Here is a 57,671-nt window from a genome sequence, read left to right on the forward strand (position 1 = left end):
CTGCGTACCCAGCCCGCCTGACGGCTCAGGCCGCTCGGGCCACGCGGTCTCAGGCCGCTCGGCCGCGATCCGGACCGCTCAGACCCGCGACCACGGTGGCGGGAAGACCACCTCGCCGGACGGCGGTGACGGCTCTCCGCTCGCCGACGGCGGTAACACCAGCGCCTGCCACGGCTCCCCCAGCCCGGACCAGGGACTGGTCAGGCCCAGCCGGTCCGCCGGGCCGAACCCGAACCGCCGGTAGTAGGCCGGGTCGCCCAGCACCACCACCAGCCGCTCGCCCAGCTCGGTCGCGGCGTCCAGTGCCGCCTGCACCGCCGCCGTGCCGTGCCCCAGCCGCTGCCGGTGCCGCGCCACCGCCACCGGACCCAGGGCCAGCGCCGGCCAGGTGCCGCGTTCGGTGCGTACGCCGACGCGCGTGAGCAGCGCGTACGCCACCACCTCGCCGCCGTACTCGGCGACCATGGCCAGCTCCGGGATCCACGCCGGGCTGTGCCGCAGCTCCTCGACCAGGCCGACCTCCGGTGGGGTGGCCACGTCGGGGCGGGCGAAGGCGGCGGCCAGCACCCGGGCCACCGGCGCCTCGTCGGCGGGGCCCTCGGGGCGCAGTCGCAGCGTCGTCACCCGCGCGACCTTACCGAACGCAACCGGTCCATCCGCGACGGTCGCTGAAATCGATACCGTTCGGACGTCCACGTCGGCCGATACCTTTCGTGTGTTGCGGGGATGACGACGCCCCCGACGGGGTAAGACTGAGCCATGAAGCCCGTGCGCTCCCTCGCCCGAGTCATGTTGAGCGGCATCTTCGTGGTCAGCGGCGCCCGCAACCTGCGCAACCCGGAACGCCTGGTGCAGGCCGCGGAACCGGTCACCGGGAAGGTCGCCCCGCTGATCCAGAACGTGCACCCCCGCATCCCCACCGACACGGTCTCGCTGATCCGGGCCAACGCCGCCACCCAGCTGGTCGGCGGCCTGATGCTCGCCACCGGCCGGTTCACCCGTCCGGCCGCGCTGGTGCTCGCGGGCACGCTCATCCCGACCACCGCCGCCGGCCACGCCTTCTGGAACAACGACGACCCGGCCGCGCGCAACAACAACCAGATCCACTTCCTGAAGAACCTCGGCCTGCTCGGTGGCCTCCTCCTCGCCGCCGCCGACACCGAGGGCAAGCCGGGGCTGCGCTGGCGCGCCGGCCACCGGATCGACCACTCTCGCCGGTCGGTCAAGCGCGCGGTCCGCACGGCGCGCCGCGAGACGAAGATCGCCGTACGCTCCGCGGCGACCGCCCGCCGCATGCCCGGCTGACCAGGCACTCTGTACGGCCTACCACCCCCCGCAAGGCCACCAATCACCTGAACCGTCCGAGACCCGTTAACGCGGTGGAAATGTCAAAAACACGTGTGGGATCGGACACGGTCGCGTAACGCGGGAGGCAGCAACGTGAGGCGCCGTTCTAGGCTCCGTTCTGGACCTGGACGGGTACGACGACCTTGGTACGGGGGTGGCCACGCCATGCCGACGACAGTCGGTAGACGGACCAACCGCCTCGCCCCGACCTCCCGCGTCGACCGCCGGATCGTGGTGCGTCTCGGCGTCGTCGCCGCCGTGTCGTACGCCGCGTGGCTCGCCATCGGCGCCTTCGGACGGCCGTACAACTTCTTCGACATGAAGATCTACCACGGCGCGGTGCTGTGGTGGGCCGGCGGCAACGAGCTGTACGACTTCGTCGCGCCCTCGACCACGCTGGGCTTCACCTACCCCCCGTTCGCCGCCCTGGTCATGCTGCCGATGTCGTGGCTGCCGGTCGACGGCGCCGGCTTCGTCAACGCGCTCGCCAGCATCGGCGCACTCGCCGTCGTCCTCGCGGCGCTGCTACGCCCCATCGTGGACCGGCTCGGCTGGCCGCTCTGGTTCACAGTCGGCATCGCCACCCCGCTCGCGGTCGCCATCGAGCCGTCCCGGGAGACGCTCGGCTACGGGCAGGTCAACCTGCTGCTGTTCGCGCTGATCATGGCGGACATGGTGGGCCTGCGCTGGCGGGCCAAGCGGGGCACCCACTACGAGACGGCCGATTCGCCGCTGGCCCGGTTCGTCTACAGCGGCGCCTGGGCCGGTGTGGGCATCGGGCTCGCCACGGCGGTCAAGCTCACCCCGGCGCTGTTCGTGGCCTATCTGATGCTCACCCGGCAGTGGCGGGCCGCGCTCACCGCTGTCGGCACCGCCATCGGCGTGACCATCGCTACGTTCGGTGTGCTCGGTGAGGAGTCCCGCGCGTACTTCGCCGACGTGCTCTGGCAGACCGAGCGGGTCGGCGCGGCGGACATGACCGCCAACCAGTCCCTCGCCGGTCTGCTGGCGCGCCTCTACGACTCGATCGAGACGCCCGGCCTGCTCTGGCTGGCGTTCTCGGTGCTCATCCTGGCGCTGGGCCTGTCCCGGGCGATGAGCGCCCGCGCCGACGGCGACGAGCTGACCGCGTTCACGCTGGTCGGGCTCACCGCCAACGTGATCAGCCCGATCTCCTGGTCGCACCACCTGATCTGGGTCATCCCGGCGATCATCGTGCTGGCCGACGCCGCGGTACGCCGCCGCGAAGCCAGCCGCGGCCTGCCCCCGCGCGGCACTGGCGGTCCCTCGGCCAACGGTGTGCCGGCACTGCGCCCGCCGATCTGGTACCCGACGCTGACCGGGCTCCGCCACGGCGTCGGCGCGCTCGGGCTCTACCTGCTGTTCCTGATCTCACCGATCTGGCCGTACGAGCACCAGCTCCCCGAGGTGTCCCACTACCAGGACGGCCTGTTCGGCGCGCTGATGGAGAACTCCCTGGCCATCGCGCTGATCGTGCTCGTCGCGGCGCTGCCGTGGCGTCCCGGCGCCGAGCCGGCGTTCTACCACGAGCGGCTGGGCCGCACCGCCGCGCTCGCCGCCCGGCGCTAAGCCCTCAGGGGCAGTTCACCCATTCCTCGCTGCCGTCGTCGAAGACCTGCCGCTTCCAGATCGGCAGCCGCGCCTTCACCTCGTCGACCAGCCGGGCGCAGGCGGCGAACGCGGCCGCGCGGTGCGCCGTGCTGACCGCCGCCACCAGTGCCACGTCACCGATCTCCAGCGGGCCGATCCGGTGCGACACCGCCACCGCGTACACCTGCGGGTCGGCCGCCACCTCGGCCGCCACCTCGCGCAGCACCGCCTCGGCGGTGGGGTGGCCCTCGTACTCCAGCCGGGTGACCGCCCGCCCGTGGTCGTGGTCGCGGACCACGCCCTGGAAGGACACCACCGCGCCGGCACGGCGGTCGGCGACCGCCGCCTCGTGCGCGGCCAGGTCGAGCGGCCGGTCGGTCACCGCGCCGAGCACCACGCCTGCTTCCACTGTCACGACGTCTCCCGTCGGCTCGTTCGTCGCGCTCACCCGAATCGCTCCCCGGGGGTCAGTGGCAGCGGCACCAGCGGCACCCGGTCGCCGGCCGCGCCGCTGGTGCCGGGCCGGATCATCGCGAACCCGTCCGCGCCGGCCAGCCCACGCAGCATCGCCGAGCCGACGTGCCGCACCGGGTACGCGGTGCCGGCGACGCGGTCCCAGCGGGCCAGCGCCAGATGGGTGTAGTCGCCGCGCCCGGGAATCGGCTCGGCCAGTGTCACGTGCGGCAGTACCGGCATCTGCCGGCCGGTGAGACCGGCGAGCAGGGGCGCGACGAGCGACACGAGCGCCACCACGGCCGACTGCGGGTTGCCGGGCAGACCGGCCACGAACCGCACCCGCCCGTCGCCGTCCACCAGCCGGGCGAGCAGCATCGGGAAACCCGGGCGCACCGCCACGGTGTTCACCACGTAGTCGGCGCCGAGCGCCTCCAGCGTCGGGTGCAGGTGGTCGACCGGACCGTGCATGGTGCCGCCGGTGGTGCAGACCAGGTCGGCGTTGGCGAGCGCGCCCCGCAGCGCCGCCACGTGCGCGGGCAGCGTGTCGGCGACCGGGCCGACCACGTCGGCCGCGCGCACCTGGCAGCCGTAGCGGCGCAGCCAGGCCGGCACCGACGGACCGAGCGCGTCACGGACCCGCCCGGCGCCGGGCGGACCGGAGGTGAGCAGTTCGTCGCCGAAGACCAGGAGCGCGGCCCGGGGTGGGCGGCGGACCCGCAGCGTGTCGTGCCCGCAGGAGGCGGCCAGGCCGATCACCGCCGGGTCCACGGGCGTGCCGGCGGGCAGCAGTACCTCCCCGAGGTGCGCCTCCTCGCCCGGCTCCCGCCACTCCGGCGCCGGGCGGGGCGTGCCGGACACCAGGCCGTCCGCGGTTCGCGTCGACTCCTCGATCCGCAGGATCGCCGTCGTGCCCTCGGGAACCATCGCGCCGGTGGCGATCTCCACCGTGCTGCCGTCGGCCTCCAGCGGAGGCGTGGTCTGCCCGGCGAGCACCCGCCCGACCACCCGCCACGGCCCCGCGCCGCGCACCGCCCAGCCGTCCACGCTGGAGGTGGGGAACGCCGGCAGGTCGGTGCGCGTGGTCAGCGGCTCGGCCAGGGTGTGCCCGTCGGCCTCGGCCAGCGGACGGGCGACCGCGGGGAGCGCGGCGGACAGGCCCACCGCGTACACCCGGGAGCGGGCCTCCTCCCACCCGGCCGGTGGTGGCGTGCCGGCCTCGGCCGCGGCGGCTTCGGTTTCCGTGCTCATCCGGCGAGCCTAACGCCGGGGCACGTGCCGCGCGGGTTCAGTGGTCGCCGCCGCGAAGCTGGTCGACGGCGTGCCGCAGGATCGGGCCGAGCACCGCCAGACCGTCCCGGGCGCCACCGCGTGAGCCGGGCAGGTTGACCACGAGCATCCGGCCGGTCACCCCGGCCAGCCCGCGGGACAACGCAGCCGTCGGCACGGTGTCGCGGCTGTGCGCGCGAATCGCCTCGGCGATGCCGGGGATCTCGTAGTCGAGCAGCGCGCGCGTCACGTCGGGCGTGCGGTCGGTCGGGGTGATGCCGGTGCCACCGCTGGTCAGCACCACGTCGACGCCGTCTGCGCGGGCGGCACGCAGGGCGTCGCCGACCGGTTCGCCGTCGGGCACCACCACCGGAGCGTCGACCTCGCAGCCCAGCTCGCGCAGCCCGGTCACGAGCAGCGGACCGCTGGTGTCCTCGTACACCCCGGCGGCAGCCCGGTTGGACGCCACGATCACCCGGGCCCGGATCACGGCCGGTCCTCCGGCCGGACCCACTCGCCGGTCTTGCCGCCCTCCTTGCGGAGCACCCGGACGGCGTCCACCGACGCGGCCGGGTCGACCGCCTTCACCATGTCGACCAGGGCGAGCCCGGCGACCGCCACGGCGGTCAGCGCCTCCATCTCCACGCCCGTTCGGTCGGCGGTCTTCGCGGTGGCGGTGATCTCCACCGTGTCGGCGGTGAGGTCGAGGTCGACTGTGACGCCGTGCAACGCGATCGGGTGGCAGAGCGGGATCAGGTCGGGCGTGCGCTTGGCGCCCATGATGCCGGCGAGCCGGCCGACGGCGAGCGCGTCGCCCTTGGGCAGGCCGTCGCGGCGCAGCAACTCCACCACCTCGGCGGTGGTGCGGAGGCGGCCGGCGGCGACCGCGAGCCGGCCCGAGACCGGCTTGGCGGAGACGTCGACCATCCGGGCCGCACCGGCCGGGTCGACGTGGGTGAGCTGCGCGGGTTCGGTCACGGCCCGACCCTATCCGCCGGGTACGACGACGCGGGTGCTCCGGCCTGCCCGGGTGCCGCGGCCTGCGGCGGGGAGGAGCGTCGTGTCGGGTGCCGGTGCACGACGCCCCTCCCTCACCTGCCCACCGCCGATTCGCTGGGGGGAACTGACGGTGGGGGCCTCGTTCGGCCGGGTCCGCTCTGGCGCTGAACCCTCCCCGTGGCCGATGCCGGGGACGCTAACGAACGCCGCGATAAGAAATCGATAAGCCGGTTCAGGTCGGCGTCTCGACGAGCTGCCGGCGCAGGTCGTGGCGCTCGGGCGCACCCATCCGCTCGAAGATCGCCAACGCGCGCTGCCGGTACCGTCGCGCCTGCGCCGGCTCCTTCTCCGCAAGATGTCCGGCCAGGCCGTCCAGGGCGCGGGCCTGCTCGTACGGATGGCCGATCCGGGTGGCGATGGCGAGTGCCTCCTCGAAGACGGCCACCGCTTCGTCGGCTCGCCCCGTGGCTCCCAGGGTGACGGCCAGCTCGTTGCGTGCCTGGGCCTGGACGTGCCGCTCGCCGGATGCGGCGGCGGCCTCGATGGCGGCCTCGTGGTGCCGCAGCGCGTCGTCGTAGCGGCCGAGTTGCCGGTAGGTGCCGGCGAGGTCGCTGAGCGTCTCGGCACGGCCGAAGCCGTTGCCGGTGCGATCCCGGAGCGCGAGCGAGGCTCGGAGCAGGCGCTCCGCCGCCGCGTTCTGTCCCAGGCGGTATCTGAGGCCACCGAGATGCCCCAGTGCGTTCGACATGTGGAACGGATCCTGCTTGATCCGGGCGGCGAAGAGGTGCAGCCGATGAACCGCCATCGACTCGTCGTAACGACCGAGGTAGCGCAGTGTCAGGCCGAGGTTCGGCAGGACCGGAAGGGTGTCCAGCGCACAGCTGCGCAGCGTCATGCGGTTGGCTTCGAGCGACTGGTGGAGCCGCCCGGTCAGCCAGTGCACGGCGCCGAGGTTGAACCGTGCCCGCTGGGCGCCCGATTCGTCACCGAGCCCGGTGAGGATCGACACGACCTCGTGCAGGTGTGCCGAGGCGTCCTGGTAGGCGCCGGTGCGTACGCACGCCGAGGCGAGATAGTTGTGCATGAGGGCCACGGCGTGCCGGTCCCCGCACCGCTGGGCGGCGGCGAGACCCACCGCGTGCGTGGCCGATATGTCGTCGAAGTAACCGCGTATGTAGAAGAACCGCCAACCGGCGCGAGCCAGACGCCACGCCATCGGTTCATGGCCCTGGTCAGCCGCCTGACGGACGAAGGCGTCCAGGTTCGACCGCTGTTCCTCCAGCCAGTCCAGGTCGCGGTCGACGCGTCCGGCGAGCAGATCCGGTCGAAGCGGTTCTCCGAGCCGCAGGTGCTGCGCGAGCACCCGGCCGTCCTCGATCGACGCGGACGCCCGCACCACCGAGTGCAACACGTGATCCAGCAGGTTCCGGATCGCCGGTCGCCCGGTCGTCGGCTCGTCCTCCTGCCGGGCCAGTTCGGCGGCGTAACGCCTCATCAGGTCGTGCAGGCGGTACCGGCCGGCCGAGGTCTCCTGCACGAGGTGGCGGTCCACCAGTTCGTCGAGGACGTCCGCCGCGTCCCGCAGGGGCAGGTCGGTGAGGGCGGCGACCATGGCGGTGTCGAGGTGGTTCCCGGCCGCCAGCCCGAAGGATCGGAAGGCTTTCCGGCACGCCTCGTCGAGCGGCTCGTACGACTCGGCGAACGCCTCCACCACGCTTCGCGCCTCGGCGCGGAGACCGGGGAGGAAGATCGACCTGTGGCTCAACCTGTCGACGAGGTCGGCGATCCGCCAGTCGGGCCGATGTGCCAGCCGGGTGCCGGCCAGTCTGACGGCGAGCGGTAGACAGCCGCAGATGGCGACCAGTTGTCGCGCGGCCTCCGGCTCGGCCGCCACCCGGCCGCTCCCGATGAGGGTGGCGAGCAGTTCGAGCGCCTCGGCCTCGGCGAGGACGGCGAGGGACACCGGCGGTCGTTCGGTGAGTGCCAGCAGGCGCCGCCGGCTGGTGACGAGGACGACGGCCGATCCGGAGACGGGTAGCAGCGGCTCGACCTGCCGGCTGTCGGCGGCGTTGTCGAGCACCACCAGCACCGAACGCGCGGCCAGTTCGCGCCGCCACATCTCCTGCCGGTCGGGCAGTTCCAGCGGTATCCGGCCGGTCGGCACACCCAGTTGGTGAAGCAGCGTGTCCAGTGCCACCGCGGGGCGCATCCGTGTTCGCGTGCTGTGTCCCCGCAGGTCGACGAAAAGTTGCCCGTCGGGGAAGCGCTCGGCCGACCGGGATGCCACATGCAGGGCGAGGGTCGTCTTGCCGCAGCCCGCCATGCCGTCGATCACCCGGATCGTCGGACCCTGCCCGGATGCCTCCCGCACTTCGCACAACAATCGATCGACCATTTCCTCCCGGCCGACGAAATCCATCACCGTCCGCGGCAACCAATTGCGCTTATGAGCACCACTCCGGATCGTCTCCACCTCGCGCGCCGATTCCGGAATCCGGCGTCGCGCCCGGGTGGCCGCCACACGAAGTCGTTCCATCTCCGCGCTGGGTGGCACCCCGAGCTGATCGGACAACGCCTCGCGAGTGGCGCGGTAGACGGCCAGGGCGCCCCCTGCGTCGCCGGTCTGGATGAGCGCGCGCATCAGGAGACACTGCGCCCGCTCGCGCAGCGGCTGATGCGAGACGTGGTCACGCAGTAACGACACCGCTGATTCGGGGCGCCCGAGGTTGAGATATGCCTCTGTCAACAGTTCCAGCGCCGCCTGCCGTTCCTGACTCACGGCCTCGCGCTGAACGGTGAGTGCCGGCCCCAGCGCCAACCCTGCGAGCAGTGGGGCCGCCGCGCCGACCACCTCGACGAGCACCGGGACGGCCTGCGCCGACCGCCCCTCCCGCATCAACTCCCGGGCGCGGCGCGAGCGCACGTTCAGTCGATGCAGATCGATCAGCTTCTCGTCGATGAGAAGTCGATAGCCGCCCGGTTCACGGACGATCCTCGCTTCGTCGTCCGCACCCGAGCCGAGACTCCGCCGCAGATTGGCGGCGTAGGTCCGGACGTTTGCGATCGCCGACCGTGGTGGAGCGTCCGGCCACAGCTCGTCCACCAGGTCATGAACCGTGACCAGCCGGTTGGCCCGCGCGACGAGTAGCGCGAACACCAACTGCTGCTTGGGCGTTCCAAGCGGAAGGTCCACGGCGCCGAGTCGCGCCGCCAAGCCCCCGAGAACCCGGATTTCCATGCTGCTGTTCCAGCCTCAGTGGGCACCCGCCCACCACGAAGCGACAGCGTAATCGATTCGTCACAGAGGCGTCGCCCCGGGCTCAGGCGCTGGTCGCCGCCGTCGTCCGACACGTCTGCCGAAGTCACCCGAAGCACGGTTGTAATGTTTCGCCGCCACAGCGACGCTACACACGGACCGAGTGGTATCACGCTATTCGATGCGCTCAGCGACGGCCCGGGTACCTAAAGGAGACAGTCGGCTTCGCTCCGCAAGCAGGCCATGGACAGAACGTCATTTAACCCGCAATAGTTACTTATATTGCGCATACCGACATTAATTCTTTCAGACCAACTCGAATATCCCCTAATCTGCCTTCAGTCAGCAAGGCGCGGATACGCGCAAAGAAGGCACAGGGCGCCGGCGGCAATGAGCGGCAGCGGATCGAAGTAACGACTTCAGTCCGTGACCATTCCGCCCCGAAGCGATATCCGAGGAGGGCAGCACAATGCGCAGCACCGAATGGGGATGAGTTTCCCGGACCCGGGTGAAGCGGTAGGCTGCCGCTCATCGCATACCGACGGTGAGCGGCGGGTGACTCGGGTTGAGCCGAACCACGGAAAGCCGAACGGCTGTCGACCCACACCTGCGCGGGATCGTCTACACGTTGGTCGCGGGGGCGACGATCGTCGCCCTCACCGCGATCTACTCCGCCCGTACACAACACCCTGACTCCGTACGTGACTTCGTCACCGTCACAGCCCTCGTCGTGACGGTGACCCTGGCCACCGTCATCAAGACCCGTCTGCGGATCCGCTCCACCACCTTTTACTTCGCCTGGGTCGAGACCGCGATCGTCATCGGCCTCGCCGTCGCTCCGCCCTCGTGGGTCGTCCTGGCCACCGGGATCGGCGTGGCGTGCGGATCAGTCACCCGCCTGGCCCCCATCAAGGTGGCATTCGCCATCGCGAAGCACACACTGGTGGCCGGCGGAGCCACTATCGCCACCCTGCTGCTGGGAAGCGCCTGGCCGCCTCGGGAGCCACTCGGCATCGTCGTCCTACTGGGGTTCGTCTACCTGGTGGCCGCGGTCCTCGATGACGTCCTCGCGATCCCGGTCATCGCGCTCGCCTCCCGCACACCGATCCTCCAGCAGTTCCGCGACGACCTCGACCTGCGGATCGCCGGTTTCGGCCTGCGTTTCCTGGTGGCCGCCAGCACCGTGCTCATCCTGCGGGTCGACCCCCGCCTGCTGCTCGCCGTACCGGCGCTGGTGCTCAGCCTGCACCTGGCCTACTCCAGCCGCATCCGCACCCGCACCGAGCAGCAGGCATGGCAGCGCCTGGCCCGCGCCACCGACGCCCTCAACGTGGTCGACCTCGACCAGGTGCTCACCACAGCGGTCACCGAGGCCAGCGAACTCTTCTCCGCCGACGAGGTCGAGATCGAGCTGCGCGACGGCGAACGCACCGTCCGGGGCAACGGCACGGACATCGCGTACGACGGAACAGCCCCCCGGCCCAGCGCCGTCGACGGTCAGGTCATGCCGGTCCCGCTGGAGGGCCACGACCGCACCGACGACGTAGGCGTGCTGCGGCTGCGGTTCGCCGGCCCGGTCGAACTCTCCGAACGCGAGCAGTACACCCTGCGTACCTTCGCCTCCGCCCTCTGCACCGCGGTCCGCAACGCCCAGGCGTACGCCGAACTCGCCCGCATCGCCGAGGACCACGCCTACGCCGCCACCCACGACGCCCTCACCGGCCTGTCCAACCGGCGGCACCTGCTCGACGAGGGCAGCGCCCAGCTCACCAGCCGGCACGCCGACGGCGTCACCGCCCTGGTGCTGATCGACCTCAACCACTTCAAGGAAGTCAACGACACCCTCGGGCACGGCGCCGGCGACCAGGTGCTGATCCAGGTCGCCGAACGCCTCCGCGGCGCGGCCCGCCCCGACGACCTGGTCGCCCGGCTCGGCGGCGACGAGTTCGCCGTACTCCTGCGCGGCCTGCCCGCACCGGCCGTCGCCGCCCACCGCGCCGAGGCCCTGCTCGCGGCGCTGCACGACCCGCTCGACCTAGACGGCATGCGGATCAGCGTGGAGGCCAGCGGCGGCATCGCCGTCGCCCCCGCCACCGGCGGCATGGCCGAACTGCTGCGCCGCGCCGACGTGGCCATGTACCAGGCCAAACGCGCCGGCCAACGGGTCGCCACCTACGCACCGGCCCGCGACACCGCCGACCTGAGCCGGCTCACCCTCGGCGGCGAACTGCCCCGCGCCGTCGCCGACCACGAGTTCACCGTCAACTTCCAGCCCATCGTCGACCTGGCGAGCGGCGAGGTGATCGGCGCGGAGGCCCTGGCCCGCTGGCACCACCCCACCCACGGGCTCATCGACCCGCTGCGCTTCCTCGAAGCGGTGGAACGCTCCGGGCTGCTCCCCGCGTTCGCCGAGGCGATCCTCGACCAGGCCCTCATCGCCGCCGGCTCCTGGCGCGACGCCGGCTTCGACCTGCCCGTCTCGGTGAACGTGTCCCCGCGCAGCCTGCTCGACGCCCGCTTCCCCGGCGCCGTGCTGGCCCGGCTACGCGCCCACGACCTCCCGCCGGACCGGCTCGTGCTGGAACTGACCGAGACGCTCACGCTCAGCCAGCTCGACGTCGTCGACCGCGTCCTCAGCCGGCTGCGTGACTCCGGCGTCCGGCTCGCGCTCGACGACTTCGGCACCGGATACTCGTCGCTCTCCCTGCTCTCCCGCATCCCCGTACACGAATTGAAGATCGACCGCAGTTTCGTCGGCGCCATGGAGACCGCGCCCGAAGCCGCCGCCGTGATCCGCTCCACCCTCGACCTCGGCCGCAGCCTCGACCTCACCGTGGTCGCCGAGGGCGTGGAGAGCGAACCGCAACGCCGCGCGCTCTGGGAACTCGGCTGCGCCGCCGGGCAGGGCCACCTGTTCGCCCGGCCACTGCCCGCAGCCGCGCTCCTCGCCGCCCTCCAGCGCGGCCACGGCGGCCGGACCGGCGCGCTCGCACCCGCGCTGCACGACGCCGGCGCCGTCATCCGCCTCCCCGGCCGCCGCACCGGCCGCACCCGCCCGTCACCCCCCGCCGCCACCGACGCCCGGCAACCCTGACCCGGCCGGGCCACCCCGCCGGTCTGCCACACTGGCCCGCGTGACCGCCCAAGCCGACCCGGCAACCCCCGTCTCCCGCCGCTGGTCGGCACTCGACACCGCCGCCGGCGGCCTCGCCCTCGACCTGGGCCTCTACGCCGCCGCCACCGTCTTCGCCGCGATCACCGCCGCCACCTCCACCCTCCCGCCGCACCGCGCCTGGGGCGCCGTCGCCACCATCGGGTACGCGCTCGCCACGCTCGCCGCGACCACCCAGCTGCTCGCCCGCCGCCGCCACCCCGGCACCCCCCTGGCCGGCCTGCCCGCACGCTGGACCGTCGCCGGTCTCACCTGGGCCGCCACCGCGCTGCTGCCGATCGTCACGCAGAGCGTCGAACGCGCCGGCGGACGCACCGACCGCGCTCAGGAGGAGGTGATCGTGGTCGAACACGCCGGAGCCCGCCTCGCCGAGCACGGCACCCCCTACCTCGGACCCGACGCCATCGCCGCCCTGCCCCCCGGCGAGCAACTCCTCGGCTACACCCCCTACCAGCCCGGTATGGCGCTGTTCGGGCTGCCCCGTGCTGCCGTCGACGCCTGGTGGACCGACTCCCGCGTCTGGTTCGCCGTGGTCACCGCGCTCACCCTCGTCGCCCTCGTCGCCACGCTGCGCGCAAGCGGCGGCCCGGGCGCACCCCGCCGCGACGCCGCCGTCCTGCGCGCCGTCCAGGCCGCCACAGTCCTGCCCGTCTGCGCGCTCACCCTCGCCACCGGCGGCGACGACCTCCCCGTACTCGCGCTCTGCCTGCTCGCCCTCGCGCTCGCCGCCGCCGGCCGACCCGGCCTGGCCGGCCTCGCGGTCGGCGCCGCCGGTGCCCTGAAGCTCTTCGCCTGGCCGGTCGCCGTCGTGCTGATCTGCTGGGCCGCCACCCGCCGGTCCGCGACCCGCACCGCCCTCGGTGCCATCGGCCTACCCGTCCTCGCCCTGGTCCCGGTGCTCCTCGTCGACCGCGACGCCCTCGTCGAGAACGTGCTGCGCTTCCCGCTCGGCCACGGCCTCGTCACCAGCCCCGCCCAGTCGCCGTTCCCCGGGCACCTCATCGCCGAGACACTCCCGGCCGGCCGCGCCGTCGCCGCCGCGCTGCTCGTCGCCGCCGGAGGAGCCATCGCCGTCCGGCTGCTGCGCCGTCCGCCCCGCACCGCCGCCGCCACGGCCATCATCTGCGGGTACGGACTGCTCGCCGCGATCCTGCTGATGCCCTCCACCCGCTTCGGGTACCTGCTCTACCCGGCAGCCCTGCTCGTCCTCGCCCCCGCGCTGGCGCTCACCCGACCGGACGACAGGGCGGCATTCCCGGCAACCGCCCCGCGCGATCCGGCCGGAAGGCGTACACCTGAGGGATGACCACCTACCGCGACCGGGCCGAGGCGGGACGCGAACTCGCCGAACGACTCACCGACCTCGCCGGCCGGCCCGACGTCATCGTGCTCGGCCTGGTACGCGGCGGTGTACCCGTCGCCCGGGTGGTCGCCGACCGGCTCGGCGCACCACTGGACGTCCTCGTCGTCCGCAAGCTCGGCGTGCCCTGGGCACCCGAGGTCGCGTACGGCGCGCTCGGCCCCGGCGGCGTGCAGGTCCTCAACGAGATGGTCGCCGGCCGGATCAGCGAGAACGACAGGGCCCAGGTCCGCCGCCGCGAACAGGCCGAACTGGAACGCCGCGAACAGCGCTACCGCGGCGGCCGCCCACCGCTCGACCTCACCGGGCGCACCGCCGTCATCGTGGACGACGGCCTCGCCACCGGCGCCACCGCCCGCGCCGCCGTCCAGGTCGCCCGCCACCTCGGCGCCGTCCGCGTCCTGGTCGCCGTCCCGGTCGGATCCGAGCAGGCGTACGACATGCTCGCCGCCGACGCCGACACGGTCGTGAGCTGCCAACTCCCGCCCGACTTCGCCGCCGTCGGGGCGTACTACGAGGACTTCCACGAGGTCTCCGACGACGAGGTCACGCAGGCGCTGACCGCCACTGCGTGAAAACACCCGGTACCGTCGTTGTCATGCAGATGACCTGTCCCAAGTGCCGCGGAGAAATGCGCCAGTACGAGCGCAGCGGAGTAGTCATCGACCAGTGCGGCGAATGCCGGGGCATCTTCCTCGACCGCGGCGAGCTGGAAAAGCTGTTCGATGCCGAGGCCAACTGGAACCGGCAGCACGGCGGCGCCCCGCAGCAGCCCGCGCCGTCCGGTGCCGGCTACCCGCCACCTCCGCCGCCCCCGCCCGCCGCCGCGCCGCACCAGCCCGGCTACGGCGCCGTCCCCCCGCCCCCTCCGCCGCCGCCCGGCCACGGCTACGCGCAGCCCGCGTACGGCCACGGTCAGCAGCACCACGGCTACCACGGCCACTACCGGCGCAAGAAGAAGCACGGCTTCCTCGGCGAACTGTTCGACTGACCGCCGGCAACGCGCACGCCGGGCCGGTGCACCGCATCGACCCGGCGCGCTCGTCGGCGTGCCGCGCCTGCCGCACCGTGGCAGGCTGCTCGGCATGAGCCCGATCCGGCAGCACGAGGCGCTGGCCCAGGCGTACGACGGCATCACCGCCGTGGTCACTCCGCTCGACGACGCCGGCCTGCAGCGGCCCACCCGGTGCCGCGGCTGGCTCGTCGCCGACCTGCTCTTCCACGTGCTCTGCGACGCCCAGCGCGCACTCGTCGCTCTGGCCAGCCCCGCACCCGGACCGGCCGACGTGGACGACGTCAGCTACTGGCGCGCGTTCACCCCCGGCGACGACGACGTGAGCGCCGGGCACGCCTGGTGGGCACGCCGCTCCGCCGCCGCCTTCGACAGGCCCACAGGCGTGGTCCGGCTCTGGACCGACACCGCGCCCGCCGCCGTCCGCGCGGCCACCGCGGCCGACCCCGACGGGTACGTGACGACACAGGGGCACGTGCTGCGCGTACCCCATCTGCTCGCCACCCTGACCACCGAGGCGGTCATCCATCACCTGGACCTGGTGGTGGACCTGCCGGACGCGCCGCGGCCGGCGGCGGACCCGACGCGGGTCGCGGTGACCACGATGGACGGCCTGCTCAGCGACGACGCGGTACGGCCGGCCGGCTGGGACGACCACGACTACCTGCTGAAGGCCGCCGGGCGGGTGCCGCTCACCGACCGGGACCGGCTGGAGCTGGGCGAGGCCGCCGGCTGGTTCCCGCTGCTCGGCTGACGTCGCTCAGACGATGGCCATGTCGACGAAGCGCGACAGGTGCAGCTGGGCCGCTACGGTGACCGTGTCGGTAGGACCATTTCTGTGCTTTGCAACAATAAAGTCTGCTTCGCCCGCTCGCGGCGACTCCTTGTCGTAGTAGTCGTCGCGGTGCAAAAGGATTACTACGTCTGCATCCTGCTCAATTGAGCCTGATTCCCGCAAGTCGGACAGTTGCGGTCGCTTGTCGGTGCGCTGCTCGGGGCCACGGTTCAGCTGACTCACCGCGATCACCGGGCATTCGACCTCCTTGGCCAGCAGCTTCAGGCCACGGGACAGGTCCGCGACCTCCTGCTGCCGGCTCTCGGTGCGCTTCGGCGAGGTCATCAGCTGGAGATAGTCGACGACGATCAGCTTCAGGTCGTGCTTCTGCTTGAGCCGCCGCGCCTTCGCCCGGATCTCCATGAGGTTCATGCTCGGCGTGTCGTCGACGAAGAGCGGCGCCTCGCTGATCTCACCCATGCAGCGGGCCAGCTTGGTCCAGTCGTCATCGGAGAGCTGGCCACTGCGCAGGACGTGCAGCGGCACGCGCGCCTCGGCCGAGAGGAGTCGCATGACGATCTCGACCTTGCTCATTTCCAGCGAGAAGATCGCCGACGCCTGGTTGGCGCGAATCGCGGCATTTCGGGCGAAGTCCATACTCGCCGTGCTGTTGTGCGTCGGGATCATCGAGCGGCCCGCCAGATACAGATGGTCGGGATTGTCGACAGTCACACAGCGCACCGGAACGCTCGGCACCGGACGGACGTCCACGATGAACCGCGAGTGGGAGCGGACGTCCGACGACGTCCGGCGCCGGGCCGCATGGGCGGTCCGCTTCCGGTCCAGCCGGAAGACCGTGTCCGGGGTGGAGAAGTTCAGCGTGTACGCGATCGACGACTCCTCGGTACGGCCGCGCACCTTGCGCTCGGTCATGGTGCACCGATAGCCCAGGCTGACGACGAGTTCCCGTACGCCGTCGATCAAGCGCCGCGAGGTGGACGTGTACTGCAGGTTCCCGGTCGGCGCCACCGTGCCGTCGGTGTCCATGAGACCGGCGAGCAACGCCCGGCGCTGGGTTTCGGAGGCGCGTAGATAGTCGTCCGGAATGTGCTTGTCGTAGGCCACACCGACCCGGCGGAGCAGGGCCAGGAAGGAGCCGTTCCGCTCGTGGCACTCGGCGCAGCGGCGGGTTGCGGGGTTCTCCCGCAGGGCACGGGTGGAGCCGCCGCAGTCGACGCAGGTGCGGTCCGCCGTCCTGGCCGGCGTGGGCAGATGCACGCTGTAGACCATGGGCCCACTCGGGCGCACCAGGAAGCCGTCCTGGGCCACGAGGTCGAGCATCTCCGCGTCCGCGGTGGTGAAGCGGCTGGCCCCGGTGTGCCCGTCGCCGAGCCACACCCCGAGGGTGTACGGCGGGACGGTCAGGTCGCGTTCCGGAAGTCGGAGCGGCGCGCAGTTCCGCACGGCGTGGTTGAGACGGCGGTCGGCCGTCTCGGTACGTAGCGTGGCCGCGATCTGCGCCGTCGTGACGATCCCGTCATGCTCGGCGCGGCTGCCGGCGTTCACCGGTCGTTCCGCGCGTGCACGGAGGCCGGAGATCAACGCGCCCACCGGGTGGCCAGGAGCCGTCCAGTTGCGTGTCTTGCCGGCCCAGGTCACCGGGCGGGCGACCCGGCCGTTGGAACCCACTGTCTGCGCCACCGTGTGAAGCACGTTGCGGAATTCCGGGCCGACCTGTTCCAGGGTTTCGGCGAGAGTGACCAGGCGGTGCGGTTCGGCGGATGCAGCCACCTCGGCCGCCCGTACCTTCGCCAACGCCGGCTCGGCCCAGTGGTGCCGCCGACGTGCCTCCGGCTGGCGTCGGCTGGCCCGGGTGGTGGTCTTCCACAGGTGCTCGGCGTCCGCCACGATGACGCTTCCGTCGGAGAACTCGACCTCGTAGCAGGGGCGGTCGTACATCACGTCGAAGACGTTGGTGATCGTCGTCGGGATGCCGTCCGCGGCGAGGAGCTGCTCGCCGACGCGCACCTCACCCATGGTGGTCCAGCCCTGTGGGGTGGGCAGCGGGGTGTCGAGTGCGAGCGCCTTACCGAGACCAGGCCGGCCGGCCACGATGATGAGCTGGCCGGCGTGCAGGCCGTTCAGCAGGCGGTCGAGGTCGGTGAACCCGGTCGGCACACCGGTCATCACCCCGCCCTGGGCGCCGACCGCCTCGATCTCGTCCAGCGTCGGCTGGAGCATGTCGGCCAGGACGGCGAAGTCCTCGCTGACGCGCTTCTCGGTGATCTCGTAGACGGCCTGCTGGGCGAGGTCGACGATGTCGTCGACGTCGCGGCTGCCGCTCGGGCCGGTGCCGTAGCCGAGCTGCACGATCCGGGTGCCGGCCTCGACCAGCCGGCGCAGCACCGCCCGTTCGCCGACGATCCGGGCGTAGTACGCGGCGTTCGCGGCGGTGGGCACGCTGGCGATCAGCGTGTGCAGGTAGGGGGCGCCGCCGATCCGGGCGAGGTCGCCGGAGTCGGCGAGCGCGGCCGCCACGGTGATCGGGTCGGCGGGTTCGCCGCGACCGTAGATGTCCAGGATCGCGTCGAAGATGGTGGCGTGGACCGGACGGTAGAAGTCGTTTGTCTTCAGGATCTCCACGACGTCCGCGATGGCGTCCTTGGACAGCAGCATGCCGCCGAGTACGCACTGCTCGGCGGCGACGTCCTGGGGTGGTGTCTTCTCGAACGCAGATTCGCGCGGCGGCGGCTCGGGCGATGATCCCCCGGTCCGTTCCGCACGCGTCTCGTCGGTGACCGACACGGGTTCCCCCCTCGCTGCGTCGGATCGAGTCCAGCTGTATCGCCGGGGTATGACAACTCTCCGCCGACCCTCCGGTCGATCGGGGGTCATCGCCCGGCGGTCGGGGGACCACGATACGGAACCCGAGGTCAACCGCTCAACAAGGCCGGTGGATGAGCCTCGGGACAACCTGTGGACGCCTGGGGACAGGCATGTGCGCAGGGTGTGCACAGGGGTGTGGAAAAGTGATGGGGAATTCCGGGCTTATCGCCTCTGACCTGGGCTTTTACTATCCCCACCCTGTGGACGGAAGATTTCCGGCCGAGCTTTGTCGTCGTTCGTCCCGTACTATCGCTGCGAAACGGCGACACCTGGGACAGCGGGTTTACTTTCGGGTTGAGAGAGGTCACGCTCCGGCCGTGAGACACCGGGACTGGGGAAGCGGGGAGGACGGCCCGCGCGAGCGACGGCCGAGCGGTTCCTGGGACGAGCCCGCCGGGCCGCGCCGGGTCGACTCGTACGCGCCGGAGGGCTACCGCACGGCGAGCCGGCGGCGGGCGATCGAGCGCGGCCAGGACGAGCCGGTGGAGACGTACCTTCCCCGTTGGGCGCTGGAGTCCGGGGTGAGTCGCGCGGACGGCGGCGGGCGGCATGCCGCGCCCGACGACGACGAGGTGGAGGCGCCGGCCTCAGGTGCCGGCCGGCGGGATCTGCGCGCGATCGGTGCGGGTCCGTTGTCGGACCACACCGCCGAGTGGACGATGGACGCCCCGCAGGAGCGGGGGTACGTGGGCAACCGGCGGGCGGACGAGGACGACGAGCCGGTGTCGGGGGCGGCGCCCCGGAGTCGCCCGCGCCGGGCGGCGACGCGCCGGCCGCAGGTGACCTGGTCCGGGCTGCCGGAGTCGGCGGGTACGAGCGAGGGGCCGGCCGGATCGGACGGTGAACGGCCGGCGGGTCGGCGTCGCCGGTCGGCGTCGGGTTCCTCCTGGCCGCCGCCGGCGGGGTCGGACTCCGCATGGTCGCGGCCGGCGGCCTCGGACGGCGCGTGGTCCCGCTCGGGGACGGATGCCGAGTGGCCGGCGTCGGCGTCGGACGCGGGCCGGCCGGCGTCGCCGGCAGCGGAGTCGGAGCCGGCCTGGGGACGGGCGACGGCGTCCGAGTCGGAGCCGGCCTGGTCGCGGGCGACGCCATCGGAGTCGGCGCGGTCGCGGCCGGTGGCGGATCCGTGGCAGCGCCGCCGGAGCGCCGAGCGTGAGCCGGTGGAGCCGCCCGCCGTCGATCCGTGGGACGCGTCGGGCGTGCACGCCTGGGACCGGCCTGTGCCCGCGAGCCGCTGGGAGCGGGCGGAGAGCCGGTGGGACCGTACGGAGCACACGGGTGAGTGGGACCGGTTCACCGACACCGGTTTCCTGGAGCCGGTGCGGGACACCGACGACCGGTACGCGGAGGCCGATCTGTGGGACCGTTCGGCGCCGCCGGTGCGGGAGGGCTGGGCGTCGCCGGCGCGGGCCGAGGCGTTCTGGTCGGGTACCCGGCTCTCCGGTGACGACCCCCGGTGGATGGAGACACCGTCGACTGCTCCGCGTTCGCCCGCGGTGGCGTACTCGGCGCCGCGGCCGCGTACCGCGCCTCGTCGTCGCCCGGTGGAGCCGGCGGCGTCGACGTTGCGGCGGCGGGTGGAGACGATCGGCGGCGGTTCGTGGGGTCGCCGGCTGGAGGACGACCTGCTGGACCCGGATCCGGGTGGTCCGTTGCGGCCGCTGGTCTACACGGCGGCCTGCTATCTGGTTCCGGCGGTGCTGCTCGTGGTCGGCCTGCTGTTCCTGAGCGGGCAGCCTCCGGCGGGGTGCGTCACGGACATCACCGGCGGTGGTTGTGACTCGCCGCGTGCGCACGCGCTGGAGTCGTTGGTGTCGGCGGCGCCGCGGTTCGGGTTGGCGATGGTGAGCAGTCTGGTGGTGGCGGTGCTGCTGCGGCAGGTCGGGACGACGTGGCGGTCGGCGACAGTGGCGCTGGCGGCCGCGGTGGTGGGTGGTGGGCTGTCCACCGTGGTGATCAGCGCGGTGACCGGCAATCCGCTCGGCTGAGCGGCGAAGATGCGGAAAGGCCCGCACCGGCGACCGGTGCGGGCCTTTCGCGTCGTGCTTCGGGTGTCAGCCCTTGACCACGTTCAGGTCGAACTTGGCGGTCACCTCGGGGTGCAGCCGGATGCTGACCGGGTAGGAGCCGAGCGCCTTGATGTGGCCGGGCAGCTCCAGCCGGCGGCGGTCCAGGGTCGGGCCGCCGGCGGCCTTGACGGCGTCGACGATCTCGGCCGGGGTGACCGAGCCGAAGAGCCGCCCGCCGTCGCCGGCGCGGGCCTTCAGGTTGACCTTCAGACCCTCGATCTGGGTCTTGACCTCGGTGGCGTGGCCCAGGTCGCGGATCTCGCGGGCCGAGCGGGCCCGCTTGATGACCGTGACCTGCTTCTCCGCGCCCTTGGTCCAGGCGATCGCGAAGCCCTGCGGCAGCAGGTAGTTACGGCCGAAGCCGTCCTTGACCTCGACGATGTCGCCCGGAGAGCCGAGGCCGGACACCTCCTGAGTGAGGATGATCTTCATGTCCGTGCCTCCTCTCAGCGGGTCGTGGCCGTGTACGGCAGGAGCGCCATCTCGCGGGCGTTCTTGACCGCACGGGCGATCTGCCGCTGCTGCTGCGAGGTCACGCCGGTCACCCGTCGAGCGCGGATCTTGCCGCGGTCGGAGATGAACTTGCGCAGCAGCGCGGTGTCCTTGTAATCGATGTAGGTGATCCCGTCCTTGTCGAGCGGGTTCACCTTCTTCTTCGGCTTGCGAAGGGCCGCAGCCTTAGCCATTGCTCGTGCTCCTGGTTTGCGATCGCGGGCGCTCGGCGCCATCAGAACGGAGGCTCCTCGTCGAAGTTGCCGCCCGAACCACCGCGGGAGGGGGCGGGGGCAGCAGAGGCCCAGGGGTCGTCGAAGTTGCCTCCGCCGCCGCCCTGGCCGCCACCACCACCGAAGCCGCCGCCACCGCCACCGGAGCGGGACATCTTCTGCACCTTCGCCGTGGCGTAGCGCAGCGACGGGCCGATCTCGTCGACCTCCAGCTCGATGACGGTGCGCTTCTCACCCTCGCGGGTCTCGTACGACCGCTGGCGCAGTCGGCCGGACACGATCACGCGAGCGCCGCGCTGCAGCGACTCGGCGACGTTCTCGGCGGCCTGGCGCCAGACCGTGCACGAGAGGAACAGCGGCTCGCCGTCCTTCCACTCGCCGGAGGCCTTGTCCATGAAGCGGGGCGTCGAAGCGACCCGGAACTTGGCGACCGCCGCGCCGGAGGGGGTGAATCGCAACTCGGGGTCATCGGTCAGGTTGCCGATGACCGTGATGGTGGTGTCTCCTGCCATGACCATCTCCTCGCGCACTCATCTTTGTGCCGTCAGGCTCTCAGAGCCGTACGACAGCGTGGATGAGGCTTGTGATCCGGACGTGCCGGGTCTAGATGCTCAGCGCATCTCCGGGCGGATGACCTTGGTGCGCAGCACCGACTCGTTGAGTCGGAGCTGACGGTCCAGCTCGCCAACGGCCTCCGGCGTCGCCTGGAGGTCGATGACGGCGTAGATGCCCTCGGCCTTCTTGTTGATCTCGTACGCGAGGCGCCGGCGGCCCCACACGTCGGTCTTCTCCACCGAGCCACCCGCGGTCCGGATCACGTTCAGGTACGTGTCGAGCGACGGGGCGACGGTGCGCTCCTCGAGGCTGGGGTCGAGGATCACCATGACTTCGTAATGACGCAAGACGTGCTCACCTCCTGTGGGCTAAGCGGCCACGGTCCTTCCGTGGCAGGAGGTCGTGCGTCGTTGCCCGCGCCGGTGCCGGGGGAACCCGGCCGGACACACGGACAACCGGACCAGGATAGCCGGTCCGGACGATCATGGCCGGGCCGGTGGTCCCGGTGTGCCGGGTGCGGCGACAGGGGCCCACCTCCGGCGAGCCGGCAGGTGGACCCCTGTCCACGGGACCGCGGGGCGTCCCGTCCGCATTCCTTGGGTGGGACCTGGGGAGGAACGACCACACCGATGAGGTTGGATCGAAGACGCCCCGCGGAGCTTTATCGTGTTGTCACCTGGTCTGACCATACAATGGCTCTCGTCACCACTTGGGGTAAATGGAGGAATTGGTCCTACTGCTGGCCTCCCGTACCGGGATGACGAGCGGATCCCGCCCCGCAGTGCCGGGCCGCACGGCGGGGCGTCCCGTTTCCGGGGGTCCACCCTCGCCCGTCCGTGCTGTGGACCACGTGCGGGCGGAGCGTCGACCATCGATCCCACCTCGGACAACGACCGCCGGGCCGGGTGGTGACGCGGCCGACCCGCCGGGCGCCTCCCGCGAGCGCGCCGACCGTCGCAGGCGCGACGTAGGCTGCCCTGCATGCGAATCGGAGCCCACGTCGACCCGACCGACCCGCTGGCCGAGGCGGCCGCCCGGCAGGCCGAGGCGGTCCAGTTCTTCCTGGCCGACCCGCAGGGCTGGAAGGCCCCGAAGCCGCGCGAGGACGCCGAGCGCCTGCGTTCCGCCGACGTCGACCTCTACGTGCACGCGCCGTACGTGATCAACGTGGCCACGCTCAACAACCGGATCCGCATCCCCAGCCGCAAGCTGCTGCTCGCCCACGCGTCCGCCGCGGCGGACGTCGGGGCCAGAGGGCTGATCGTGCACGGCGGCCACGTCAACGCCGGCCACGACGTCGCGGTCGGCTTCGACAACTGGCGCAAGACCTTCGCGTACGCGGCGGACTCCGGCGGCTTCCCGCTGCCGGTGCTGATCGAGAACACCGCCGGCGGTGACAACGCCTGCGCCCGGCACCTCGACTCGCTGGCCCGGCTCTGGGACGCGCTCGGCGACCACGAGGTCGGCTTCTGCCTGGACACCTGCCACGCGTACGCGGGCGGCGAGGAACTGCTGGGCCTGGTCGACCGGGTGAAGGCGATCACCGGCCGGATCGACCTGATCCACGCGAACAACTCCAAGGGCGCGTTCAACTCCGGCCAGGACCGGCACGACAACCTGACCGGCGGCACCATCGACCCGGAGCTGCTGGTGGCGGTGATCCGCGCGGCCGGCGCGCCGGTGATCGTGGAGACCCCCGGCGGCGTCGAGGGCCAGGCCGCCGACATCGCGTTCCTGCGCGGGCAGTTGGGCGCGGCGGCGTGACGACCGAGCAGTCCGGAACGACCGGCCGCCGGTCCGGCGCCGAGCCCCGTCCGGACGGCGACGCGGCCGCACCGGACCGGCCGGACGACGCGACCGGGACGGCCCCGCCCGGCGAGGGTGGGACCGCCGGGGGCGGATCCGGCACGGACGACACCGCCGGGAAGAAGGCCGAGGCCCGGGACGAGGCCGCCGCCGAGGGCGACGCCCACGACGCCCGGACGAACGGCGGCGACGGCGGAACCGCCGCCGACAAGGCCGACGCCGGAGACGAGAACACAACGGGTACGGCCGACGACAAGGCCGCCGATCCCTGGTCCGCGTTCGGGCCCGCGCCGGAGCCGGTGCTCGGCCGGGCCCGCCGGGCCGTCCGCGCGGTCGGCCGGTTCCTGGTGCACGAGTGGACGCTCGCCGCCGTCGCCGCACTGGCGCTGGCCGCGGCGATGACCTGGCCCACGTTGCGCTATCCGCGGCACACGCTGCCGCAGGACTACTGGGATCCGAGCCTGCAGGCGTGGCAGATGGCGTGGTCCGGCCACATCCTGCGGACCGACCCGGCGATGCTGTGGCACGCGAACACGTTCTATCCGGAGAACTGGAGCTTCGCGTTCTCCGACACGCTCCTCGGGTACGCCCCGGCCGGCCTGATCGGGGTCGGCCCGGAGCACGCCGTGCTGCGCTACAACATCATGTTCGTGCTGGCGCACGCGCTCGCCGCGTTCGGCGCGTACGTGCTGGCCCGGCAGCTCGGCGCGGGCCGCATCGGCGGCGCGGTGGCCGGGGCGAGCTTCGCCTACGCGCCGTGGCTGCTGGCCCAGGCGGGGCACCTGCACATCCTCTCCAACGGCGGCATCCCGCTGGCGCTGGCCATGCTGGCGCGGGGTCACGGCTGGTCGCTGCGGTACGGCTACCGGCCGCGCCGCCGGCACGCGGGCTGGGCGTTCGCCGGGTGGCTGGTGGCCGCGTGGCAGCTCAGCCTGGGGTTCGGTATCGGGCTGCCGTTCGCGTACATGCTGGCCGGGACCGTTCTGGTCGCGGTGGTGCTGTGGTTCGTGCGACGGCGCCGGGTGAAGCGTCCGTTCGGGCGGCGGCTGTTCCTGGCCGACGTGTTCGGCGGGCTCGCCTTCGCCGCGGTGGGCGCGGCGCTGGCGGTGCCGTACTTCAGGGTGGCCGAGCTGCACCCGAACGCGGAACGGACGCTCGGCGACATCGGGCTCTACTCGCCGCCGGCGAGCGGGTTCTTCACCGCGCCGGCCGAGTCCCGGGTCTGGGGCGGGCTGCACGAGGGCGCCCGTGCCGTGCTGCCCTGGCATCCGGAGATGACGCTGCTGCCGGGCTTCGTGCTCTACGCGCTCGCCGCCGGTGGTCTGTTCTTCTCGGTCTGGCGGGTCCGGCACCGGATCTTCCTGCTCGCCGGCGTGCTGGTGACGATGGCGCTGGCGATGGGCACCCGGTTCTTCGGCGGCCGGTTCACCTACGTGCCGTTGTTCGACTACGTGCCGGGCTGGAGCGGGCTGCGCACGCCGGGCCGGATGATGCTCTGGACCACGCTGCTGCTGGGTCTGCTCGCGGCCGGCGCGGTCACCGCGTTCTGCATGCGGGTACGCGAGCTGGCCGCCGAGCGGGTGCCGCCGTGGCCGGGCCCGTGGCTGCGCCTGGCCACGCTGCTGCCGCTGGCGCTGGTGCTCGTGGAAGGGCTGAACGCCACGCCGCAGCCGGTGGTGCCGCGGCAGCCGGCGGCGATGCGGACTGTGGACGGCCCGATGCTGGTGCTGCCGAGCAGCCAGAACCTCGATCAGCCGGTGATGTTGTGGTCCACCGACCGGTTCCAGCCGATGGTCAACGGCGGCAGCGGTTTCACGCCGCGTTCGCAGGCCCAGATCCGCGAGGCGACAGTCAGCTTCCCGGACTACGCGAGCGTCGACTACCTGCGGCAGATCGGCGTGAAGAACGTGGTCGTGTTGCGCGACGAGCTGGAGGGCACCCCGTGGGAGGGGATGCTCGACCGGCCGGTCGACGCGCTGGGCGTGACCCGGGAGCAGGTCGGCGAGGCGGTCGTGTTCCGGCTGTAGACCGGAACACGACCGTCTCGGTCACACCGGAACGGGTTCGGCGGGCCGTTCGGCGGCGCGCGCCCGCCAGCGCTGATGCCAGGGCGCGTCGGGCGCGCCGTCGAGCACCCCGCCGTCCGGGTCGTCGGCGTAGGTGTGCCGGACGACGTCCAGTTCGGGCCGCATGATGTCCCGGATGACGAATCCGCAGAGCACCGCCACGGTGATCAGGCGCAGGCTCGACGCCAGCACGAAGACGCCCTCGGGGAAGACCGGCCGGGACATGGCCGTGCCGAGCAGTTCGCCGTAGAACGCGGCGAAGTAGCCGACCTCGGCGACCTGCCAGGCCAGGAACGCGCCCCAGCGCGGCCGGGCGAGCACCGCGAGCGGCAGCAGCCAGAGCACGAACTGCTGGGACCACACCTTGCTGAAGATGAGGAACGCGGCGACCACCAGGAAGGCGAGCTGGGCCAGCCGGGGGCGGCGCGGCGCCAGCAGCGCCAGCCCGGCCACGCCGAGGCAGGCCAGGCCGAAGAGCAGGTACGACAGCCAGTTGAGGGTGGGGATGTTCGCGTTGAGCCACTCGAAGGGCCCGAGCTGGCCGGGTGAGGACGGGCTGATCCGGCCGTCCAGGTAGCGGCCGATGTACCAGAGCGTGCCCCAGTCGATGGGGCGCGTGGTGTTCAGGTCGAAGAAGCGTTCCCAGTTCTCCCGGTACGGGATCGCCACCGGCAGGTTCACGGCCACGAGCGTCACCAGCGCGGTCGCCGTGGCGACGAGCCCGGCCAGCAGTTTCCCGGCGCGCAACGCGAGGACCAGGATCGGGCCGAGGATGAACAGCGGCCACATCTTGGCCGCGCCGCCCAGTCCGATGAGGACGCCTGCTACTCCGGGCAGCAGCAGCGCGTACCGGTCGGGCCGGGCGCGCGCCCAGGCCAGCAGGCCGAACGCGGCCAGGCCGATGGCGAGCAGATCCCAGTTGACGGTGGCGGTGAGCACCAGCGCCGGGGAGAGCGCGAACAACGCGGCGTCCCAGGGTCGTCGTCGGCGCAGGCTGAGGATCACGGCGACGGTGGCGACCGCGAGCGCGCCGAGCACCAGCGCGTTCAGGTTGTAGAACCACTGACCCTGGTTGATGGCGGGGTTGTCGGCGCCGAGGGCGTGCACCGGCAGGCCGAGCGCGCCCATGAAGTACCCGGTCAGCACCGGGTACTCCACCGGGTGGTCGGCGTAGGGCACCTTGCCCTCGTTGAGCCCTTCGGCGTAGTAGAGCGCCAGCACGTCGGTGTAGCACATCCGGGTGTACTGGACGTTGTTCTGCCAGGCGCCGTCCTGGCAGGGCGACTTCTGCACCCAGTGCAGGGCCAGCGTCAGGCACACCAGCGCCAGCACGATCCGGCCGGCGGTCCAGAACCGGCTCTCCCGGCCGGCGGGCCGGTCCAGGGCGGCGGCGTGGTCGCCGAGCGGCCCGCCGATCAGACCGGAGGCGCCCCGGACGAACCAGTCCGAGCGGGACGGGTGGTCCACCGTCTCTGCGGATCGTGGCGCCGCCTCGGACGCGCCGGGCTCATCGATGCCTGCGGGCGACTGGGTGCTCATGGAGAGGCATCCTGCCGTACACCGGGGGTCGCCGTCCCGTCGCGCGCGGAGAAATTCCGGTACGCGAAACGCGGCGGCGGCCGGACCGCTCGGGTCCGGCCGCCGCCGTCAGGTGGTACGCGTCAGTTCTGCCGTGTCGGTGGTGTGCTCGGCAGCAGCCCACCGCCGCCACCGCCACCACCGGGGCGTCCGCCGCCTCCGGGGAGCCCACCCCCGCCGGGGTTGTTGCCACCCTGGTCGCCGCCGCCGGGGTTGCCGCCACCGGGCGTGCCGCCGGGGCAGAACAGACCCAGCGGGTCGCAGTTCGGGCCGCCCGGCTGGCCGGGCTCGTTCGTCGGCGGCGGCACCTCGCCGTTGCCGGCCTCGTCGTCGCCGACGTTCGCGGCGGGCGGGAACTCTTCCTTGTCCTTGCCCTTGAGCGCGTCGTTCATGAAGCGCTGGAAGATGTCACCCGGCATCCGGGCGCCGCTGATGTCCCGGCCGTCCTTGTACTTGATCGCCTTGCGGTCCTTGACGTTTCCGACCCAGACGGCGGTGGCGAGCTGCGGCGTGTAGCCGATCATCCAGGCATCGCCGTTGCGGGTGGTCTTGTCACCGAGTTCCCAGGTGCCGGTCTTCTCGGCGACCTGCCGGCCCTCCTCGAGCTTCTTGTTGATCTGGCCCGGGTACTGCTTCAGCACGGACGTCACGTCGGCGACGATGTCCTTGTCGATCCGCTGCTGCCCCTTGAGCTTCTCCCCGCCGACCGTGTCCCACTTACCGGTGTCCGGGTTCTGCTTCTGCACCAGCTTCACGAAGTGCGCCTTGTGGTAGACGCCCTGGTTGGCGAACGTGGCGACGCCGTTGGCGTGGTCGAGCACCGTGATCGGGTACTGGCCGTAGCCGAGGACGTGGAAGAACGGCGACGGAGCCAGGTCCTTCGGGTCGGCCTTGGTCAGGTCGTGCGCCTTGGCCGGGTTGGTGTCGGTCTGCCACATGGTGGTGACGCCGGCCTGCTTGGCCATGTCGAGCACCTTGTCCGGGCCGATCTTCTCGGTGATGTAGTAGAACGGAACGTTCAGCGACTTCAGCGTCGACAGTTCGAGCGTGCAGGAGTCACCGCAGGAGACCTTGTCCGCGCCGGCGTTGCTGACCTTGAACTTGGTGCCCTTCGGCGTGAACGCCGATCCCTTCCACCGGGACTTGAGCGAGATGCCTTCCTTCAGGGCCGCGGCGAGCGTGTAGATCTTGAAGCTCGAGCCCGGCGAGTGCCCGCCGCTGACCACGCCGTTGTCGACGTTCTTCCCGGCGTAGTCGGTGCCGGTGCCGTTGTCGCCGCCGTAGTAGGCGAGCACCCGGCCGGTCTTCGGGTCGATGGCCACCACGGCGGCCATCAGGTTCGGCGGCTGGCCGGCGAGTTCGGAGCCCTTCTTGGCCCGCTGGGCCGCGGCGAGCGCCGCCTCCTGCATCTTCCGGTTGATCGTGGTGGTGATCTTGTAACCACCCCGGCTCAGCGCCTTGGCGCAGAGCGGCTTCTTCTCGGTCGCCTCGGCCTCGTTGTCGGTGCAGAGGTTCATCTCGCGGATCTCCTGCGAGACGTAGTTGACGATGTTGCCGTACGGGGTGTCGATGCCGAAGCCACCGCCGCTGTTCTTCGACGGCTTCGCGATGTTCTTCGGGTACTCGGTGGGGTGCTGCGGCGTGTTCGGCGCGTCCAGCCACTTCTCCGTGATCATGCCGTTGATCACGTAGTTCCACCGATCCAGTGCGGCGGTCGGGTTGATCGCCGGGTCGTAGCCCTGGTGGGTGGCGCTCGGCTCCGGCTGTTTGATCAGTGCGGCGAGCACCGCGGCCTCGGCCACGGTCAGGCTCTTGACGTCCTTGCCGAAGTAGGTCCGCGCCGCCGCCTGGATGCCGTACGCGCCACGGCCGAAGTAGATGACGTTCAGGTAGTGCTGCATGATCACGCGCTTGTCGTACTTGTCGTTCAGCTTGGAGGCGAGGATCGCCTCCTTCACCTTGCGGCCGTACGTGTCCTGGTTCAGGTTCTCGAACGCGTTGCGCGCGTACTGCTGGGTGATGGTCGAGGCGCCCTGCTTGTCGCCGCCGGTGAGGTTGTTCCACGCGGCCCGGGCGATGCCCTTGTAGTCCACACCGGAGTGCTTGTAGAAGTTCCGGTCCTCCGCCGCGGCGACCGCGTGCTGGACGTGCTCCGGAATCTGGTCGATGGTGACCAGCTGGCGGTTCTGGTCGCCGATCCGGGCGATCGCCTGGCCGCTCGAGTCGTAGATGGTGGTGGACAGCGGCGGGATGGTGTCCTCCGGGAGCACCACCTTGGTGGAGTACCAGGTGAAGCTCACCACACCGATGCCGGCGAGCATGATGAACACGGCGAAGCCGGCGATCAGGATGTTGATCCGGCGGCGCTTCTTCGCGCGCGCCGGGTCCTCGCCGCGGCCACGCCGGCCGGGGCCGGCCGGACCGCCGGGACCACCGGGGCCGCCGCCGGCGGCGCCGGGCACCCGGGCGCGGCCACCGACGGCCGCCGCGCCGACGCTCGCGCGTCCGCCCACGCTCGCACGCCCGCCGACGCCGGCCGCGCCGACGCTCGCCGCGCCCACCGAGGCGCGTCCGGCCGGAGCGGCCGGGGAGACGGGCACCGACGCCCGGCCGGCGCCCGCGCGTCCGGAGACGCCGGGTGCCGGCGAGACGGGCACCGAGGCCCGGCCGCCCGCGCCGGCCCGGCCGACCGAGGCCGAGCCTGCCGCCCCGCGCGGCGCCGGAGCGCCACCGACCGAGGCCCGGCCGCCCGCGCCGTACGGTGTCGCGGAGGCGCGCGCCGAGGCGCCGCCCTCAGCCGCGCCGGACCAACCGTTCCCGCCCCGGCTCCCTTCGGAACCGGGGTCGCCGTTCGGGCCCGGGATCTGGGCCCGCCCACGCGAAGAACTGGGATCGCCGTAGTTCATTCCTCACACCCTGCCGGTCGCGGTGGGGCGCGGGGGCGCCGCCACCGGGTTGCCGTGAGCTGGAACACGGGACGTTACCCGCCGGCCGTGCCAGCGATCGCCCGTCAAATCCGATCTATTCGGACCAATTACGCGTAAAGGCTGTCGATCCTGCCGCCCGGGGAATGGGCCGGCAGCGATCGGGACAGCCGCGTTCACCGTTGCGCCTCTCGCCTTCGCCGAGGGGTGGAGCCGTTGGCCGCGACCGACTCGTCCGCGTCCTCCGCCTCGCCAGCGAGACCGTCCCGGCCGAGCAGGAACTGCTCGACGAGATGGTTCCAGTCGCAGCCGGGGCAGACCTCCACCACGAACACCTGGAACTCACGCAGCGTCATGGCCAGGACGGGCAACTCGGCCCGGGTACGCGCCTGGCCGGCCGACTGCTTGAGTTCGTCACCGTAAATGTAGTGGACGTGGATCAGGTTCTCGCTGCGGCAGATCGGGCAGCGGTGGTCGGTCGGCTCGCCGTGGAAGCGAGCAGCGTTCTTCAGGTACGGCGAGGCGTCGCAGACGTCGTACGTGCCGATCCGCCCGGCGAGCAGTTCACGCAGCACAGCTCGCTTCTGAAGCGAGTAGTCGACGACCTGGCGCTGCGTACGCATGCGGCAAAGGGTACGCGCTCCCGCGAACCCAGGCGACCATGGTCACGATGCGTGATGATCGCGTCGCGTAAGCAGGGGTTTGCCCCATCCTCACCTCTCCGCTAACGTGCGATGTATCGGTTCGATACATCGCGGTGGTTAGCGCTCCGCGCAGGGGGAAAGAGGGGATGGCCCGTGCTCGAGCTCGCCATCCTCGGCCTCCTGCAGGAGGCGTCGATGCACGGCTACGAGCTGCGCAAGGAGCTGACCGCCAAGCTCGGTGCCATCCGGGCGGCGATCAGCTACGGCTCGCTCTACCCGACCCTGCGTCGGCTGCAGGCGGCGGGATGGATCGCCGAAGCCGCCGAGACACCCGCGACCGCCGAGGAGGTTCCCGCGCTGACCAGCCGACGCGGTCGGGTGGTCTACACCATTACCGCGGAGGGCAAGGAACGCTTCGCCCAGCTCATAGCGCAGGCTGGACCCGAGACGTACGACGACACGGGCTTCGGCGTGCACTTCGCGTTCTTCGCCCGGACCGACCAGGCCACCCGGCTCCGGATCCTGGAAGGTCGTCGCCGCAAGATCGAGGAACGTCGCGAAGGTCTTCGTGACGTGCTCGGCCGGGCAGCCGAGCGCCTCGACGCGTACACCCTGGAACTGCAGCGCCACGGGCTCGACGCCTGTGAGCGCGAGGTCCGCTGGCTGGAGGAGCTCATCGCCAACGAGCGCTCCGGCCGGGCCCCCGCCGACCCGCGACCCGGGACGGCCGGTGGCCGAGGAGACAACGACAGCCCGCCCACGCCTGGAACGTCCAGGAAAGAGCGGCCGTGATGAAGAAGAAGGAGGCAGACGCTATGGGCTCCGTCCGCGTCGCCATCGTCGGTGTGGGTAACTGCGCCTCGTCCCTCGTACAGGGCGTGGAGTACTACCGGAACGCCGACCCGAACGACCGCGTCCCGGGTCTCATGCACGTCACCTTCGGCGACTACCACGTCTCGGACGTGAAGTTCGTCGCGGCGTTCGACGTGGACGCCAAGAAGGTGGGCATGGACCTCGCGGAGGCGATCGTCGCCAGCGAGAACAACACGATCAAGCTGTGCGACGTGCCGCCGACCGGCGTCACCGTGCAGCGCGGCCCGACCTTCGACGGTCTCGGCCAGTACTACCGCGAGATCGTCGAGGAGTCGGACGCCAAGCCGGTCGACGTGGCGCAGGCGCTGCGCGACGCGCAGGTCGACGTGGTCGTCTCCTACCTCCCGGTGGGCTCCGAGGAGGCCGACAAGTTCTACGCCCAGGCCGCGATCGACGCCGGCTGCGCGTTCGTGAACGCCCTGCCGGTCTTCATCGCCTCCGACCCGGAGTGGGCGAAGAAGTTCACCGACGCCGGCCTGCCGATCGTCGGCGACGACATCAAGAGCCAGGTCGGTGCCACCATCGTGCACCGCGCCCTGGCGAAGCTCTTCGAGGACCGCGGGGTCGAGCTGCTGCGCACGTACCAGCTCAACTTCGGCGGCAACATGGACTTCATGAACATGCTGGAGCGCAACCGTCTGGTCTCGAAAAAGATCTCGAAGACCCAGTCGGTGACCTCCCAGATCCCGCACGAGATGAGCAAGAGCGACGTGCACATCGGCCCGTCCGACCACGTGCCGTGGCTCGACGACCGCAAGTGGGCGTACATCCGCCTGGAGGGCCGCTCCTTCGGTGACACCCCGCTCAACGCGGAGCTGAAGCTCGAGGTGTGGGACTCGCCGAACTCGGCCGGTGTCATCATCGACGCCGTCCGCGCCGCGAAGATCGCGCTGGACCGGAAGATCGGTGGCCCGATCCTCTCCGCCTCCTCGTACTTCATGAAGTCCCCGCCGGAGCAGTACGCCGACCACGACGCGCACGCCGCCGTCGAGGCGTTCATCGCCGGCGAGATCGAGCGCTGACGCGCTGACACGCACAAGAAGGAAGGCCGGGTCCGCGCGGACCCGGCCTTCCTTCTTCGCGTACGTCAGGACCAGGCTCGCCGCAGGGCCACCGACGCCTCCAGCTCCAGCAGCGTCACCTTGCGCGGCAGCCCGCCACCGAAGCCGACCAGCTTGCCGCCTGCGCCGACGATCCGGTGACAGGGCACGATCACCGGCACCGGATTGCGGTTGCAGGCCACCCCGACCGCCCGGGCGCCTCCGGGGTCTCCGACCGCCTTCGCCACCTCGCCGTAGGTCTTCGTCTCCCCGTACGGGATGCGGGTCATCTCCCGCCACACGGCGCGCTCGAACTCGGAGCCCCGGGGTGCCGACACCGGCACGGTGAACTCGGTCAGCTCACCGGCGAAGTACGCCCGCAGCTCCGCCACCGCCAGCCGGGCCACCGCGTCGCCGGGTTCGCCTGACGCCCCGTCCACCCGGCCGAAGTGCGCGCCGCGCACCGCGTCGTCGTCGGTGCCGACGGAGAACTCGCCGATCGGGGAGTCGAGCACGGTCCAGCGCATGCCACCCATTGTCGCGCCCACGCCGACATTCTCCCCGGCCGGTTCCCTGAGGGCGGGCTGGACGACCGCTGAGCGAAGTCGATGTTGCACGGCGTCGATACCGTGCAGGTCATGGCCACCGGGACGCTCATCTTCCTGATCATCGGCGGGATCGGTGTCGGCGTGCTGACCCTCGCCCTGCTCGGCTCGGGAGTGCTCCACCTCGGCCAGCCGGACGTCGACGGGCCGGTGTCGCTGGAGGCGGCCGCCGGGTTCACCGGGGCGTTCGGTTTCGGCGGCGCGATCGTCAACGAGCTGCTCGGGGGTCGTACCCCCGGAATGATCGCGGCGGCGGTGGCCGGCGGCGCGCTCGCCGCCGTGCCCACCGGCTGGCTGGCGGCGCGGCTGAGCCGCGCGGCCCGCAACATGCGCACGGACGCCACACCCACCCGCGACCACCTGGCCGGCGCGATCGGCCTGGTGGTGACGCCGATCCCCAGCGGCGGCTACGGCGAGGTGCGGGTACGCCTCGCCGGCCAGCCGGTGAAGCTCAACGCCCGCGCCGACGGGCCGATCGCGGTCGGCACCCGGATCTTCGTGGTCGAAGCACTGAGCGAGACCAGCGTGCACGTCGAGACCTACTGACACCACCACACAGACGGGAACGCCCATGCCCCTGCTCGTCGCCATCGGCGGCGCGGTCCTCCTCGCCGTCGTCCTCGTTCTCTTCGTGTTGTCCCGGATCAAGGTGGCCGGGCCGAACCAGGCGTTCATCGTCACCGGCCGCAAGGGCCGCACCACCCAGTCCGCCGACGGAGCCCGCTCCACCGACATGTCCGGCCAGAAGGTCGTGCTCGGCGCCTCGGTCTTCGTGCTGCCGGTGGTGCAGAAGCTCCAGTCGCTCGACCTGTCCAGCCGCCGGATCGATGTCAGCATCCGCGGCGCGGTGAGCAAGCAGGGCATCCGCACCGAGCTGCACGGCGTGGCGATCGTGAAGGTCGGCGGCACCGAGGACGCGATCCGCGCCGCCGCCCAGCGCTTCCTGAACCAGCAGGAGGAGATCGACAACTTCACCCGCGAGGTGCTCGCCGGCGCGCTGCGCTCGATCGTCGGGCGGCTCACCGTCGAGGAGATCATCCGGGACCGGGCGGCGTTCGCCAGCGCGGTCGCCGAGGAGGCCGAGCACTCGATGACCAACCAGGGCCTGGTGCTCGACACGTTCCAGCTCCAGGACATCTCGGCCGAGGGCTCCTACCTCCAGGACCTGGGCCGGCCGGAGGCGGCCCGGGTGCTCAAGGACGCGGCCATCGCCGAGGCGCGGGCCCGGCAGCAGGCCGAGCAGGAGCGGCTGCTCGCCGAGGAGGCGATCGCCGAGGCGAACCGGAACCTGGCGCTCAAGCAGGCCGGCATCCAGGCCGAGATCGACGCGGCGAAGGCGAAGTCGGCGGCGGCCGGGCCGCTCGCGCAGGCCGAGCGGGACCAGGCGATCCTCTCCGAGCAGCAGAAGGTGGCCGAGCGCAACGCCGAGCTGAAGCAGCGCCAGCTCGACACCGAGGTGCGCAAGCCGGCCGACGCGGCCCGGTACAAGGTCGAGCAGGAGGCCGAGGCGGCCCGCAACGCGGCGGTGCTCAACGCCGACGCGCAGCGGCAGGCCACCATCGCCGCCGCGCAGGCCTCCGCCGAGCAGGCCCGCCTCACCGGTGAGGGCGAGCGGGCCCGGCGGGCCGCGCTGGCCGAGGCTAACGCGATCGAGGGCGCCAAGGAGGGCGAGGCCGAGCAGCGCCGTCGTTCCGCGATCGCCGAGGCGGTCGAGCGGGAGGGCCAGGCCGAGGCCGCGGCCATCCTGGCCAAGGGTCAGGCCGAGGCCGACGCGATGGCCCGCAAGGCCGAGGCGTTCGCCGCGTACGGCGAGGCGGCCGTGCTGGACCTGCTGGTCAAGGTGCTGCCCGAGGTGGTCGGTGCGGCCAGCGCCCCGATCGGCGCGATCGACAAGATGACGGTGATCTCCACCGACGGGGCGTCGTCGCTGACCAAGTCCGTGGCCGGCAACGTCGCACAGGGCCTCCAACTCGGCAGCGACCTGACCGGCATCGACCTGGCCGGGCTGCTGGCGCGGCTGGGCAGCAGCGCCCAGCACAACGGCAAGACCACAGTGGACGGCACCACGGTCACCCCGTGACGACGGACGCCCGCCGGTTCCCCTCGGGAGCCGGCGGGCGTCGTGCGGTGGTACGGGTCAGAGCACGGCGACGACGAACTTCTCGCCGGCGCCCAGGCCGAGGGTCGGGCTGTTCCAGTCGATGGTCCGGCTCGCGATGAGCTGGCTGGTGCCGGCGCTGCCGGCGGTGACCGCCTTCTCGTTGATGTTCGCGTACAGGTAGACCGAGCCGTCGGCGTTGTAGTCGAGGAACGACATCCCCTCCCACGCGCCGATCGAGGCGCCCCGCGCGATCAGCGGCTTCGCCCCGGCGCTCTCCGCCGTCACGAACTTGCCGTTGATCTGGGCCTTCAGACCGAAGGTGCCGTAGCCGTCACCCACGTTCACCAGCTCGTACTTCTCCCAGGCGCCGACGGTCGCCGAGCGGGCGATCAGCGGCTTCGCCCCGGCGCTCTCCGCCGTCACGAACTTGCCACTGGCCACCGACTTGATGCTCACGAGGGGTGCCGGGGCGTCGAAGTCGAACTTCTCGGCGGTGCCGATCGCGGTCTTGCTCGCGATCAGCGGGGAGGTGGCGCTCGGCGCGGTGACGTACTTGCCGTTGATCGCCGCCTTCAGGCTGATCGTGCCGTCGGTGTTGTCGACGATCTGGAACTTCTCCCACGCGCCGATGGTGGCCGAGCGGGCGATCAGCGGCTTCGCCCCGGCGCTCTCCGCCGTGACGAACTTGTTCGTGACCCGCGCCCGCAGGCCGAACAGGCCTCCGCCGGCGTCGACCACGTCGTACTTCTCCCAGGCGCCGATCGAGGTGCCCCGGGCGATCAGCGGCTTCGTCCCCGCGCTCTCCGCGGTGACGTAGCGGCCGTTGACCCGGGCCTTGAGCCCGTACGAGCCGCGGGCCGTCACGGCCGAGCCGATGTGCAGCAGCCGGTCGGTGGAGCCCATGATGTCGTGCACCGCGCCGCCGATGCCGGTGGTCACGACCGAGTCGCGCACCTGCTGCGGCGACCAGCCCGGGTGCTCCTCCAGGAGCAGCGCGGCGGCGCCCGCCACGTGCGGGGACGCCATCGAGGTGCCGTTCATCGACTCCGAGCCGGCGCTGGTGCCGGCCTTGGCCGAGACGATGCCGGTGCCGGGGGCGAACAGGTCCAGGCAGCGGCCGTAGTTGGAGAACCAGGCGCGCATGTCGACCCGGTCGGTGGCCCCGACGGTGATGGCGGCGGGCACGCTCGCCGGCGAGGAGCCGCAGGCGTCCTGCATGCTGTTGCCGGCCGCTACCGCGTAGGTGATGCCGGAGGCGATCGAGCGGGCGACCGCGTCGTTGACCGCCTGGTCGACGCGGTCGACGCCGAGGCTCATGTTCGCCACGGACGGCCCGGTGGCGTTCGTGGTGACCCACTCGATGCCGGCGATCACCTGCTCGGTGTCGCCCTGGCCGGAGCAGTCGAGGACCCGGACGGCGACCAGGTCGACGGCCTTCGCGACGCCGTACGTCGTACCGCCGATCGTGCCCGCCACGTGCGTGCCGTGCCCGTCGCAGTCCTGCGCGACGTCGTCCTGCTCGACCGCGTCGTAGCCGTTGCGGGCGCGCCCGCCGAAGTCCTGGTGGTCGATGTCGATGCCGGTGTCGATCACGTACGCGGTCACGCCGGCGCCGGTCGACGGGTAGGTGTACCTGCCGTCGGTCCGGGTCTTGAGCTGGTCGATGCGGTCCAGGCCCCACGGCGGGGTGGTCTGGGTGCCGGCGGTGCTCCAGCGCTGGACCTGCTGGACGTACTCGACGTCCGGGTCGGCGGCGAGCCGCGCGGCCTGCCGGGCGTCCATGGTGGCCGAGTAGCCGTTCAGCGCCTTGCCGAAGACCCGGCGGACGGTGCCGCCGTGCTCGCCGGCCAGCGCGGACGCGGCGGACTTCACCTTGGCCGGGGTGGTCTTGCCCTTCTTGAGGACCACGATGTAGCGGCCGGGCACCGCCTCGGCCGTGCCGGCGCCACGGACCGACGGTCGCTTCGGGTCGGCGAGGGCCGGCCCGGCGACGGTGGCGCAGAGGATGGAGGTGGCGCTGGTGAGGGCGAGCCCCACGAGGGCGGAGCGGCGCAAGCCGCCACGACGTGTCACGAATTGTCTCCCCGTGTCCAGCGACCGTCCGGATCGGACGGGCGGATGAATCAGAACAGCCGCATCTGTCGATTCGGCGGCTGCCGATGACTCATCATGCGGGAGACATCGACCGGAGCGGGTCAACCGTTCGGTCGACACGCCGGCGTATCGTCGTCAGATCCGCGGCGCCGGCCTCAGCCGGTGATGCCCTCGTCGCGCGCCCAGCGCAGCAGCTCCGCCTCGGCCTCGTCGCGGTCCAGCGGCCCGCGTTCCAGCCGCAGCTCCTTGAGGTACTGCCAGGCGCGACCGACCACCGGCCCCGGCGGTACGCCGAGCAGCTCCATGATCGCGTTGCCGTCCAGGTCGGGGCGGACCCGGGCCAGGTCCTCCTCGGCCGCGATCCGGGCGATCCGCTCCTCCAGCGCGTCGTAGTCGGCCGCGAGCTGGGCGGCCTTGCGCCGGTTGCGGGTGGTGCAGTCGGAGCGGGTCAGCTTGTGCAGCCGGGACAGCAGGTCACCGGCGTCGGTGACGTACCGGCGGACCGCCGAGTCGGTCCACTCGCCCCGGCCGTACCCGTAGAAGCGCAGGTGCAGCCCGACCAGCTTGACCACCTGGGAGGTGATCTCCTTGGAGTAGCGCAGCGCCTTCATCCGGTTCTTGGTCAGCCGGGCACCGACCACCTCGTGGTGGTGGAAGCTGACCCGGCCGTCCGCGCCGACCGCCTTGGTGGCGGGCTTGCCGATGTCGTGCATGAGCGCGGCCATCCGCAGCACGAAGTCGCAACCGTCGGACTCCATCGACATGGCGTTGCTGACCACCGTGAGCGTGTGCTCGTAGACGTCCTTGTGCTGGGCGTGCTCGTCGATGGTGAGCTTCAGCCCGGTCAGCTCGGGCAGGAAGCGCTCGGCCAGCCCGGTGTCGACGAGCAGGCGCAGCCCGGTGATCGGGTCGGCACCGCAGAGGAGCTTGGTGAACTCGTCCCGGATCCGCTCGGCGGTGATCCGGTCCAGGTCCGCAGCCATCTCGGTCATCGCCGCGCGGACGTCCGGGTGGACGGCGAAGCGGAGCTGCGCGGCGAACCGGGCCGCGCGCAGCATCCGCAGCGGGTCGTCGCGGAACGACTCCTGCGGCGTTCCCGGGGTACGAATGATCTTGGCGGCCAGATCGGCCAGTCCGCCGTACGGGTCGGTGAACCGGTGGTCCGGAAGACTGACCGCCATCGCGTTGACTGTGAAGTCGCGGCGCTTGAGGTCCTCGGTCAGGCTGGTGCCGTACTGCACCACCGGGTTGCGGCTGACCTGGTCGTAGACCTCCGCGCGGAACGTGGTGATCTCCAGGTTGAGGCCGTCGCGCTGGCAGGCGATGGTGCCGAACTCGCGTCCGGTCTCCCAGATCGACTCGGCCCAGCCGCGGATGACCTTGATGGTCTCGTCCGGGTGGGCGTCGGTGCAGAAGTCGAGGTCGTTGCCGAGCCGCCCGAGCAGCGCGTCGCGGACGGATCCGCCCACCAGGTGCAGTTCGTGACCGGCCTGGGCGAAGCGCCGGCCCAGCTCGTCGGCGACCGGTGAGACTCGGAGCAGTTCGGCGACGGCGTTGCGCTGCGCGGCGGTCAGTTCGCGGCGGTCGGCGGCGTGGGAGGCGGAGGCTTCGGACATGGGATCGCCAGCCTATCGGGCCGGAGGTGGATCGACCGCGCCGGGCGCGGGTAACGGGTCCGGGTTGACTAAGGTTCCGGTTGGGCGGGGCCGGCCGGGCCCGATCGCCACGTACCCCCTGGAGGCTGGCAGATGAGCGGCGGGCTCTACCGCAGCGCGAACGCGCACGGCGGCGGCCTGCCGCCGGACGACGGCGCCACCTTCATCTCGGCCGAGCCCCTGAACCAGCCCGGCGTCGAGGCCGTCGCACCGCCGCAGGAGGTGGTCGCCGAGACCAGCGCCGCGGCGAACAGCGCGGTGATGGCGATCGGCAGCCTGGTGAGCCGGGGTACGGGGTTCATCCGCAACCTGATGATCGGCGCCGCGCTCGGCACGATGGTCGGCGACGCGTTCACCACCGCCCAGTTCCTGCCCAACCAGGTGTACGAGTTCCTGCTCGGCGGCGTGCTGACGAGCGTCCTGGTGCCGGTGCTGGTGCGCCGCCGCAAGATCGACGCGGACCGGGGCGAGGCGTACGCGCAGCGCCTGCTGACGCTCGCGGTATTGGCGCTCGCCGCGACCGCGCTGATCGCGGTGCTGCTGGCCCCGGTGCTGACCGCCGTGTACGCGGCCGGCGGCGACGATCCGGCGTACACCACGCTCGTCACCCGGCTGTCGTACCTGATGCTGCCGATGCTGTTCTTCACCGGCATCAGCGCGCTGATCGCCGCGGTGCTGAACACCAGGGGGCACTTCGCCGCCCCGATGTGGGCGCCGATCCTCAACAACCTCGTGTCGATCGGCACGTTCGGCCTGTACATCGTCGTCTTCGGCGCGACCGGCCTCCGGCCCGACGAGGTGGGCTGGGACCGGATCCTGCTGGTCGGCGGCGGCACGCTGCTGGGCGTGGCGGTGCAGGCGATCGGCCTGCTGCCCGCGCTGCGCAAGGTCGGCTTCCGGTGGAAGGCGCGGTTCGACTTCCGCGAGCTGGGGCTGCGCGAGCTGGCCCGGCTCGGCGCCTGGATGTTCTGCTACGTCGCGGTCAACCAGCTCGGCCTCTTCGTGGTGGTCAACCTGCTCAACCGGGCCAGCGGCGGGGACGGCGAGAACGCCGGCCTGCTGATCTACAACAACGTCTTCCTGCTGCTGATGATGGCGCACGGCATCATCGCGGTCTCGATCATCACGGCGCTGATGCCCCGGATGAGCGCGGCGGCGGCCGAGAACCGGTTCCACGACGTCACCGCCGACCTGTCCCGCGGCACCCGGATGGTCACCGCGGTGCTCGCGCCCATCGCGGTCTGCTACGCGGTGCTGGCCGCCCCGATCTCGGTGGTGGTCTTCCGGTACGGCGCGTTCACCGGCGACAACGCGGTGGCCACCTCGACCGTGCTGCTCGTGGCGGCGCTGGGCCTGGTGCCGTTCGCGGTGAGCCAGCTCTTCACCTTCGCGTTCTACGCGCTGCCGGACACCCGTACCCCGGCTCTGATCAACATCCCGGTGGTGGCGCTGCGCGTCCTGCTCCAGGTGGGCCTGTTCCTGCTCTTCTCGAACACGTTCGCGGCCGCCGGGATGATGCTCGGCAACGCCGTGTCGTACCTGGCGGCGGCGATCATCTCGGCGATGCTGCTGCGGCCCCGGGTGGGCCGGATCGGACTGGGCGGGATCATGCGGACGCTCGGCCGGGTGGTCGTGGCGGCGCTCGGCGCCGCGCTCGTCGGCGTGCTCGTGGTGGCCGTGCTCCCCGGCGACCCGGCGAGCCTGAGCTGGCTCGCCGCGGCGGTCCAGTTGGTGATCGGCGGCGCGGCGATCGGCGCGACCTATCTCGGGCTCGCCATGGTGCTGCGGATCGGCGAGATCACCGAGGTGGTCGGGATGGTCCGGCGGCGCCTCGGGCGTTGACCCCCTCGGTGACCGACGGTGAACGAGGATCACCAGGCTGGGGATACGGCTGTGGATAACTTGGAATTCCGCCGTCCAATGGGCCTCTCGGCCTGTGGACAACCAACCGTACGGACGAGGGAGCGCAGGCCGGGGCGGGGAAAACCTCCCCGTCTCCGCACCGGTACGCCCCTGTGCCGCCTCGTTGCCGCCAACCTTTAGATTGACGGTGCGTGTCCGGCTCGCCCGCCGGGTGGGCGGGCGACCCGGCCGGGGCCCGTGGCGACTGGCCTTCCGGCCGGTCACAGCGGGAAGATGACATGTCGGAGAACCGGGCATCCCGGGTAAGGTCGCTCTCGACGGGTACGACCGGGATCGGCGCGGGTGTCGAGACCGCCGGCCGTTCCACCGAAGGCAGAGCGGGAAGCCACATGCCCAGCAGCACGGGTCCATCGATCGACGCGATCACCGAGGGAGGACGGGTGACCCAGGTCGGCGAGGGTCAGGAAGCGGAGGAGACCTCTCCTGCGGTCGTGACCTTCGGTGCTCCCACTGTCGGTGAGCTGCTCGCGGAGCGGTACGAACTGGTCGAGCACATCAACAACGACAGCGCGGGCCGGCTGGTCTGGCGCGGTGTCGACGTGGTGCTCCGCCGTCCCGTCGCCGTGGTCCTCCGCTATCCGGGTGGCGACTCCGCCACCGAGATGCTTCAGGCCGCGGTCGCCGCGAGCCGCGTCATCCACCCCAACCTGGTCGGCGTCTACGACGCGATCGACGAGGACGACCGGGCCTACGTGGTCCGCGAGTGGGTCGACGGGCAGTCGCTGCGCGAGCTGGTCGCCGCCGACGGGCCGCTGGACCCGGCCCGGGCCACCGCGATCGGCAACGCCGTCGCGAGCGCCCTCGCCGCCGTGCACGCCACCGGCATGGTGCACGGCAACCTCCACCCCGGCACCGTCATGATCAGCGACGACGGCCGCGTGGTGCTCGCCGACGCGCGTACCGACGGCGCGGACAGCCAGGAGAACGACCTGCGCGCGGTCGGCGGGGTGCTCTACTTCGCCCTGACCGGGCACTGGCCGCACGGCGAGGCCCCGCTGCACGGCGCCACCGCCGGGCACGGCCGCGCCGCCCTGCCGGACGCCGTCCGGGACGCCGGCGGCGCCATCGCCGCGCCACGGCAGATGCGCGCCGGTGTGCCGGCCTACCTCGACGACCTCACCATGGACCTGCTCGACGCGGAGATCCCTCCGCCGTCGTCGGACGTGCTGGCCGCCGAGCTGAGCCGGCTCGACATCCCCGCCGACGAGCAGTTCCTGGAGCAGGCCGGTCCGCTGCGTTTCACCGCCGAGCCCGGCGAGGAACCCTCACCGCTGGCTGCGGCCGGCGGTCGCAAGGTCGCCATCGGCATCGCCGGTCTGCTGGCGGTCGCCCTGGTCGGGCTGCTCATCGGCATCAACGCGCTCGGTGGTGGCGACGACGGCGACAAGGAGCCGGTCGCCCAGCCGTCGAACAGCGCGCCGGCCACCGGGGGCGGCGCCGAGCCCGCCGCGCAGGTCCGCAAGCTCACCATCCAGGACGTACGGATCATCGACCCGGACGGCGACCGCGCCGAGGTGCGCAACGCCGAGAAGGTGATCGACGGGAACGACGACGAGGGCTGGGAGACCAACAGCTACCGCAACAACGGCAAGTTCGGCGGCCTCAAGAAGGGCATGGGTGTCTGGATCGACCTGGGCGCCCCGCACACGGTCAAGCAGCTGGAGGCGACGCTCTCGGCCACCGGTGCCACCGTGGAGCTGCGTACCGGCGCCCGCGGCGACTTCCCGTCCAGCTCCTCCGGCGACAAGCAGCTCGTCAACGCCTACTCGACGCTGATCGGGCCGGCGAACGAGGACGGCGGCACCAAGATGATCTTCAACGCCTTCGAGCCGGACCAGAAGTACCAGTACCTGCTGTTCTGGATCACCAAGCTGCCGGCGAAGGACAGCGGCAACAGCTGGAAGCTCGGCGTCCAGGAGATCGTGGTCCAGGGCTCGTGACCCGGCCGCCGTCCCCGCCGCGCCACCTCCGCCGGATGTGGTGATGGCGGAACGCGACGGCGCGCAGCCCGGCCGCTCCGACCTGGAGCTGCTCCGGGCACACGCGGCAGGCGACCGGGACGCCTTCACCGAGCTGTTCCGACGGCACCGGGACCGCCTCTGGGCGGTCGCGCTGCGGACGATCGGCGACCGTGAGGAAGCCGCCGACGCCCTCCAGGACGCCATGCTGTCGGCGCATCGAGCGGCAGCCCGGTTCCGGGGCGACTCGGCGGTCACCACCTGGCTGCACCGCATCGTGGTGAACGCCTGCCTGGACCGGATCCGGCGGCGGCAGACCCACGCCACCGTCCCGCTGCCCGACGGCGTGCACACCGACGGCGAACCGGGCCGGCACACCGGCGGTCCGGAACCGGCCGCGCCGGCCCACGACCACGACACCGCGCTCGTGGTCCGGCAGGCGCTCGCGGCACTGCCCGCCGAACAGCGGGCCGCGCTGGTCCTGGTCGACGTGCAGGGCTACCCGGTGGCCGAGGTCGCCGCCATGCTCGGGGTCGCCGAGGGCACGGTCAAGAGCCGGTGCGCCCGCGGCCGGGCCCGCCTCGCCGTGCTGCTCGGGCACCTGCGTACCGGCGCCGACGCACCGGCCGCCGACGTGCCGCGGCTCACCTCCGGGAACCGCAGACGCCCCGAGGGCGTCGGATCCTCGTCGGGAGCGTCCCGTCAGGCCGTCAGCCAGGAGGAGCCGTGACTTCCCGGGAGTTCAGCGAGGTCGACCACGACCTGCTCGCCGACTACCTCGGCGGGGCGCTGGACGGCACCCCCGAGCAGGCGACAGTGGCACGGCTGGTCGAGCAGGACCCGACGTGGCGTGCCGCGTACGAGAATCTCGCCGACGCGATCGACCTGGTCGGCGCCGACCTGGCCGGCTGGGCCGCGGCCCCCGCGCCGGAGATGCCGCAGGCGGTGGCCGACCGGATCACCGCGGCGCTCGCCGGCGCCGGCCCCGCGCTGCGCGACGGTACGCCGCTCGTGCCGGCGCAGTCCGGCGGCGCGAGCCGGCCACCCGGCACGGCACCCCGTCCCGACCGGCACAGCGGCCCCGGTCGTCGTCCCCGGCGCTGGGCCCGCATCGCCGGGCCGGTGGCGCTGGCCGCGGCCTCGGTCGCCGCGGTGGGGCTCGGTGTCGGCCGGCTGGCCGACCCGGGCGACGGCGGTACGGCCGACCAGGCGGCCCGGGAGGCGGCGCCGATGGCCGCCGCGCCGTACCGGACCACCGGACCGGCAGTGCGCAGCGGCACCGACTGGACGCCGGAACGCCTCGCCGGCGCCCGGGCGCCCGCCGGAGCGAAGTCGATCCCCGGAGACATGGCCGGTCCGTCCGGCGCGGCGAAGGACGGCGCGGAGACGCCCCTGTCCATGGACAGTCAGCGCCTCAGCGGCCTCGGCGGGCTGGACCGGCTGACCCGCCCGGAGAACCTCGCCGCGTGCCTCACCGCGATCGGGGTCGAGCACGGTTCCGGGCCGCTCACCGTGAACATGGTCGACTACGCCCGGTTCCAGGGCGCACCGGCGCTCGTGGTGACGTTCGCGGACGCGGGCGGCGCCCGCTGGGGCTGGGTGAGCGGGCCGGAGTGCGGAGTACCCGGGTCCGGCGCGGACACGCGGTTCCGGACGCGGGTAGGGTGAAAACGCGGTCACGACGCTTGTCCCGCCACGTGACCTGACCCACCGGATGACCGGCTCGGGAATCCCCGCTTCGTACGATGACGTTCTGCAAGTCAGGCGCCGGCGCCCCTGAGCCGTCGGCACTCGGGATCGACATCGGTGCGACCGGTGACGAACACACACATCGGGAGACGGCAGTGGACGAGGTCCGCAACCTGATCATCATCGGCTCCGGTCCGGCCGGCTACACGGCGGCGGTCTACGCCGCCCGCGCCAACCTGAAGCCCCTGGTGATCGAGGGCGTGCAGTCGGGTGGCGCGCTGATGACCACCACCGAGGTGGAGAACTTCCCCGGCTTCGCGGACGGCATCCTCGGCCCCGAGCTGATGGACAACATGCGCAAGCAGGCCGAGCGCTTCGGCGCCGAGTTCCTCACCGACGACGTGACGCGGGTCGAGCTGAAGGACACCGGCGAGATCGGCTCCGACGCGGTGAGCACCGTGTGGGTGGGCGAGACCGCGTACCGCGCGCACGCCGTCATCCTCTCCACCGGTTCGGCCTGGCGTCCGCTGGGTGTGCCGGGTGAGCAGGAATACCTCGGCCACGGTGTGTCGTCCTGCGCCACCTGTGACGGCTTCTTCTTCCGCAACCAGCACATCGTGGTGGTCGGCGGCGGCGACTCGGCGATGGAGGAGGCGAGCTTCCTCACCCGCTTCGCCGAGTCGGTGACGATCATCCACCGCCGCGACTCGTTCCGCGCCAGCAAGATCATGGCGGACCGGGCGCTGGGCAACGAGAAGATCAAGGTCGAGTGGAACTCCGTGGTCGAGGAGATCCTCGGCGACGACGGCAAGGTCAACGGCGTACGGGTGCGCAACGTGCACACCGGCGAGAGCAAGGTGCTCGACGTCACGGGCGTGTTCGTGGCGATCGGGCACGACCCGCGCAGCGAGCTGTTCCGCGGTCAGGTCGAGATGGACGACGAGGGGTACGTGAAGGTGCAGGCCCCCAGCACCCGTACCAGCGTGCCCGGTGTGTTCGCGGCGGGCGACGTCGTCGACCACACCTACCGGCAGGCCATCACGGCGGCCGGCACCGGCTGCGCCGCCGCGCTGGACGCCGAGCGGTTCATCGCCACCATTCAGGGCTGAGAGTTCCACGAGCAAGGTTCGGAGGAGGAGAGTTCATAGTGGGAGCAACCAAGGCGGTCACGGACGCCAGCTTCGTCAGTGACGTGCTGCAGTCCGACAAGCCGGTTCTGGTCGACTTCTGGGCGGAGTGGTGCGGCCCCTGCCGCAAGGTCTCGCCGCTGCTGGAGGAGATCGCGGGCGAGATGAAGGACCAGGTCACCATCGTCAAGCTCAACATCGACGAGAACCCGGAGACGGCCCGCGCCTACCGGGTGATGTCGGTGCCGACGCTGACCATCTTCAAGAACGGCCAGCCCGTGCAGTCGATCGCCGGCGCCAAGCCGAAGGGCGAGCTGGTCAAGCTCATCGAGTCGGCGCTCTGAGCCGTACCGGCACCGCCGCAACCCCCGTCACCACGCCCGGTGGCGGGGGTTGCGGCTTTCCTGACCTGCATGAACACGAACCCGCCGGGTATCGCCCACGGTACGCTCCGTAAGCATCCGTCGGAGTTCCGGTCCGCCAACGTCCGTGCAGAGGGGGTCGTCGTGCGTCCGATCCGACCCGGTGACCAGGGACCGGCGGTGGCCGAGATCCGTACCGTCCTCGCCGGCCTGGAACTTCTTCCCGCCGAGGCCGGAGGAGACGACTACGACGCACAGACCGAACGCGCGGTACGGGCCTTCCAGCAGTCCCGCGGCCTCAGCGTCGACGGGCGGGTGGGCGCCGAGACCTGGCGGGCGCTCGACGCGGCCCGCTGGCGGTTCGGGGCCCGCGCGCTCTACCACGCCGTACCCGAGCCGCTGACCGGCGAGGACGTCCGCTCGCTCCAGGAACGCCTGCTGGAGATGGGGTACGACGTGGGCCGCGCCGACGCCATCTACGGCATCCGCACCTCCCGCGCGGTGGCGCAGTTCCAGCGGGAGATGGGCCTGAAACCGGACGGCTCGTGCGGGCCGCACACCGTCAACGCGCTGCGCCGCCTCGGCCGCAAGGTGGTCGGCGGGCGCCCGCAGTGGCTGCGCGAGTCCGACGCCATCCGGCAGGCCGGGCCGACGCTCATCGGGCGGACCGTGGTGATCGACCCGGGGCACGGGGGCACCGACCCGGGCGTGGTGGTGCCCGACGGCACGCTGCGCTGGAGCGAGGCGGACCTCGTGCACGACCTCGCCAGCCGGCTGGAAGGGCGGCTCGCCGCCGCCGGCGTACGGGTGCAGCTCACCCGGGGTCCGTCGCCCGGCGACTGCCTGCCGGACGCGGACCGGGCCCAGCTCGCCAACTCCCTCGGCGCCGACGTGTTCATCTCCCTGCACACCGACGGGCACGCCAACCCGGAGGCCGAGGGTGTGGCCACCTACCACTACGGCACCGACAACGGCGTCACGTCGGCGACCGGCGAGCGCCTGGCCGGGCTCGTGCAGCGGGAGATCGTGGCCCGCACCGGGCTGCGCGACTGCCGTACCCACGCCAAGGCATGGGAGCTGCTCCGGCTCACCCGGATGCCCGCGGTACGCGTCGAGGTCGGCTACCTCACCTCACCGGACGACCGGGCGCGGCTCGTCGACCCGCGCTTCCGGGACCGGGTGGTCGAGGCCATCGTGGCCGGCGTGCAGCGGATGTACCTGCCGATCGAGCGGGACGTGCCGACCGGCTCGATCGACGTAAGCGAACTGCGGGCGATCGTGGCCGCCGGCACCGTCGTCGACTGACCCGCGGCTCAGCTCGTCGAGCGGGTGGCGGGTGCCGGGCGGACCGGCCGCAGCAGCGTCTCCGGGCTCATCGAGCCGAGCAGCTTCTCCAGCGCGTACTCGACGTCCGACTTCCAGCTCAGCGCCGTCCGCAACTCCAGCCGCAGGCGGGGGTAGCGCGGGTGCGGCCGGACCGTCTTGAAGCCCACCGAGAGGAAGAAGTCGGCGGGTGCCACGCACGCGCGGGCCGGGTCGTCCGCGTCGTCGCCGAACTTGGCGTCGCCGAACGCCTCGATCGCCTTGATGCCGCGCTTGGTCAGGTCGCGGGCCACGCCCTGCACCAGCATCCGGCCCAGGCCGCCGTCGGCGAAGGCGGGCACCACGTGCGCCGTCATCAGCAGAGCCGCGTCCGCCGAGACAGGTGAGGTGGGAAACGCCATCGAGCGCGGGACGTACGCCGGTGGGGCGTACATGACGAAACCGGCCGGCATGCCGTCGACGTAGACGAGCTTGCCGCAGGAACCCCACTCCAGCAGCGTCTGGGAGACCCACGCCTCCTTCTCCAGGCCCGGGTCGCCTGCCGCGCAGGCCCGCTCGGCGGAGACCGGATCCAGCTCCCAGTAGACGCAGCTCCGGCAGGATCGAGGCAGGTCCTCCAGCGTGTCCAGGGTCAGGCTGACCAGACGTCGCGACATGAGCGCACCCCACCACTAGGCTCGGAGCGCCGGTGAGTCCCGCGCCCTCCTGCTCCCGACGAGCGATCGTACGCCCCCCTCCGGCGGTACGGGAGTGAACGCGCGAGCCCTCGCCCGGACGGCCGACGGCGGGTCCGGGATGTGGACGTGTCCACACGGCCGGTGCCGCGACCGTCACCGGGGACTACGATCGACCAACCGGCCCCCGCCGCCAATGGATGTCGGCATCGCGGGTACCACACCGGGCGGCAGCCCCGCCGACACCCGATCGAGGTGATGTCCATGACCGGCACGACGCTCGACGACTACACCGACCGGTACGCCCGGCGCGTCCGCGGAATGACCGCCTCGGAGATCCGGGCACTCTTCGCGGTGGCCAGCCGGCCGGAGGTCGTCTCGCTCGCCGGTGGGGCCCCCTACATCGCGGCGCTGCCGCTCGACGCGGTCGGCGAGATGCTCGGCCGGCTCGGCTCCGAGCACGGCGCCACCACCCTCCAGTACGGCATCGGCCAGGGCACCCCGGAGCTGCGCGAGCGGATCTGCGAGGTGATGTCCCTGTCCGGGATCGACGCCTCCTGCGGCGCCTCACCGGAGGACGTGGTGGTCACGGTCGGCGGCCAGCAGGCCCTCGACCTGGTCGCTCGTCTCTTCCTGGATCCGGGTGACGTGGTGCTCGCCGAGGGCCCGACGTACGTCGGCGCGCTCGGGGTGTTCCAGGCCGCCCAGGCCCAGGTGGCCCACGTGCCGATGGACGACGAGGGGCTCATCCCGGAGGCGCTGGAGACGGCCATCGCCGACCTGGCCCGAGCAGGCCGGCGGGTGAAGTTCCTCTACACCATCCCCACCTACCAGAACCCCGCCGGTGTGACGCTGAGCGAGGAGCGGCGCGAACGGGTGCTCGACATCTGCGAGCGCGCAGGGCTGCTCGTGGTGGAGGACGACCCGTACGGTCAGCTCGGTTTCGAGGGTGAGGCGCCCAGGCCCCTGCGGGCCCGGCGGCGCGACGGGGTCTTCTACCTGAGCACGTTCTCCAAGACGTTCGCGCCGGGCCTGCGGGTGGGCTGGATCCTGGCCCCGCACGCGGTCCGCGACAAGCTGGTCATCGCCAGCGAGGCGCAGATCCTCTGCCCGAGCGCCTACGCGCAGTCGGCCGTCTCGACGTACCTCGGCACCATGCCCTGGCGGCAGCAGCTCAAGGTCTACCGCGAGGTCTACCGCGAGCGCCGGGACGCGTTGCTCGACGCGATGGCCGACCTGATGCCGGAGGGCACCACCTGGACCACACCGCGGGGCGGCCTGTTCGTCTGGGCGACGCTGCCCGACGGGCTCGACTCCAAGGCGATGATGCCGCGCGCCGTGGCCGCCCGCGTCGCGTACGTGCCGGGGACCGGCTTCTACGCCGACGGCACCGGCACCGGGAACATGCGGCTCAACTTCTCCTTCCCGACGCCGGAGCGGATCCGCGAAGGCGTCCGCCGGCTCGCCGGGGTGATGGAGCAGGAGATCGCCATGCGCAAGGTCTTCGGCGCGGTCGGCGGCGCCAGACCCCGCCGTCGCCAGGGCGGCTCGGACGCGCCCGGTCCCGACTTGGCATGATGCCCGCATGTCCGACAGCCCCGCCGCACCGCCTCCCGTGACCGGATCCACCGCCGACGAGCTGCACGTGCTCGTACTCGCGGGCGGCCTCTCCTACGAGCGGGACGTCTCACTGCGGTCGGGCCGCCGGGTGCTCGACGCGCTGCGTGCCGTCGGCGTCGACGCGGAACTGCGCGACGCCGACGTGGCGTTGCTGCCCGCCCTGACCGCCGACCCGCCGGACGCCGTGGTGATCGCCCTGCACGGCGCCACCGGCGAGGACGGCTCGCTGCGCGGCGTACTCGACCTCTGGGACGTGCCCTACGTCGGCTGCGACGCCCGGTCGTCCCGCCTCGCCTGGGACAAGCCGTCCGCCAAGGCGGTGCTGCGCGAGGCGGGTATCCCCACACCCGACTGGGTGGCGCTGCCGCACGACCGTTTCTCCGAGTTGGGCGCGGTGGCCGTCCTGGACCGGATCGTCGACCGCCTCGGGCTGCCGCTGATGGTCAAGCCCGCGCAGGGCGGTTCCGGACTGGGCGCCGCCGTGGTCCGGGAGGCGGCGTCGCTGCCGGCCGCGATGGTGGGTTGTTTCGCGTACGACCAGACCGCGCTCGTGGAGCGCTACGTCCCCGGGATGGACGTGGCGGTCTCCGTGCTCGACCTCGGCAAGGGCCCGCAGGCCCTGCCCCCGGTCGAGATCGTGCCGCGCAACGGCGTCTACGACTACGCGGCCCGCTACACCGCCGGCCGTACCACCTGGCACGCGCCGGCCCGGCTCGACGCCGCGACGACCGCCCGGGTGACCGAGGTGGCGCTCGCCGCGCACACCGCGCTCGGGCTGCGCGACGTGTCCCGCGTCGACCTGATCGTCGACGCCGGAGGCGACCCGCACGTGCTGGAGGTCAACGTCTCACCGGGCATGACCGAGACGTCGCTCCTCCCGCTGGCGATCCAGGCCGCCGGGCTGGACTTCGGCCGGGTCCTCGGCACGCTCGTGACCCGGGCCGCCGCACGGCGTCGCTGACCTCAGCTCTCCCGGGTACGCGCTGCGTCCGGCCGGTCGTCCGCGGCGTCGTCCGGCCCGGCGTCGTCCTCGTCTGCGCTGTCCGGGGCACTGTCCCCTGCGTGTTCCGGTGCCGGGCCGGCCTGCGGTGCCGGGTCGGGATCCGACGGGCCCGCCGAGGGGTCTGAGAGGCCCGCTGCCGCGTCGGACTCGGGGATCTCGTCCGCTGCCTCGATCACCGACACGGCCTCGTCCTCGGGCTCCTCAGCGGCGTTCGCGGGCGAGGTCGGGGAGAGACTCGACGGCGCCTGCCAGTGGATGCGCGGCGGCTCGGCCAACGGACGGCCGCCGAACTCGGCGAGCCACGCGGCCACCATGGCGAGGTTCTCCCGCCACTTCTCCTCGGAGATCGGGGGCAGGATCGAGTCCCACAGCGACAGGAACGTGCCCCGCAGCTGCAGTCGACCGTACGGCCGGGCCAGGAACCACAGGTGCAGGTGCGCTGAGCCGTCGCCCCACCGGTTCACGTGGACGCGGGCCACTCCGTCGAGCGAGCGGACGGCCCGCTCCAGGCGGACGGTCATCACGCCCAGTTCGGCGGCGAGCAGGTTCGGCAGGTCGCCCAGATCCAGGTGGGAACGGGACTCCAGGATCAGGACCATCGGCAGGCCGGTGGGCCGGTCCATGGCGCGGACGCGCCACCGCTCACCGACCCAGATGTACGCCTCGTCGGGCGCGTTGCAGGCGGTGCACTCCCGGTCCGCCTCGCCGCGGCGGGGAGGTTCGAACGGTACGGGCTCGTCGAGTTGCTTGACGCGGAGATCGCCCTCGAAGGGGAAGGACGGCCACTGGGTGAAGTCGGGAACTGAGGGAGGGGTGTCCGGCACGACGCTGACCCTAACCGAGTTGGCGACGCCTGTCCCTACCTGTTCCACTGGCCGCCCACCGGTTGTCCACCGCGTTGTCCACAGGCTGCCGAGATCACCAGCACAGCGCGTCATGCACTGCTCAGCAAGGGTTTCCTCGCTTTGTTTCACGTGAAACGGGGAGTGCCTGTGGACAACCGCTGTGGATAACTCGGGGTGCGTCTGGGCCCGTTCTTCCAACGATCCGGTGACCGATCCGCACCGGGTGCCGACGGCTTCTTCTCGTGCGTGTTTCACGTGAAACGGCGGATGCGTCGGCCCGCATCTCGGCGCGGTCGCTCGGCTCGCTGGCGTCGCCTGACCTTGTTCCGTGACTGCATCCTCGGCGGGTACGGCAGATCGAACGAGGCGCCTCCGGGCGACGGCGACAGAGGAGTCGCGAGGCGAGCCCCCGGCTGTTCGTTGGGAGCGGGCCGGGCCGCGCGGATACCGAGCCGCGCCGACCACCGCTCGACTTGTGGCCGGCACCGCGCCGCATCGCTTGTACCCGGCACAGCCGGGACTCGATCGGATGAGGGTCGGGTTGGTCGCCGCGTTTCACGTGAAACAGCAAGCGCGTCTGAGCCGACAGGCCGAGCCCGAGCTGGCCGCACGGGCCTCGGGTTTGCCGGGCCTCGGGTTTGCCGCTCGATCGCTGATCGGGCTCGCCACCGCCCTGGAGGCGTGCGAGCACCCGGCCGGCCCGGCGAGCGATGCCGGGTCATCGACGGCGGCGCGAACGAGTCAGCATCATTCGGCCCAGGGATGCTGAGCCGGGCCGCACAGCTCGGCCAGCTGGCCGGGCTCCTCGCGACAGGCGCTCCCGACTCGGCGCTCCCGGCTCGGCCGCTCGCCGGTTCGACACTCCCCGGTTCGGCAGTGTTCGGTTCGGCACTGCTCGGTTCGGCACTGCTCGGCTCAGCGACCCTCACTCAGGTGCTCCCCGGTTCGGCGGGGCGCGGCTCAATGCGCCTGGATCGCTCACAGGCGCTGATCGGATAGGGGTCGGCAGGACGGCTCTTGCGCGGTCGTCACGGCCGGGCGTGCTCAACCCTCTGGCCCGTCAGCATGGTCATCCTCCGATCGCCCTTGCCCTAGCTCAGGGCTTGCCGCCCGGGACAGTCGACACGCCAACCCGGGACAGTCGGCACGCCAACCCGGGGCACGCCGGCACGCTGGCCCGGGCATGGCGGCTCGGCAGCCCGGCAGCCCGACGGCCCGGCAGCCCGGCAGCCCGACGGCCCGGCAGCCCGACGGCCCGGCAGCCCGACGGCCCGGCAGCCCGGCGGCCCGAATGGCTTCCCGGCGGAGAACCGGTTCGCGTGCGTGCGATCGGTGGGCGGCACCAGCCGGCGGCTAGACGGGTGCGTCACGCGGAACGAGCGGGTCACCAAGCAACGGATTCCGTCTGAGCCGTCGCCGCCAGCCCTCCTGCCAGACTCAGCGGAGTGGGCGCGGACCGACTCGTCAACGCCGAACGGCGGCTCTTTCGGAACCTTTGGCACTCGGCTCTCGCGTACTCAGCCCTTCAGCGCTCGGGCGCGCGGCCTGCCGCCGATCAGTAACGCGGATAGCAGATTCACCGCCACCACCCAGTCGCCTGCCCCCGTTTCACGTGAAACGACGGGCGAGGCACGACAGCCCCAACAGCCGATGCGACCCAGGATGCTCCCGCTTCGACCGCATCAGCGCGGAAGGACGCTAGGGCATCGGTGAGCACCACCGGCACCAGACGGCCCAGCCCCTCGTCGGAGACGGCATCGGCTTCGGAGGGGCCGGTCCCCGTCGACCGAGTAGCCGTGACCCAACGAACCGCCATGCCCGACGAACGGCACCGAACCGACCCGGACACAGATCCGGCCGCATCCCCTCGTCGGGATGCGGCCGGATCGACACCGGAGAAAAGGGCTACGCCTCGGGCTGCCCGTCCTCGCCCACGCCGATGATGCCGACGATCCGCTCCAGGTCGTCGACGGTGGCGAACTCGATCGTGATCTTGCCCTTGCTGCGGCCGATGTCGACCTTCACCCGGGTGTCGAATCGGTCCGACAGCCGGTCTGCGAGATCGGTGAGCGCCGGGGCGTGCGGCTTCGGCCGACGCTTGGCGGCGGCCGTCTTCGCCGGCTCCTCGGCGAGCGCCAGGTGCACCAGTTCCTCGGCGCCGCGGACCGTGATGCCCTCGCGAACGATCCGCTCGGCGAGTGCCTCCTGCGCCTCGGCGTTGTCCAGGCTGAGCAGTGCCCGGGCGTGGCCGGCGGAGAGGACACCGGCGGCGACCCGGCGCTGCACGGCGGGTGGCAGGTTCATCAGCCTGATGGTGTTGGAGATCTGCGGGCGGCTGCGGCCGATCCGCCGGGCCAGTTCCTCGTGCGTGGCACCGAACTCCTCAAGGAGTTGCTGGTACGCCGCCGCCTCTTCGAGCGGGTTGAGGTTGGCGCGGTGGATGTTCTCCAGGAGCGCGTCCCGGAGCATCGCGTCGTCCTTGGTGTCCCGGACGATGGCGGGGATGGTCTCCCGGCCGACCGCCTGGGCGGCACGCCAGCGCCGCTCACCCATCACGAGTTCGAACTTCTCGGGGTCGAGCTGGCGGACCACGATCGGCTGGAGGAAGCCGACCTCCTGGATCGAGGTCTTCAGTTCCTCCAGCGCCTCCTCGTCGAAGACGTGCCGGGGCTGCTTCGGGTTCGGCACGATCGCGTCGACCGGGATCTCCGCGAAGCGGGCACCGGGCACCGGGCTCAGCTGGGGCTCGGGCTCGAAGGCCGGAGGCGGGGTGCTCCCGACGCCGCCGGTGATGGCGGCGGTCGCACCGGCGACCGGAGTCGACGGCGACGCGGCAGTGGCCGACGATTCCGGTTCGGTGGCAGCCGGTTCGGCGCCCGGTACCGGTCCGGTGGGGATGAGGGCGCCGAGCCCTCGGCCCAGTCCGCCGCGGGGACGGTTCTTCATGCGACGCCTCCCAGCGACATCTCCGCACTACGCATTCCGGCTCACCGGCTCCTTGACGCCTCGCTCCGCGATCTCCTGGGCGGCCTCGAAGTAACTCGTGGCCCCCCGCGAACCGGGATCGTAGGTCATCACCGACTGGCCGTAGCTCGGTGCCTCGGAGACACGCACGTTGCGGGGGATGACGGCCTGGAGCACCTTGTCGCCGAAGTGGTTCCGGACGTCCTGCTCCACCGCGTCGGCCAGCCGGGTACGCCTGTCGTACATGGTGAGCAGGATCGTGGAGACCTCGAGCTTCGGGTTGAGGTGCTGACGAACCAGGTTGATGTTGTTGATCAGCTGGTTGAGGCCCTCCAGCGCGTAGTACTCGCACTGGATCGGGATCAGCACCTCCTGCGCGGCCACGAGCGCGTTGACTGTGAGCAGGCCGAGCGACGGCGGACAGTCTATGAAGACGTAGTCGAAGTGACCGGGGTACGCGGCGATGGCCCGCGCCAGGCGCGACTCCCGGGCCACCACGGAGACCAGCTCGATCTCGGCGCCGGCCAGGTCGATCGTGGCCGGTACGCACCACAGGTTCGGGATGCCCTCGACCGCTTGGGCCACCTCCTCCAGCGGCACACTGTCGATCAGGCAGTCGTACACGTCGGGCACGCCCGTGTGGTGCGGCACGTTCAGACCGGTGGAGGCGTTGCCCTGGGGATCAAGGTCGACCACGAGCACCCGGTTGCCGTGCAGCGCGAGTGCCACTGCGAGGTTCACGGTGGTGGTCGTCTTACCCACGCCGCCCTTCTGGTTGGCGACGCACATCACCCGGGTCCGGTCGGGGCGCGGCATGGTGACCTCGCCACTGGGATTCAGGATCTGCACGGCGCGCATCGCCTCCATAGCCAACGGTGGATCATCCTCTTCGCGCGTCGGGGTTTCACGTGAAACGTACGTGCTGGCGTCTACCTCGTCCCCGTACCCGTCCGCTTGTGGCGTGTCGGACGGCGCCGCTGTGACCTCGGGGACGGCCTGGAACGGCACGGCCGAGACGGGCGGCTGGGGTTCGTAGCGGGTGGGTACCGCGGCGTTCGCCCGCACCGCGGGCGGGCGCGGAGTCGGTGCGTTCACCGGACCGTCGGCCGGGTCGAGCGGGTCGCGTGCCGGCGGTACGTTCGCCGGCACGGACGACACGGGCCGCACGGGCCCGCCGGCCGACGGCTCCCGTCGCTTGGACGGCTGAGCCGGGTACGGGGAGGACGGTTCGCCGGACTCGTTCACCGTCCACTCCTGGTAGTTGGTTTCACGTGAAACGGGGTCGGCGGAGGGCTCGCCTCCTGGTCCGGTCAACCGTGGATCGTCGTACCTGCCGTCGTCATGCACCTGTCATCCCTACCCGCTCCGGATGGTCGGTCCGCACCCGTCGAATCGCGTCCGCGCCTCGCACGGCGCCGTCGGTTCGGCGGGAACCGTCAGGTTCGGGTGCCGCCCGGCACCGCCGTTCCACACTATCGACGCGCGGTCAGCCTACGGCCGACGGGCGCGGTGGGTCCATGTCGGGTTGCGATCGATCGCGTCACGCCCACCGGTCCAACGACCGGATCGGGCGTGCGGAATGGCGTACCGGCTCAGCGGTCGCCGCGGCGGCGACCGCCACGCGACCGCTTCGGCTTCTTCGGACGGCGCGGGTTGATCACGCGCTCCCGGACCACCTCGACCACAGTCGCCGGGGGGTCGATCACCCCTTCGCCGCAGCGGTGCAGTTCCGGGGTCGCGCCGCCGAGGCGGATCACGGCCTCGGTGTGCTCGGTGATCTCGTCGGCCGCCGAGGCGCCCTTGAGCGCGACCAGCCGTCCGCCGGGGGCCACGAGCGGCAGGCACCAGGAGGCGAGCCGGTCCAGCGGCGCCACCGCGCGGGCAGTCACGATGTCGGCGCTCAGTGGTTCCCGGTCACGCGAGCCGGCCGCCGCCTCCTCGGCCCGCCCACGGAACACACGGACGTCCCGGGTCAGGCCGAGACGCTGTACCGCCTCGATCAGGAAGGCGGTCCGCCGGGCCAGCGGCTCGACGAGCGTCACGGTGAGGTCGGGACGCGCGATCGCCAGCACCAGACCGGGCAGCCCGGCACCGGAGCCGACGTCGATCACGCTGGCGCCCTCCGGGATCCGCTCCGCCACCACCGCACAGTTGAGCAGGTGCCGCTCCCAGAGGCGCGGCGTCTCGCGGGGGCCGATCAGGCCGCGGACCACGCCGTCGGTGGCGAGTAGTTCGGCGTACGCGGCGGCCAGGTCGAGCCGGTCACCGAACAACGCGCGGGCGGCCTCCGCCAGCTCGGGCGGCAGCGTCGCCGTCGCCGGGTCGGGGACGTCGTCACCGTCCACGAGGGACGGTGCGTCCGCCGACGGCTCCGCGAAGACCGGGTCGGCCACCGCGGCCGGGTCGGCCGGCGTCACGTCCGCCGCCTGCTCGCCGGAGAAGGCGGGTGTCACGTCCACCGCCGGGTCGGCGGGCTCGATCCCGGTCACCACCGCCGGCTCGCCGGAGAAGGCGGGCTCGCCGGGGTCGGTCACGGCCCTTCCCGGGTACGCCGGGTCGGCCGGCCCGTCGTCATCGGAGAAGACCGGGTCGACTGTGTTGTCGGGGCGCACAGCCGACGGCCCGGGCGGCGTACCGCCCGGGCCGGTCACGGCTCCTGCCGTCGTCTCGTCGGAGATCACGGACCTCAGTCCGCCACCGGCCGGACGACGATGCGGCGGTTGGGCTCGACGCCCTCGGACTCGCTCTCCACCCCGCTCATCGCGTTCACCACGTCGTGCACGCACTTGCGCTCGAACGCGGACATCGGCTCCAGGCGCACCGGCTCGCCGTGCTCCTTGACCTTCTCGACCGCGTTCTTCGCCACGGCGGCCAGTTCCTTGCGCCGGGCGGCCCGGTAGCCGCCGACGTCGAGCAGCAGCCGGCTCGGGGTGCCGGTCTGACGGAACACGGCCAGCCGGGTCAGCTCCTGGAGCGCCTCCAGGGTCGCGCCGCGCTGGCCGACCAGGTTCTGGAGCCGGCCGCCGACGACCTCGACGACGGGGCGGCCGCCGGAGACCAGCTCGTCGATGTCGCCGTCGTAGTCGAGGATGTCCAGCAGTCCCTCGACGTAGTCGGCGGCGATCTCGCTCTGGCGGAACAGGTCGCTGTCGGCCGGGGCCTTCTTCTCCCGGGCCTCGCCAGCGGCGTCCTCGGTCTCGGTGGCGGCGGTAACGGGGGTCTCCTCGTCCAGGGACTGGTCGGCGCTGGGGATGCTGGTCTCGGTCACGGGTCTCATCTCCGTACTCGCTCGGCCGGACCGTCGGGGG

At 72.0% G+C, this 57,671-nt stretch carries 47 protein-coding genes (1 of these 47 running past the window's edge); 24 read left to right on the top strand and 23 right to left on the bottom strand.

Features of this window, described 5'->3' with window-relative positions; translation table 11 throughout:
- On the top strand, positions 1-21 hold the end of the coding sequence (locus MICAU_RS31175) for an ATP-binding protein (RefSeq protein ID WP_041784376.1). It extends 1,215 nt beyond the left edge of the window; only the last 21 of its 1,236 coding nucleotides appear in the window; its start codon lies off the left edge, out of view; the stop codon is at positions 19-21.
- Between the two features lie 57 nt (positions 22-78).
- Here the strand turns inward: MICAU_RS31175 and MICAU_RS31180 are convergent, their stop codons facing one another.
- Positions 79-624, bottom strand: coding sequence for a GNAT family N-acetyltransferase (locus MICAU_RS31180; protein ID WP_013289339.1), 546 nt, complete (start codon positions 622-624; stop codon positions 79-81).
- A gap of 135 nt (positions 625-759) precedes the next feature.
- Between MICAU_RS31180 and MICAU_RS31185 the strand changes: the two genes are divergently transcribed.
- Both MICAU_RS31185 and MICAU_RS31190 read left to right on the top strand, forming a co-directional pair.
- Positions 760-1,305: a DoxX family protein gene (locus tag MICAU_RS31185; protein ID WP_013289340.1), complete on the top strand. Its 546-nt coding sequence runs from the start codon at positions 760-762 to the stop codon at positions 1,303-1,305.
- Between the two features lie 207 nt (positions 1,306-1,512).
- Entirely contained in the window at positions 1,513-2,937 is a 1,425-nt protein-coding gene (locus MICAU_RS31190) for a glycosyltransferase 87 family protein (RefSeq protein WP_013289341.1), read from the top strand.
- Positions 2,938-2,941: 4 nt separating this feature from the next.
- On the opposite strand, the gene MICAU_RS31195 is transcribed toward MICAU_RS31190, so the two are convergent.
- The 5 genes from MICAU_RS31195 to MICAU_RS31215 all read right to left on the bottom strand — a co-directional run bounded on the left by MICAU_RS31195 (position 2,942) and on the right by MICAU_RS31215 (position 8,872).
- Positions 2,942-3,367, bottom strand: a complete 426-nt coding sequence (locus MICAU_RS31195; protein ID WP_174361832.1) for a molybdenum cofactor biosynthesis protein MoaE — start codon at positions 3,365-3,367, stop codon at positions 2,942-2,944.
- A gap of 35 nt (positions 3,368-3,402) precedes the next feature.
- The gene (locus tag MICAU_RS31200; protein ID WP_013289343.1) at positions 3,403-4,662 is read right to left on the bottom strand and encodes a molybdopterin molybdotransferase MoeA; all 1,260 of its coding nucleotides are present in this window, start codon (positions 4,660-4,662) and stop codon (positions 3,403-3,405) included.
- Positions 4,663-4,699: 37 nt separating this feature from the next.
- Positions 4,700-5,170 carry a MogA/MoaB family molybdenum cofactor biosynthesis protein gene (locus MICAU_RS31205; protein ID WP_013289344.1) on the bottom strand — a complete coding sequence of 157 codons (471 nt, stop codon included), beginning with the start codon at positions 5,168-5,170 and terminating at the stop codon, positions 4,700-4,702.
- Positions 5,167-5,658, bottom strand: coding sequence for a cyclic pyranopterin monophosphate synthase MoaC (gene moaC, locus MICAU_RS31210; protein ID WP_013289345.1), 492 nt, complete (start codon positions 5,656-5,658; stop codon positions 5,167-5,169). Before moaC ends, MICAU_RS31205 begins: the two co-directional genes overlap by 4 nt.
- Before the next feature lie 253 nt (positions 5,659-5,911).
- Positions 5,912-8,872, bottom strand: a complete 2,961-nt coding sequence (locus MICAU_RS31215) for an AfsR/SARP family transcriptional regulator (protein ID WP_244879702.1) — start codon at positions 8,870-8,872, stop codon at positions 5,912-5,914.
- A 628-nt stretch (positions 8,873-9,500) separates the two neighbouring features.
- Here MICAU_RS31215 and MICAU_RS31220 point away from each other — a divergent pair.
- The 5 genes from MICAU_RS31220 (at position 9,501) to MICAU_RS31240 (ending at position 15,233) form a co-directional block, all read left to right on the top strand.
- On the top strand, positions 9,501-12,029 hold the full coding sequence (locus tag MICAU_RS31220; protein ID WP_425311438.1) for a putative bifunctional diguanylate cyclase/phosphodiesterase: 2,529 nt from the start codon (positions 9,501-9,503) through the stop codon (positions 12,027-12,029).
- A gap of 40 nt (positions 12,030-12,069) precedes the next feature.
- Positions 12,070-13,413 carry a glycosyltransferase 87 family protein gene (locus MICAU_RS31225; RefSeq protein ID WP_013289348.1) on the top strand — a complete coding sequence of 448 codons (1,344 nt, stop codon included), beginning with the start codon at positions 12,070-12,072 and terminating at the stop codon, positions 13,411-13,413.
- The gene (locus tag MICAU_RS31230) at positions 13,410-14,042 is read left to right on the top strand and encodes a phosphoribosyltransferase (protein WP_013289349.1); all 633 of its coding nucleotides are present in this window, start codon (positions 13,410-13,412) and stop codon (positions 14,040-14,042) included. The genes MICAU_RS31225 and MICAU_RS31230 overlap by 4 nt, the downstream gene beginning before the upstream one ends.
- A 23-nt stretch (positions 14,043-14,065) precedes the next feature.
- On the top strand, positions 14,066-14,458 hold the full coding sequence (locus MICAU_RS31235) for a TFIIB-type zinc ribbon-containing protein (RefSeq protein WP_013289350.1): 393 nt from the start codon (positions 14,066-14,068) through the stop codon (positions 14,456-14,458).
- A gap of 94 nt (positions 14,459-14,552) precedes the next feature.
- Positions 14,553-15,233 carry a maleylpyruvate isomerase N-terminal domain-containing protein gene (locus MICAU_RS31240; RefSeq protein WP_013289351.1) on the top strand — a complete coding sequence of 227 codons (681 nt, stop codon included), beginning with the start codon at positions 14,553-14,555 and terminating at the stop codon, positions 15,231-15,233.
- A gap of 6 nt (positions 15,234-15,239) precedes the next feature.
- On the opposite strand, the gene dnaB is transcribed toward MICAU_RS31240, so the two are convergent.
- Positions 15,240-18,059: a replicative DNA helicase gene (gene dnaB, locus MICAU_RS31245; RefSeq protein ID WP_013289352.1), complete on the bottom strand. Its 2,820-nt coding sequence runs from the start codon at positions 18,057-18,059 to the stop codon at positions 15,240-15,242.
- 398 nt (positions 18,060-18,457) lie between these two features.
- On the opposite strand from dnaB, the gene MICAU_RS31250 reads away from it, so the two are divergent.
- Positions 18,458-20,128, top strand: coding sequence for a hypothetical protein (locus MICAU_RS31250; protein WP_013289353.1), 1,671 nt, complete (start codon positions 18,458-18,460; stop codon positions 20,126-20,128).
- A gap of 66 nt (positions 20,129-20,194) precedes the next feature.
- Here MICAU_RS31250 and rplI read toward each other — a convergent pair whose 3' ends face one another.
- The 4 genes from rplI to rpsF form a co-directional block, all read right to left on the bottom strand.
- Positions 20,195-20,641 carry a 50S ribosomal protein L9 gene (gene rplI / locus MICAU_RS31255; protein WP_013289354.1) on the bottom strand — a complete coding sequence of 149 codons (447 nt, stop codon included), beginning with the start codon at positions 20,639-20,641 and terminating at the stop codon, positions 20,195-20,197.
- 14 nt (positions 20,642-20,655) lie between these two features.
- Positions 20,656-20,895 carry a 30S ribosomal protein S18 gene (gene rpsR, locus MICAU_RS31260; protein ID WP_013289355.1) on the bottom strand — a complete coding sequence of 80 codons (240 nt, stop codon included), beginning with the start codon at positions 20,893-20,895 and terminating at the stop codon, positions 20,656-20,658.
- A gap of 41 nt (positions 20,896-20,936) precedes the next feature.
- Entirely contained in the window at positions 20,937-21,464 is a 528-nt protein-coding gene (locus MICAU_RS31265) for a single-stranded DNA-binding protein (protein ID WP_018788497.1), read from the bottom strand.
- A gap of 81 nt (positions 21,465-21,545) precedes the next feature.
- Entirely contained in the window at positions 21,546-21,836 is a 291-nt protein-coding gene (gene rpsF, locus MICAU_RS31270; protein ID WP_013289357.1) for a 30S ribosomal protein S6, read from the bottom strand.
- 634 nt (positions 21,837-22,470) lie between these two features.
- Here rpsF and MICAU_RS31275 point away from each other — a divergent pair.
- The gene (locus tag MICAU_RS31275) at positions 22,471-23,253 is read left to right on the top strand and encodes a deoxyribonuclease IV (RefSeq protein ID WP_013289358.1); all 783 of its coding nucleotides are present in this window, start codon (positions 22,471-22,473) and stop codon (positions 23,251-23,253) included.
- Positions 23,250-25,322 (top strand): hypothetical protein, encoded by a 2,073-nt coding sequence (locus MICAU_RS31280; protein ID WP_013289359.1) that lies wholly within the window; start codon positions 23,250-23,252, stop codon positions 25,320-25,322. The genes MICAU_RS31275 and MICAU_RS31280 overlap by 4 nt, the downstream gene beginning before the upstream one ends.
- A gap of 21 nt (positions 25,323-25,343) precedes the next feature.
- Here MICAU_RS31280 and MICAU_RS31285 read toward each other — a convergent pair whose 3' ends face one another.
- The 3 genes from MICAU_RS31285 to MICAU_RS31295 all read right to left on the bottom strand — a co-directional run bounded on the left by MICAU_RS31285 (position 25,344) and on the right by MICAU_RS31295 (position 30,486).
- Complete coding sequence (locus MICAU_RS31285; protein ID WP_013289360.1) at positions 25,344-26,900, bottom strand: glycosyltransferase family 87 protein; 1,557 nt, start codon at positions 26,898-26,900, stop codon at positions 25,344-25,346.
- A 122-nt stretch (positions 26,901-27,022) separates the two neighbouring features.
- The gene (locus MICAU_RS31290; RefSeq protein ID WP_013289361.1) at positions 27,023-29,845 is read right to left on the bottom strand and encodes a transglycosylase domain-containing protein; all 2,823 of its coding nucleotides are present in this window, start codon (positions 29,843-29,845) and stop codon (positions 27,023-27,025) included.
- A 194-nt stretch (positions 29,846-30,039) separates the two neighbouring features.
- Entirely contained in the window at positions 30,040-30,486 is a 447-nt protein-coding gene (locus MICAU_RS31295) for a DUF5318 domain-containing protein (RefSeq protein ID WP_013289362.1), read from the bottom strand.
- Between the two features lie 174 nt (positions 30,487-30,660).
- Here MICAU_RS31295 and MICAU_RS31300 point away from each other — a divergent pair, with 174 nt between their 5' ends.
- Together MICAU_RS31300 and MICAU_RS31305 are read left to right on the top strand one after the other, a co-directional pair.
- Positions 30,661-31,299, top strand: a complete 639-nt coding sequence (locus tag MICAU_RS31300) for a PadR family transcriptional regulator (protein WP_013289363.1) — start codon at positions 30,661-30,663, stop codon at positions 31,297-31,299.
- A gap of 23 nt (positions 31,300-31,322) precedes the next feature.
- Complete coding sequence (locus MICAU_RS31305) at positions 31,323-32,402, top strand: inositol-3-phosphate synthase (RefSeq protein ID WP_013289364.1); 1,080 nt, start codon at positions 31,323-31,325, stop codon at positions 32,400-32,402.
- A 65-nt stretch (positions 32,403-32,467) separates the two neighbouring features.
- Here the strand turns inward: MICAU_RS31305 and MICAU_RS31310 are convergent, their stop codons facing one another.
- Positions 32,468-32,947 carry a methylated-DNA--[protein]-cysteine S-methyltransferase gene (locus MICAU_RS31310; protein WP_030269532.1) on the bottom strand — a complete coding sequence of 160 codons (480 nt, stop codon included), beginning with the start codon at positions 32,945-32,947 and terminating at the stop codon, positions 32,468-32,470.
- A gap of 81 nt (positions 32,948-33,028) precedes the next feature.
- Between MICAU_RS31310 and MICAU_RS31315 the strand changes: the two genes are divergently transcribed.
- Positions 33,029-33,571 (top strand): NfeD C-terminal domain-containing protein, encoded by a 543-nt coding sequence (locus MICAU_RS31315; RefSeq protein ID WP_013289366.1) that lies wholly within the window; start codon positions 33,029-33,031, stop codon positions 33,569-33,571.
- A gap of 25 nt (positions 33,572-33,596) precedes the next feature.
- Positions 33,597-35,105 (top strand): flotillin family protein, encoded by a 1,509-nt coding sequence (locus tag MICAU_RS31320; RefSeq protein ID WP_013289367.1) that lies wholly within the window; start codon positions 33,597-33,599, stop codon positions 35,103-35,105.
- 57 nt (positions 35,106-35,162) lie between these two features.
- On the opposite strand, the gene MICAU_RS31325 is transcribed toward MICAU_RS31320, so the two are convergent.
- Positions 35,163-37,199, bottom strand: a complete 2,037-nt coding sequence (locus MICAU_RS31325; protein WP_013289368.1) for a S8 family serine peptidase — start codon at positions 37,197-37,199, stop codon at positions 35,163-35,165.
- A 176-nt stretch (positions 37,200-37,375) separates the two neighbouring features.
- Positions 37,376-38,836, bottom strand: coding sequence for a CCA tRNA nucleotidyltransferase (locus MICAU_RS31330; RefSeq protein WP_013289369.1), 1,461 nt, complete (start codon positions 38,834-38,836; stop codon positions 37,376-37,378).
- 132 nt (positions 38,837-38,968) lie between these two features.
- On the opposite strand from MICAU_RS31330, the gene murJ reads away from it, so the two are divergent.
- The 7 genes from murJ to MICAU_RS31365 all read left to right on the top strand — a co-directional run bounded on the left by murJ (position 38,969) and on the right by MICAU_RS31365 (position 47,239).
- Complete coding sequence (murJ, locus tag MICAU_RS31335; protein ID WP_013289370.1) at positions 38,969-40,717, top strand: murein biosynthesis integral membrane protein MurJ; 1,749 nt, start codon at positions 38,969-38,971, stop codon at positions 40,715-40,717.
- A 410-nt stretch (positions 40,718-41,127) separates the two neighbouring features.
- Positions 41,128-42,738, top strand: a complete 1,611-nt coding sequence (locus MICAU_RS31340; protein ID WP_030269537.1) for a protein kinase family protein — start codon at positions 41,128-41,130, stop codon at positions 42,736-42,738.
- A gap of 43 nt (positions 42,739-42,781) precedes the next feature.
- Entirely contained in the window at positions 42,782-43,486 is a 705-nt protein-coding gene (gene sigM / locus MICAU_RS31345) for an RNA polymerase sigma factor SigM (RefSeq protein WP_013289372.1), read from the top strand.
- A complete protein-coding gene (locus MICAU_RS31350; RefSeq protein ID WP_013289373.1) occupies positions 43,483-44,424 on the top strand; it encodes an RsmA family anti-sigma factor in 942 nt (313 codons plus the stop codon). The genes sigM and MICAU_RS31350 overlap by 4 nt, the downstream gene beginning before the upstream one ends.
- 176 nt (positions 44,425-44,600) lie before the next feature.
- Positions 44,601-45,554 (top strand): thioredoxin-disulfide reductase, encoded by a 954-nt coding sequence (gene trxB / locus MICAU_RS31355; RefSeq protein ID WP_041784681.1) that lies wholly within the window; start codon positions 44,601-44,603, stop codon positions 45,552-45,554.
- Positions 45,555-45,592: 38 nt separating this feature from the next.
- Positions 45,593-45,916 carry a thioredoxin gene (gene trxA / locus MICAU_RS31360; RefSeq protein WP_013289375.1) on the top strand — a complete coding sequence of 108 codons (324 nt, stop codon included), beginning with the start codon at positions 45,593-45,595 and terminating at the stop codon, positions 45,914-45,916.
- A 162-nt stretch (positions 45,917-46,078) separates the two neighbouring features.
- On the top strand, positions 46,079-47,239 hold the full coding sequence (locus MICAU_RS31365) for an N-acetylmuramoyl-L-alanine amidase (protein WP_013477529.1): 1,161 nt from the start codon (positions 46,079-46,081) through the stop codon (positions 47,237-47,239).
- A gap of 8 nt (positions 47,240-47,247) precedes the next feature.
- On the opposite strand, the gene MICAU_RS31370 is transcribed toward MICAU_RS31365, so the two are convergent.
- Positions 47,248-47,913, bottom strand: a complete 666-nt coding sequence (locus MICAU_RS31370) for a GNAT family N-acetyltransferase (RefSeq protein ID WP_013289377.1) — start codon at positions 47,911-47,913, stop codon at positions 47,248-47,250.
- A gap of 282 nt (positions 47,914-48,195) precedes the next feature.
- Here MICAU_RS31370 and MICAU_RS31375 point away from each other — a divergent pair, with 282 nt between their 5' ends.
- On the top strand, positions 48,196-49,509 hold the full coding sequence (locus tag MICAU_RS31375; RefSeq protein WP_013289378.1) for an aminotransferase-like domain-containing protein: 1,314 nt from the start codon (positions 48,196-48,198) through the stop codon (positions 49,507-49,509).
- A 7-nt stretch (positions 49,510-49,516) separates the two neighbouring features.
- On the top strand, positions 49,517-50,512 hold the full coding sequence (locus tag MICAU_RS31380) for a D-alanine--D-alanine ligase family protein (RefSeq protein ID WP_013289379.1): 996 nt from the start codon (positions 49,517-49,519) through the stop codon (positions 50,510-50,512).
- Positions 50,513-50,514: 2 nt separating this feature from the next.
- On the opposite strand, the gene MICAU_RS31385 is transcribed toward MICAU_RS31380, so the two are convergent.
- The 5 genes from MICAU_RS31385 to MICAU_RS31405 form a co-directional block, all read right to left on the bottom strand.
- Positions 50,515-51,378, bottom strand: coding sequence for a hypothetical protein (locus tag MICAU_RS31385; protein ID WP_013289380.1), 864 nt, complete (start codon positions 51,376-51,378; stop codon positions 50,515-50,517).
- Between the two features lie 1,926 nt (positions 51,379-53,304).
- Positions 53,305-54,345: a ParB/RepB/Spo0J family partition protein gene (locus tag MICAU_RS31390; protein ID WP_013289382.1), complete on the bottom strand. Its 1,041-nt coding sequence runs from the start codon at positions 54,343-54,345 to the stop codon at positions 53,305-53,307.
- 27 nt (positions 54,346-54,372) lie between these two features.
- Positions 54,373-55,710, bottom strand: coding sequence for an AAA family ATPase (locus tag MICAU_RS33515; protein ID WP_083791353.1), 1,338 nt, complete (start codon positions 55,708-55,710; stop codon positions 54,373-54,375).
- 245 nt (positions 55,711-55,955) lie between these two features.
- Positions 55,956-56,708, bottom strand: coding sequence for a 16S rRNA (guanine(527)-N(7))-methyltransferase RsmG (gene rsmG / locus MICAU_RS31400; RefSeq protein ID WP_425311453.1), 753 nt, complete (start codon positions 56,706-56,708; stop codon positions 55,956-55,958).
- Between the two features lie 341 nt (positions 56,709-57,049).
- On the bottom strand, positions 57,050-57,640 hold the full coding sequence (locus MICAU_RS31405; RefSeq protein WP_013289385.1) for a Jag family protein: 591 nt from the start codon (positions 57,638-57,640) through the stop codon (positions 57,050-57,052).
- Positions 57,641-57,671 lie beyond the last annotated feature (31 nt).

The organism is Micromonospora aurantiaca ATCC 27029 (assembly GCF_000145235.1).
In the GTDB taxonomy this organism is placed as follows: domain Bacteria; phylum Actinomycetota; class Actinomycetes; order Mycobacteriales; family Micromonosporaceae; genus Micromonospora; species Micromonospora aurantiaca.

Coding starts and splice junctions, on each gene's coding strand:
- MICAU_RS31290 (WP_013289361.1), bottom strand. CDS start 29,845: ATGAACTACGGCGATCCCAGTTCTTCGCGTGGGCGGGCCCAGATCCCG.
- MICAU_RS31380 (WP_013289379.1), top strand. CDS start 49,517: ATGTCCGACAGCCCCGCCGCACCGCCTCCCGTGACCGGATCCACCGCC.
- murJ (WP_013289370.1), top strand. CDS start 38,969: ATGAGCGGCGGGCTCTACCGCAGCGCGAACGCGCACGGCGGCGGCCTG.
- MICAU_RS31370 (WP_013289377.1), bottom strand. CDS start 47,913: ATGTCGCGACGTCTGGTCAGCCTGACCCTGGACACGCTGGAGGACCTG.
- MICAU_RS31310 (WP_030269532.1), bottom strand. CDS start 32,947: ATGCGCTGGACCGTGCTCGACTCCCCGATCGGCGAGTTCTCCGTCGGC.
- MICAU_RS31230 (WP_013289349.1), top strand. CDS start 13,410: ATGACCACCTACCGCGACCGGGCCGAGGCGGGACGCGAACTCGCCGAA.
- rplI (WP_013289354.1), bottom strand. CDS start 20,641: ATGAAGATCATCCTCACTCAGGAGGTGTCCGGCCTCGGCTCTCCGGGC.
- MICAU_RS31315 (WP_013289366.1), top strand. CDS start 33,029: ATGTTGCACGGCGTCGATACCGTGCAGGTCATGGCCACCGGGACGCTC.
- MICAU_RS31275 (WP_013289358.1), top strand. CDS start 22,471: ATGCGAATCGGAGCCCACGTCGACCCGACCGACCCGCTGGCCGAGGCG.
- MICAU_RS31405 (WP_013289385.1), bottom strand. CDS start 57,640: ATGAGACCCGTGACCGAGACCAGCATCCCCAGCGCCGACCAGTCCCTG.
- MICAU_RS31305 (WP_013289364.1), top strand. CDS start 31,323: ATGGGCTCCGTCCGCGTCGCCATCGTCGGTGTGGGTAACTGCGCCTCG.
- MICAU_RS31190 (WP_013289341.1), top strand. CDS start 1,513: ATGCCGACGACAGTCGGTAGACGGACCAACCGCCTCGCCCCGACCTCC.
- MICAU_RS31390 (WP_013289382.1), bottom strand. CDS start 54,345: ATGAAGAACCGTCCCCGCGGCGGACTGGGCCGAGGGCTCGGCGCCCTC.
- MICAU_RS31235 (WP_013289350.1), top strand. CDS start 14,066: ATGCAGATGACCTGTCCCAAGTGCCGCGGAGAAATGCGCCAGTACGAG.
- sigM (WP_013289372.1), top strand. CDS start 42,782: ATGGCGGAACGCGACGGCGCGCAGCCCGGCCGCTCCGACCTGGAGCTG.
- MICAU_RS31375 (WP_013289378.1), top strand. CDS start 48,196: ATGACCGGCACGACGCTCGACGACTACACCGACCGGTACGCCCGGCGC.
- MICAU_RS31200 (WP_013289343.1), bottom strand. CDS start 4,662: ATGAGCACGGAAACCGAAGCCGCCGCGGCCGAGGCCGGCACGCCACCA.
- MICAU_RS31285 (WP_013289360.1), bottom strand. CDS start 26,900: ATGAGCACCCAGTCGCCCGCAGGCATCGATGAGCCCGGCGCGTCCGAG.
- MICAU_RS31340 (WP_030269537.1), top strand. CDS start 41,128: ATGCCCAGCAGCACGGGTCCATCGATCGACGCGATCACCGAGGGAGGA.
- MICAU_RS31330 (WP_013289369.1), bottom strand. CDS start 38,836: ATGTCCGAAGCCTCCGCCTCCCACGCCGCCGACCGCCGCGAACTGACC.
- rpsR (WP_013289355.1), bottom strand. CDS start 20,895: ATGGCTAAGGCTGCGGCCCTTCGCAAGCCGAAGAAGAAGGTGAACCCG.
- MICAU_RS31240 (WP_013289351.1), top strand. CDS start 14,553: ATGAGCCCGATCCGGCAGCACGAGGCGCTGGCCCAGGCGTACGACGGC.
- MICAU_RS31320 (WP_013289367.1), top strand. CDS start 33,597: ATGCCCCTGCTCGTCGCCATCGGCGGCGCGGTCCTCCTCGCCGTCGTC.
- MICAU_RS31295 (WP_013289362.1), bottom strand. CDS start 30,486: ATGCGTACGCAGCGCCAGGTCGTCGACTACTCGCTTCAGAAGCGAGCT.
- MICAU_RS31185 (WP_013289340.1), top strand. CDS start 760: ATGAAGCCCGTGCGCTCCCTCGCCCGAGTCATGTTGAGCGGCATCTTC.